Below are 57,211 nucleotides of genomic sequence, written 5' to 3' on the forward strand. Positions count from 1 at the left end.
GGCAAACGCCATTGTCCTGGCTGGTGTCAAGGTCCCAATCCACTGCGTAGCCGGTCAACGCGATGGCGTGCGTCATGAAGCCGTGCTTCGGCCCCTTGCGGTCCATAGCCTGCATCAGCGCCAGCCCCGTGGTCCCGGTGATGTCGTAGGTCCGCGTCTTGACCACCACCCTGGTGCCGGCCGAGGCCGCCGAAGCCAAACCGAACAGCGCACCGATCGCCACAAGGCATGCCAGAACCGCCAGGCGCATTGGCCATCTCCTTATCGTCAAGGAATGGAACCATAAGCGCGCGGCAGTTTCAACAGTCCTAATGTTTCACATGCGACGGGAGACCCGAGCCGTCGTCGGGTCCTTTGCACGCTGTGGCCGGCGCGGGCCTACATGCCCTGGTAGACCGGGCCTTCTCCGCCTTGCGGCGGCACCCAGTTGATGTTCTGGTTCGGGTCCTTGATGTCGCATGTCTTGCAGTGGACGCAGTTCTGCGCGTTGATGACGAAGCGCACATCCTTGGCCGTGGGATCGGCGGCGGCATTGCCGTCCTTGTCGACCCACTCGTAAACCCCGGCCGGACAGTAGCGCGTCGAGGGGCCCGCAAAGACATCGTGCTCGGAACGTTTCTGCAGTTCCATGTCGCCGACAAGCAGGTGGACCGGCTCGTTTTCCTCGTGATTGGTGTTGGACAGGAACACCGAGGACAGCCTGTCGAAGGTCAGCACGCCATCTGGCTTCGGATAGGCGATCTTCTTGTGCCGGGCGGCAGGCTCGAGCGTCGCATAGTCGGCCTTGCCATGCTTCAGCGTGCCGAAGGGCGAGACACCGAACAGCGTGTTCAGCCACATGTCGAGGCCGCCGAGGCCGACACCGACGATCGTGCCGAAGCGCGACCACAGCGGCTTGACGTTGCGCACCTTCTTCAAATCCTTGCCGATGTCGGTCGCGCGCCAGGCTTCCTCGTAGGAAGCGAGTTCGTCGTTGGCGCGCCCGGCACCGATCGCCTCGGCGACATGCTCGGCCGCCAGCATGCCGGACAGCACGGCATTGTGCGAGCCCTTGATGCGCGGCACGTTGACGAAGCCCGCCGCACATCCCATCAGCGCACCACCGGGGAAGGAGAGTTTCGGCACCGACTGCCAGCCGCCCTCGGTGATGGCGCGCGCGCCATAGCCGAGGCGGCTGGCGCCGTCGAAAGTCCCGCTGATCGCCGGATGGGTCTTGAAGCGCTGGAATTCCTCGAAGGGCGACAGATAGGGGTTCTTGTAATTGAGGTGGAGGACGAAGCCGACCGCCACCTGATTGTCCTCGAGATGGTAGAGGAACGAGCCGCCGCCGGTCTTCAAGTCAAGCGGCCAGCCGAAGGAATGCTGGACCAGGCCCGGACGGTGGTTCTCCGGCTTGACCTGCCAGAGTTCCTTCAGGCCGATGCCGTATTTGCCCGGTTCGCGGCCATCGGAAAGCTTGTATCTGGCGATCAACTGCTTGGCGAGCGAGCCGCGAGCGCCCTCCCCGATCAGCACATATTTGCCCATCAGCGCCATGCCGGGTGCGAAACCCGGACCGTGCGTTCCGTCCTTCTCGACGCCCATGTCGCCGGTGACGACGCCGGTGACGGCGCCTTGCTCATTGTAGAGCAGGCCGGCGGCGGCAAAGCCCGGATAGATCTCGACACCGAGCGCTTCGGCCTTGGTCGCCAGCCAGCGGCAGACATTGCCGAGCGAGACGATGTAGTTGCCATGATTGTTCATCAGCGGCGGCATCAGCATGTTGGGCAGGCGAAACGAGCCGGCAGGACCAAGGACCAGGAAATGGTCCGATGTGACCCGCGTCTTGAAGGGATGGCCGTCCTCGTCGCGCCAGCCCGGCAAGAGCCGGTCGATGCCGATCGGATCGACAACGGCGCCGGAGAGGATATGGGCGCCGACCTCACCGCCTTTCTCCAGGACGACGACCGAAAGCTCGGGATTGACCTGCTTGAGGCGGATGGCGGCGGCGAGGCCCGCCGGTCCGGCACCGACGATAACCACGTCGAATTCCATGCTTTCGCGTTCGATGTCGCTCATCAACCCCTCCGCACTGGCTTATCCCATTCGGGTATCTTGCTGGCTCCCGCGCTGCATAGCGCATCAATTGACGACAGGAAACCGGCGCATACGTGACAATGCCGTTTTGGCCAAAAAGTCGCGCATTGCGAGGCTGGAAGACTGCTTTTCGCCCGGCATTGCCTGCGAGGCGCGCGTTTTTAATTGTTCGACGGCTTGCTTATCGGCCATACTTCACGCCATGCGCATTCCTGGGCCAGCCGGCTTTTCATCGACGCGCTTTCTTTTCCCGCCCGGCCGGATCCGCCGGGCGCTCCTTTTGGCCCTTCTGATGCTGGCGCCGCATCTCGCTGCCGCCGACGAAGTGAAGGTCTGGGCGGCAGGCGCCTACTCCTTCTCCGACGAGCTTGGCGGCTTCCGCATCACCGGCGCCTCGGGCATCGGGACGAAGGATGATCCGTTCGTCATCACCGAAGAACTGAATTCGTCAACGCCGGTGACGCTGACGATCCGCACGACAAAGCCGATCCAGGCCTTCGGCAAGGCCGGCGAATTCGCCAACGGCATGATGTATATGCGCATCGAGGTGCTCAACAACAGCGGCCAGGCCTGGGTCGAATTCCAGTTCGAATTGCAGGAGATCCTGAATCGGCCGAGCGTGTTCGGCGACGGGCTTTCCTTCGACCAGCGCAACAAGACGCCGGACAATATCTTATCGAGCAATTTCGCCGATTTCGATCGCGATTTCGAACCCTATGACCGGCTGCTGTTCAGGAATGGCAAGGTCGACCCGCTGAAAACCGCCAGGTTCGAATTCCTGATGACTGATTACACACCGCGATGGACCTTCTATCTGGTGCAGGATCCGCGCATACCAACGGGGTAGAGAAGCGGACGCGGGGACGCGCGCTCCCCCCTCGAGGGGGAAATGTTGCCGAAGGCGACAGAGGGGGTCGGCACGACCGGACGCGACTCCCCTTCGCCGACAGAGGAGGCTGGCGCTCTACGCGCGGCGACCCCCTCTGGCCTGCCGGCCATCTCCCCCTCAAGGAGGGAGATCAGCTTTCACCGCCGCTTTCGCCAATCACCGATGTTGCAAATCGCCTCTCGGCAGACGAATGTGCCAGGCATGACTGCCGCCTCCCCCAACAACCGATCCGACATTGCCGACCTGCTGGCCTTTTATGCCAGCGTGGGCGTCGACGAGGCGCTTGAAGACCAGCCCGTGAACCGGTTTGCCGAGGTTGCGCCAAAGCCCATGGAGCGCGCGGCGGCGTCTTCGGGCGATATCGCCCCACCGCAGCGTTCGACGAATATGTCTCGCCCCGAACCAGGTGACAGATCAAGTGCGCCGCCGGTTGCGCGCCCAACGTCGGCCACCGTTCCCGACGAAGCGCAGGCGGCACTTGCCCGCCAATTGGCGACCACAGCAACGACGCTGGACGAGCTTCGCCAGCACATGGCGGCATTCGAAGGCTGCAATCTCAAGGCCACCGCCAAGAGCCTGGTGTTCGCCGACGGCAACCCGGAAGCCGCCGTGATGCTGGTCGGCGAGGCACCCGGCCGCGACGAGGACATCGAGGGCCTGCCCTTCGTCGGCCGATCGGGCCGGCTGCTCGACCGCATGCTGGCGGCGATCGGGCTCGACCGTACTTCAGTCTATATCGCCAATGTCATTCCCTGGCGGCCGCCGGGCAATCGCACGCCGACGCCGCACGAAACCGAGATCTGCCGGCCGTTCATCGAGCGGCAGATCGAACTGGTCAATCCGAAGGTGCTGATCAACCTTGGCGGCCCGTCAGCCAAGACCTTGCTCAACACCTCGGAAGGCATATTGCGGCTGCGCGGCAACTGGCGCGCCCACACGACGGCGTCCGGCATCGCCATCCCGGCCATGCCGACGCTGCATCCGGCCTATCTCCTGCGAACCCCGTCGCACAAGAAGCTGGCGTGGCGGGATTTTCTCGAAGTCAAGGCGAAGCTGCGCGCACTTGGGTGATTGGCCAATCTCCTCCACGAGGGGGGGAGATTGGCTGTCATCTCCGCTTTCGCCAATCTCCAATGTGGATAGGCGAACGCCGGCAAGAACTATGACCTCAGACGTAATTGAAATGCCCCCCTCTCCAGTCTAACCATGCCCTCATGACAACAGCCCAAACCTCCGCCGGCAGCCTCATTCGCGAGTGGCGCACCCGCCGCCGCATGTCTCAACTCGACCTCGCCATGGAGGCCGAAATCTCGCAGCGGCATCTGAGCTTCGTCGAAAGCGGCCGCGCCGCGCCCTCACGCGACATGGTGCTGCATCTGGCCGAGCAATTGTCGATGCCGCTGAGGCAGCGCAACCAGTTGCTGCTCGCCGCCGGCTTTGCGCCGAGCTTCGGCGAGCGCTCATTGACCGACACCACGATGGCGCCGGCGATGGCGGCGGTCGAGATCGTCCTCAAAGGCCACGAGCCGTTCCCGGCACTCGCCGTCGACCGCCACTGGAACCTGGTTTCGGCCAATGCCGCCATTGCCCCCTTCCTTGCCGATGTCAGCGAGGCTTCGCTGCTGACGCCGCCGGTCAACGTGCTTCGCCTCAGCCTGCATCCCGGCGGCATCGCGCCACGCATCGTCAATCTCCAGGAATGGCGGACGCATCTGCTCGAGCGCCTGAAACACCAGAATGACGCGAGCGGCGACGCGGTGCTGATCGAACTCGAGCGTGAGCTGAGGACTTATCCGTCCGGCTTGAAAGGCAGCCGGCCGGTGTCGGTAGAGCCGAACCCCATCGTGCACCCGCTCAGGCTTGCGCACGGCGACCAGGTGCTGTCGTTCATCAGCACCATCACCGTGTTCGGCACGCCGCTCGACGTGACCCTTTCGGAACTGGCGATCGAATCGTTTTTTCCAGCCGACGAGCAGACGAGGACGGTGCTGGTTCGGTTGGCGAAGGAGCGAGCCGAGCTGTCGTAATCACCCTTCAGGCAAAGATGCCTTGCGCGTGCGGGTCCGCTCCAGGCCAAGCTGGCGTTCGCGCCAGATGATGAAGATGCCGGCGGCGACGACGATCAGGCCGCCGGCAAGCATATGGAGCGTGGCGACGTCGCCGAAGACGAGATAGCCGACGACGACGCCGAGGATCATCGACGTATATTCGAACGGCGCCACGACTGAGGCTTCGGCATGGCGATAGGCTGCCGTCATCAGTATCTGCCCGAGGCCGCCGCAGAAGCCGGCGGCAACAAGGAGAGCCGCCTGGAGCGGCGTCAGCGCCTGCCAGCCGAATGGCAGCGACAGCAGCGACACGACGCTCGCCGTCACCGAAAACCACAGCACGATGGTCGCCGTGCGCTCGCTTTGCACGAGATTGCGCACCAAGAGCATGGCGACGGCCGAGATCGCCGCGGCGACAAGAGCGGCGATGACGCCAAGCACTTCCTGATCGTCGAGCGCCTCGTCGGAACTCAGCAGCGTCAGTTCCGGCCAGGAGATGATCAGCACGCCGACCAAGCCGACCGCGACCGCGCTCCAGCGATAGACACGGATGGCCTCGCCGAGGAAGATGGAGCTGAACACCACCACCAGCAGCGGCTGCGCGTAGTTCAGCGTGATCGCTTCCGGCAGCGGCAGCCGGGTCAACGCAAAAAAGCCGAGCCCCATGGCGCAGACGCCGACCAGGCCGCGGGCGATGTGGTTGAACGGACGCTTGGTGGTGAAGGCAGTGCCGAGTTCTTTCCTGAAGGCCAGGAAGGCGATGATCGGGAAGATAGCGAAGAAAGAGCGGAAGAAGACAATCTGGCCGGCCGGAACCGTGCCTGCGGCTTTGATGCAGGTCTGCATGCCGACGAAGACCGCCACCGACACGATCTTGAACATGATGCCGGTTAGCGTGTCGTGCCCGCCGGCATCACCGCTGGCTGTGGCCGGGGGGCTGCCGGGGCCTGCTGTCACGCTCCCGACGCTTCTCGGATGGTCGCCCAGATACGCGCCGGCGTTGCCGGCATGTCGATGTGCTTGACGCCATAGGCGCGCCAGAGCGCGTCAGTCACCGCATTGAGTGCCGCCGGCGTCGAGCCGATGGTGCCGGCCTCGCCCGCGCCCTTGATGCCGAGTGCATTGGTGGTCGAAGGCACGTTGCGGGTCTCGAAATGGAAGAACGGGAAATTGTCGGCGCGCGGCATGGCGTAATCCATGAAGCTCGCCGTCAAAAGCTGTCCGTCCTCGCCATAGATGGTGTCCTCGGTCAGTGCCTGGCCGATGCCTTGCACGACGCCGCCATGCACCTGGCCGGCGAGCAGGATCGGGTTCACGGTGACGCCGAAATCGTCGACGATGGTGTAGCGGACGATCTCGGTCGCGCCGGTGTCGGGATCGATCTCGACCTCGCAGATATGAGTGCCGTTGGGATAGGTGCATTCGTCCTGCACGAACTCGCCAAAGCCCTTGAGATCATCCGGCGTCTTGGCGGCCTTGGCGATGGCGGAAAAATCGATCGAGCGATCGGTGCCGACGATGCGGGCAACACCATCAGACAGCTCAATGTCGCCGGCCGAGGCTTCAAGCTCGTCGGCGGCGATGCGCTTGATCTTGTTGGCCAGATCCTCGCCCGCGCGGGAAGCCGATACACCCCCCAGCGGTATGGAGCGCGAGCCGCCGGTGCCGCCGCCGGCCTTCAATTCATCGGTATCGCCCTGGCGGACATGGATCTTGTCGATGTCGAGATTGAGCTTTTCCGACAGGAACTGGGCATAGGCGGTGGCGTGCCCCTGTCCGTTGGTCTGGGTGCCGATCTTCAGCGTCACCGTGCCATCGCCGTTGAGTTCGACGAAGGCCGGTTCGGAGCCCGGAAAGGCACAGGCCTCGATATAGGTCGCCATGCCGAGGCCGCGGATTTTTCCGCCGGCCTTCGATTGCGCCAGCCGCTCGGGAAACGCTTTCCATTCGGATTGCTCAATAGCGCGCTCCATATGGCCTTCGAATTCACCGGTGTCGTAGAGGCGGCCGGTCTGCGTCCGGTAGGGAAATTGCTCCGGCCGGATGAAGTTGCGGCGGCGGATCTCCTCGACAGGCAGGCCGAGATCGTGGGCGCAGGCATCGACCAGCTTTTCCAGCAGGAAGGCTGCTTCCGGACGGCCGGCACCGCGATAGGCATCGACCGGGCAGGTGTTGGTGTAGAGGCCGGTCACCGAGACGTCGAGCGCCTGGATATCGTAGACACCGGTCGACATGGTGACGCCGATATAGGGGATGAACGGGCCGTATTGCGAGATATAGGCGCCGATGTTGGCGAGCAGGTCCACCTTCATGCCGAGAAAGCGGCCGTCCTTGTCCAGCGCCATCTCAGCCGTGACGAAATTGTCGCGGCCTTGCGCGTCGGTCAGGAAGTGCTCCGTGCGGTCACCGGCCCATTTCACCGGGCGGCCAAGCCGCTTTGCCGCTTCCAGCACCAGCGGATATTCGCGGTAGACGAAGCTCTTCGGCCCGAAACCACCGCCGACATCAGGCGTGATGACGCGCAGCTGGTCCTTCTTGATCTTGAACACGCTGGCCAGGATATACTGCATGGAGTGCACGCCTTGCGACCCGGTGGTCAGCACGAAGCGCTTCTCCTCGACGTTCCATTCGCCGATCGCGGAGCGCGGCTCCATGTAGTTGCACACCAGCCGGTTGTTGACGAACTCGATGCGGGTGACATGGGCGGCCTTGGCGAAAGCCGCTTCGTTCTTTTTCTTGTCGCCCATGTGGTAGCTGAAGGCGCGGTTGGAACCAAGCTCCGGCCAGACCAGCGGCGTGCCTTCGGCCAATGCCGTTGCCGTCCCGGAGGCCGCATCTTCGCCGTCATAGTCGACATCGATCAGTTCGGCGGCATCCTGCGCCCGGGCTCGGCTGTCGGCGACGACGAAGGCAACGGCATCGCCGACATAGTTGACGCGGTCGCCGCACAGGATCGGGATGTCGCGCGTCGGAGCCTTGGTGCCGTCCGGCTGTTCCTGCATGACGCCGGATTTCAGATCGCCGAGATGGGCAAGATCCTTGCCGGTCAGCACCAGATGGACGCCAGGTGCCGTCTTCGCCGCCTCGGTCGAACCGATGGTGAAGCTGGCCTTGGCGACCGGCGAGCGCAGGACATAGCCATGCAGGACGCCAGCCGGCTGGATGTCGTCGGTATAGCGGCCCTGGCCCTGGATGAAGGCGGCATCCTCGCGCCGCAGCACGGATGCGCCCATGCCGAATTTCGGTGTGACGACGGTCATGGGTGCCTCGTGATGATGACAGGAGAAGGAACGCCTGAAATAGGCATTGCCTCAGTTTTGTCGAGGGGCCGTTTCGTGTAAAGAGCGCGGACTTCAAATTTCTTGGACCAGCGGACACAATCCGCCGCCAACGCAATCGACAGGAAAACCCACGGAATGCGCACGGACACCGGCCAGGTCTTCAAACTCGAAGACTATCGCCCCAACGACTACCTCATTCCGAAAACCGACCTTACCTTCCGCCTTTCGCCAGACGCAACGCGTGTCACCGCCGTCCTCACGATAGAGCGCCGTGACGACGTCTCCGTGTCGGCACCGTTGGTGCTCGACGGCGACGGGCTGACGCTCAAGCGCATCGAGATCGACGGCAAGAAGGTAAAACCGGCGGATCTGCTGGCGACGCCTGACCGGTTGACAATCCTCAAGCCACCGGCGGCGCGTCGCTTCCAGTTGCTCATAGAGACCGAGGTGGCGCCGGCGGGCAACGAAGCCCTGATGGGCCTCTACCGCTCGAGCAATGTCTACTGCACGCAATGCGAAGCGGAGGGCTTTCGCCGCATCACCTATTTCCTCGATCGTCCCGACATCCTGTCCGTCTACACGGTGCGCATCGAGGCAATGCGTGACGAAGCGCCGCTGCTCCTGTCCAACGGCAACCCGGTCGACAGAGGCGACCTCGGCGACGGCCGGCACTATGCCGTGTGGCACGACCCTTTCCCCAAGCCGTCCTATCTGTTCGCGCTGGTGGCCGGCAATCTCGGCCGGCTTGCGGACAGTTTCGTCACGCTATCGGGCCGCACGGTCGAACTCGGCATCTATGTCGAGCCCGGCAAGGAGAAGCTGGCCGGCTACGCGATGGATGCCCTGAAGCGGTCGATGAAATGGGACGAGGAGGCATTCGGCCGCGAATACGATCTCGACGTCTTCAACATTGTCGCCGTGTCCGACTTCAACATGGGCGCGATGGAGAACAAGGGCCTCAACATCTTCAACGACAAATATGTGCTGGCCGACCGGGAGACCGCGACGGACGCCGATTTCGCCAATATCGAGGCGATCATAGCGCACGAGTATTTCCACAATTGGACAGGCAACAGAATCACTTGCCGCGACTGGTTCCAGCTCTGCCTGAAGGAAGGCCTGACGGTTTTCCGCGACCACGAATTCTCCGCCGACCAGCGTTCGCGCGCGGTCAAGCGCATCGCCGAAGTGCGCACCTTGCGCGCCCACCAGTTTCCCGAGGACCAGGGTCCGCTGGCGCATCCGGTGCGGCCGCGCCGCTACCGCGAGATCAACAATTTCTACACCGCCACGGTCTACGAGAAGGGCTCTGAAGTGGTGCGCATGATCCGCACAATTCTCGGTGCCGACGTCTTTCGCGCCGGCATGGACCTCTATTTCGAGCGGCACGACGGTGACGCAGCGACGATCGAGGATTTCATCAAGGTGTTCGAGGATGCGTCCGGCCGCGACCTGTCGCAGTTCGCGCTCTGGTATCATCAGGCAGGCACGCCGAACCTGACGATCAGTTCGACGCACAATCCGGCGGCGCAAGAGTTCACGCTCGAAATCGAGCAGTCGGTACCGCCGACACCCTCCGAAAGCCGCAAGCGGCTGATGCACATCCCGCTGGCTTTCGGCCTGATCGGCGCCGGCGGCAAGCCTGTGCCGTATAGCGGCGTCGAGGGCGCCAGCGTCGAGGACGGCGTCATCCATATCCGCAAGCGTCGCCACATGGTGCGGTTTTCAGGCGTCACCGAGCGCCCGGCCGTGTCGCTCAACCGCGGCTTTTCGGCGCCGGTGACATTGTCCGTCGAGCAGAAAGCCGACGACCAGTTCTTTCTCGCCCGCCATGACAGCGACGCCTTTTCGCGCTGGCAGGCCTTCAATACTTTGCTGACCGATGCACTGATCACCGCCTTCCGCGAGATCCTCGGCGGCAAGCAGCCGGCCTTTGCACCGCGGCTGATCGAACTCGCCGGCAGCATCGCCGGCGACGAGACGCTGGAGCCGGCCTATCGAGCACTGGCGCTGGCATTGCCCGGCGAAGCCGACATCGCCCGCGACATCGGCCGGAACATCGACCCCGATGCTATCTATGCGGCTCGCGAGGCACTGGCGTTGGCGATCGGCACTGCGAACCGGGACGTTTTTTCGGGCCTTTACCGCGGCCTTGCAGACAAAGCAGCGTTCAGCCCCGACGCGGCGAGCGCCGGACGACGCGCCTTGCGCAACACTTTGCTGGATTATCTGTCGCTGCAGCCGGGTGGAGCAGCACTCGCCGCCAGGCATTTCCAGTCGGCGACCAACATGACCGACCGCGCGGCAGCACTTGCCGTGCTCGCGCATCGTCACCACGGTTCGCCCGAGGCGGTCGAGGCGCTGGCGGCTTTCGAGACGACCTATGGGTCCGACCCGCTGGTCATGGACAAATGGTTCCAGATCCAGGCCAGCGTTCCGGGGCCGCAAACCGTCGACACCGTGAAGGCCCTGACCAACCATCCGGCCTTCTCGATGGGCAATCCGAACCGGGTTCGCTCGCTGATCGGCACCTTCTCCAGCGCCAACCAGACCGGCTTTCATCGTGCTGACGGCGAAGGCTACTGGTTCTTTGCCCAGACTGTGCTCGAGGTTGAAAAGCGCAACCCGCAAGTGGCGGCCAGGCTGGCTACGGCGCTCAGATCGTGGCGTTCGCTCGAACCTTTGCGGCAGGCGAAGGCCAGGGAAGCGCTGCTGTCGATCGCCGGCGCCGAAAACCTGTCGGCGGATCTGCGGGATATTGTCGAGCGCACGCTGGCGTAGGGATAGTGATCTCCCCCACGAGGGGGGAGATCGACCATTTCGACGTTATTTTAGTCGATTTTTAATCTTTTTTGGCCGGACCACTGGACAAGGCGAATCACCTTTGATTCTTTACTGACGATTCGGATGTGCGGCGTTTGCCGGATCGCCAAGCAGCATAGGCAAATTCGGGGAGTGCCATTTATGGCGAAGGCGGACGCGTGGGGCGCGCCCGGAGGGACGGCTTTTGCGCGTCGTGAGACGCGCGGCGACGGTCTTGCCGGGAATACGCGGCTCATCGCCGAACCGGCCTATCGACGGCTTCTGGCCGCCGAGCCGCTGCTGCGCCGATCGATACCCGTCCTCATCATCACCTTCCTGATCGTCATCGCGGCGCTGCGCGTGCTGTCGCTGATGAACGAGCGCGACGATGTCGAGCGCAATGCCAAGGCGATCCTGACGCTGGCGGCGGGCCAATTGGCCAGTTCGCTCGCCACCACCTCGGAAACGATGCCCGGCGCCATACAGGACCTGCTGGAGACCACCAGCCGTCAGGGCGCGATGGGCCGCAGCCATGTGCTTGTCATCACCGACAGCGCTTTCAAGATCGTCGCGGTGACGCCGCGCTCCATGCCATGGCAGGGCCATTCACTCGACGGCCTCGTCGAGGGCGGCCAGCCCTTGTTCATGTTCGGCGATCGTGCCGGCGTCATGGACGTCAACATCGACGGACGGGATTGGTACGCGGCGGTCAGCCTGGCGGATGGCGGAAAGGGCGCATCGGCGGCCCTGGTGCCACAGGACGCGGTTTTCGATGCCTGGCGCAAGACCGTTTCACTGAACGTCACCCTGTTCGTGCTGACGGCCGGCGTGCTGATCGTCATCCTCTATGCCTATTTCGGCCAGGCGGCACGTGCGCAGGCGGCTGACCGCATCTATCTCGAAGCGCATCAGCGCATCGATATGGCGCTGGTGCGCGGCCGCTGCGGCCTGTGGGACTGGGACATGGTGCGCGGCAAGATGTACTGGTCGCGCTCGATGTACGACATGCTCGGCTACAAGCCCTGCGACACGATGCTGTCCTTCGGCGAGGTCGATCAGATCATCCATCCCGAGGACGGTGACCTGTTCGAACTCGCCAACAGAATTGTCGCACGCGAGATCGATCATATCGACCAGGTGTTCCGGATGCGGCATTCCGACGGCCAATGGGTCTGGATGCGCGCACGGGCACAGGTCATCGATCCGGAAGCGCCGGAGATCCAGCTGATCGGCATTGCCGTCGACGTCACCGAACAGCGTCATCTGGCGCTGCGTTCCGAGGCTGCCGACCTTCGCCTCAGGACGGCGATCGAGAACATCAACGAATCCTTCGTGCTGTGGGATTCGACGCAGCGCCTGATCATGTGCAATTCCAAATACCAGCAGGACAATGGGCTTTCGGACCGCGACGTGATGCCGGGCACCGCGCGCGCGGCGCTGGAAGAACGCATGCTGGCCTTTGCTTCCGAACGGCGGCTCGCCCACACCAGCGGCCTGCAGGGCGGCGCCACTTTCGAGCGCCAGCTGGCCGACGGCCGCTGGCTGCAGGTCAACGAACTGAAGACCCGGGACGGCGGCATCGTCTCGGTCGGCTCCGACATCACCCAGATCAAGCTGCACCAGGAGAAGCTGGTCGACAGCGAGCGCCGGCTGATGGCGACGATCCATGATCTCAGCCTGGCGCGGCGGGCCGAAGAGGAGCGTTCGCGCGAACTGGTCGACCTCAACCGCAAATACATGAAGGAAACCGAACGCGCCGAAGCGGCGAACCGGGCCAAATCCGAGTTCCTGGCCAACATGTCGCATGAGTTACGCACGCCGCTGAACGCCATCATCGGCTTCTCCGAACTGATGGAACAGGGGCTGTTCGGCCCGCTCGGATCGGAGCGCTACGAGGAATATGCCACCGACATCAACAGCAGCGGCAAATATCTCCTGGGCGTCATCAACGACATTCTCGACATGTCCAAGATCGAAGCCGGCCAGTTTTCGCTGGACCGGGAAGAGATCGACCTCGGCCCGCTGATCAGCGAAACCGTACGCGTCGTTTCGCTGCAGGCGGCGCAAAAGGCCATCACCGTGGAAACGCGCATTGCCGATGCGCTGACGCTGGTCGCCGATCGCCGTGCGATCAAGCAGATCGTCATCAACCTTTTGTCCAATGCGGTGAAGTTCACCGGCCAGGGCGGCCACATATCGGTCAGGGCCCGCAACACATCCGGCGCGCTGGTGCTGACGATCGAGGACAATGGCTGCGGCATCCCCAAGGATGCGCTCGGCAAACTCGGACGGCCTTTCGAGCAGGTGCAGAACCAGTTCTCCAAGAGCCATGCCGGGTCCGGCCTTGGTCTTGCCATCTCACGTTCACTGGCCGAACTCCAGGGCGGCGCGCTGAAGATCCGGTCGAGCGAAGGAGTCGGCACGATCGTGTCGGTGCGCATCCCGGTGAAGAAGGCCGCGCCGGCGATCAAGGCCGCAGCCTGAAGATTTCATCACCATTCCAGGCTTGATCCCACCTCGCAGGCCCGAGGTGAGATGCTTTGACAAAACTATCTATTTTATCTATTTTAGATAGAAAAGAGAGGCATTGCTATGCGAGTGACTTCAACAGAATTCCAGCAGAATGTCGGGCGTTTCCAGGACGTTGCCCAGCGTGCGCCGGTCGCAATCACAAAGAATGGCCGGACCCACACGGTACTCCTGTCGGCGGCGATGTTCGAGGTGTTGGTCAAGGGACGAGTCGCCCGTAACGCGGAAGAATTGGACGATGAGACGCTGAACGCCATCGCCGAAAGCGCCGTACCGAGCGAATATGCCGGGCTCGATGCGATGCTTAAAGACTGGACACCGTGAGCCTGCCCAAACCTATCCCGGGTCTGTTGATTTCCTATTCTTACCTCTGGGTGAGAGAACACGAAAAGGGTGCCGAAGAAGGTCGCAAAAACCGACCATGCGCCATTGTCGCCGCGCGCCGGGTCGTGGAGGGCCGTGAAGTTATAACGGTCGTTCCGGTCACACACTCGCCACCGGCTGATCCTGCCGATGCAGTAGAAATACCTGCGCCACTCAAAGCCCATCTCGGCCTCGATGATACGCCGTCATGGATCGTCGTGACCGAAACCAATGACTTCCTCTGGCCGGGTCCCGATCTCAGGCCCATCGCGGGCAGCAAACCGTCCCGATCGACTATGGCATGCTGCCGCCGCGTTTCTATGCCTATCTGCGCGACCGGATTTTGCAGTCTCACGCGAGCCGGGCGCTCCAGCAGATTCGGCGAACAGAGTAGCTGCATGAGACCGGAAGAGCACGAAACGTCTTCGGTTCCAGGGGACGATCGCTTCACGGTCATCCCGTACGAAGCAAAAGATCGAAATCCTTCCTGACCGTCTGCGACGTCTCCTTGAGGTGTGCTTCCAGCACACCGAAATCCGGCAGGTCGGTCACCGCCAGAAGCAGATCCGAAAGCCCCGGCGGAACGTCGTCGCGCTCAAAGGCTCCGGTGAGGCACAGCCGCGTCATCTGGGTCAGTGCAAGATAGAGCGCGTAGGCGTCGCCAAGCTCCTGCCTCACCCCGGCATCGGCGAAGCCCGGTGCCAGGCGCGACAGGATCTCGGCGGTGCCGGTGGCGCGGCGCCCGGTCTCGACCTGCCCGGTAATGACGGCCACCTGGGCGATGAATTCCAGATCGATCAATCCTCCGGGAATAAGCTTGATGTCCCAGAGATCGCGCGGCGGCTTTTCCTTCTCGATCATAGCCCGCATGTCCGCAGCCTCGGCCATCACCTTTGCAGCATCGCGCGGCTGGCCCAGCACCGCCGCTACTTCCGCTTCAACCTCGCCACACAGGCTGGCGTCGCCAGCAATGGCACGGGCGCGGGCCAGCGCCATGTGTTCCCAAGTCCAGGCTTCCTGGCGCTGGTATTTCTTGAAGGCATCGATATGGGTGGCCACCGGTCCCTTGTTGCCGGACGGCCGCAGGCGCAGGTCGAGTTCGTAGAGCACCCCCTCCGCCGTCGGCGCGGACACCGCCGCGATCAGCCTTTGCGTCATGCGGGTGTAGTAATGCGAAGGTGCCAGCGGCTTGTCGCCATCGGACTCTTCGGCATCCGGCGCGTGGTCGTAGAGCAGGATCAGGTCGACGTCCGATCCGGCGGTCAGCTCGCGGCTGCCAAGCTTGCCCATACCGAGCAGCGCAACCACACCGCCGGCAATGGTGCCGTGGCGGGCCGCGAATTCGGCCGTCACCGCCTGCAACGCAGCCTCGATGGTGAGATCCGCCAGATCAGAAAAGGCGCGGCCGGCCCGCGCCGGATCGATCGAGCCGGCGAGCAGCCGGACACCGATCAGGAATTTCTGCTCGGAGGCAAAAATGCGCAGCCGGTCGAGCACATCCTCGTAAAGCCGGTCGCCCTCGACGAAGGCGGAAAGCCGCGCCGACAGATAGGCGCGGTCCGGTAGTTCGGTGAGCAAGGCCGGGTCGAGCAAACCATCGAAGACATGCGGCCTGCGGGTGATGATCGCCGCCAGCCGGGGGGCGGCCCCCATGATCGTCGCCAGAAGCTTCAGCAGGGCAGGATTGGACTGCAGCAGGGAGAACAGCTGGATACCAGCCGGCAGGCCGGCGAGAAACTCGTCGAAGCGCATCAGAGCTTCGTCGGCCCGGCGCGTCTGGCCGAAGGCGCGCAGCAGCGCCGGCGTCAGTTCCGTCAGCCGCTCGCGTGCCTCCGCCGACTGGGTGAGGCGATAGCGGCCGAAATGCCAGCCACGGATGACGCGGCAGATGTCGCTTGGCCGCTGAAAACCGAGCCCGTGCAAGGTCTGCAGCGTATCGGGATCGTCCACATCGCCGGTGAAGACCAGGTTGCCGATGCCGGTCGACAGTTCGGGTGCTGTTTCGAACAGTGCCGCGTAGTGGCGTTCGACCTGCTGCAGCGAGGCACGGAACGCTCGAGAAAAGGCAGAAGCATCGGCAAAGCCGAGCATGCGGGCGATGCGCTCCAGGCCTTCATCATCTTCCGGCAGCGTGTGCGTCTGCTCGTCGGCAACCATCTGCACGGCATGTTCGACGCGGCGCAGGAACCAGTACTGGCGGGCAAGCGCATCGCGCGCCTCGGCGGTGATCCAGCCGCGGGTCGCAAGCTCGCCGAGCATCGGCACGGTCTCGCGGCCACGCAGTTCAGGGAAGCGTCCGCCGGCGATGAGCTGCTGGGTCTGGACGAAGAACTCGATCTCTCGAATGCCGCCGCGGCCAAGCTTGACGTTGTGGCCCTTGACCGCAATCTCGCCATGGCCCTTGTGGGCGTGGATCTGGCGCTTGATCGAATGGACGTCGGCAATCGCCGCATAATCCATGTATTTGCGCCAGATATAGGGCTGCAACTCCTTGAGGAAGGCCGCACCCGCGGCCAGATCGCCTGCCACCGGGCGTGCCTTGATCATCGCGGCGCGCTCCCAGTTCTGGCCGCGTGCCTCATAGTAGCGCAGTGCCGCCTCGACCGGGATCGCCAGCGGTGTCGAACCGGGGTCTGGGCGCAGTCTCAGATCGGTGCGGAAGACATAACCGTGTTCGGTGCGGTCCTGCAGGATGCGCACCAGGCGGCGCGTCAGCCTCGAAAACAACTCGGTGGCATCGAGCGGATCGACGACGGCGGGCGCTTCCGGATCGAAGAAAACCACCAGATCGATGTCGGAGGAAAAATTCAGCTCATGCGCGCCGAGCTTGCCCATGCCGAGCAGGATCCAGCCCGACTGTTTCGACGGATTGCCGACATCCGGCAGTTTGAGTTTGCCCTGGCCATGCGCGTCACGCAGCAGGAAGTCGACGGCCGCACGGGTGCAGGCGTCTGCAAGATCGCTCAATCGCCGGACCGTCAGCGCCGTTTCGGCCTCGCCGGCAAGATCGGCCAGCGCGATGAGGAAATGCGCCTCCGCCTTCCACTGGCGCAGCTCCATCATCAAGCCGGATTCCGAGACTGCTTCGGCTAGATGCACCTGGTCGATGGCGGCGCCGATCACCTTCAGTCGAGCCTCGATCGTCTGCTCGAACAGCCCGTCCAGGATTTGCGGCCGGCGGCGTGCCGTATCGCGCAGGAACGGCGACAGATCGAAGACGGCGGCGAGGAAATCCTGGCCCTCGCCCTTGCCGGCCAGGAACTTGGCCAGCCGCGTCAGCCTCTCTTCGCGCGCGGCGGAAGCGATCTCGGCCAGTTCCAGCCGCGCACGCTCCTTGTCGAGCGGGGCAAGCCTGGCAGCCGGCTTCAGCAGCCATCCAGTCTCCACCCGCTTGGCTGAAGTGCTCATCAGTGATCCTCCCGAGCCGGGAAACTCATGACCACGGATAGTCCAGGATTGCCAGGCAAGAGTTCAAGCCGGCCATTGTGGAACGTCATGACCGCCTTGGCGAGGCTGAGGCCAAGACCGGAACCCGGCTGCGAACGGCTCTTCTCCAGCCGCACGAAACGTTCCGTGGCCCGCGCCCGGTCGCCATCGTCGGGAATGCCGTGTCCATTGTCGGCAACCGACAGGCGAACGTCCGTACCGGCTCGCTCGAGCGTGACGCGCACCGCCGGCTGGGCATTGGCGCCGGTCGAATATTTGATGGCGTTGTCGACGATGTTCGACAGCGCCTGACCGATCAGTTCGCGGTTGCCGTTGACGGACACCGCGTCGCGCGCGTCTGCTTCCAGCGACACGCCTGCCTCTTCCGCCACCGGCTCGTAAAGCTCGACAACGTCGCGCACGGCCTCCGCCAGATCGACGCGGTTGGTGTTCTCCGAGGAGTAGCCAGCCTCCAGCCGGGAGATCATCAGGATGGCGTTAAACGTTTTTATCAGCTGGTCCGACTCGGCAATAGTGCCTTCCAGCGCCTGCCGGTAATCGGTGGGCTTTTGCTTGCCCGAAAGCGTCGCTTCGGCCCGGTTGCGGAGCCGGGTCAGCGGCGTCTTCAGATCATGCGCGATGTTGTCGGAAACCTGCTTCAGGCCTTCATTCAGCGTGGCGATCCTGGCCAGCATGGCATTGAGATTTTCGGAGAGCCGGTCGAACTCATCGCCAACCCCCGTCACCGGCAGCCTGCCCGACAGATCGCCGCCCATAATGCGGCGGCTGGCTTCCGACACGCTGTCGATGCGCTTCAGCGCGGCGCGGCCGACAAAAAACCAGATCAGCAATCCGCCCAGCCCCATCATGCCGAGCGCCAGCATCAGCGCACGGCGGATGACCGCACGAAACCGTTCCGGCTCGCCAAGGTCGCGGCCGACCAGCATGATCATCTGGTTCGGCAACCGCAGCACCAGCGCAATGGCGTTGTGGCCCTTTTCGCCCTGCGCCTGCGCATCGTTCTGCTCGGATTGGGTGGTGGTGCCCTGCTCGGCGGGAAGGTTGCGCAGGCGCTCGAGCTCTCCCTCGCCAAAACGCTGATAAGAGAACGGACTGCTGGTCCAGCCTTCGGTTTCGAGAACGCCCGGCTCCAGGCTCTGCACATTGCCGGTCAGGATCTGTCCGTTGGCGTCGGCGATCAGATAGAGGTTGGCGCCGGGCTGGCGCGAGCGGGCCTCGACTACACGGACCAACACCGGCAGACCGCCACGTTGATAGGCGCGAGCCAGACCGAGCACCTCGTCATTGATGGTGTCCTGTGTCTGCCCGGTCAGCATGCGCGCCGACAACGAGGTCATGTAGAAGACGAGCGCCACCGCGCAGAGCGCGAAGAGCAGGAGGTAGAGCGCCGAAAGCCGCGCTGCCGTCGTCTTCATGATGGCTGGCACGGAAAGAGCCATGCCGCAGCTAGATCAGCATGAGGTTTGGTCGAATCGTCATGCCGATCTAGCTCTTTGTTGGAGCATGATCTTTTCCGAAAACCGGTTCCCACTTTTCGGGATCATACTCTAGCCGCTCTTCAGCATATAGCCGGCGCCGCGAACCGTATGCAGGATGGGCTTGTCGAAGCCCTTCTCGATCTTGCCGCGCAGCCGCGAGACATGGACGTCGATGACATTGGTCTGCGGATCGAAATGATAGTCCCAGACATTTTCGAGCAGCATGGTGCGCGTCACCACTTGGCCGGCATGCCGCATCAGATATTCGAGCAAGCGGAATTCACGCGGCTGCAGCGTTATCTCGCGTGACGCACGGCGTACCGAATGCGACAGCCTGTCGAGTTCGAGATCGCCGACGCGGTAGACGGTTTCGGCTTCCTTGGCGCTGGCGCGACGGTTCAGAACCTCGACGCGGGCGAGAAGTTCGGAGAAGGCATAGGGCTTTGTCAGGTAATCGTCGCCGCCGGCGCGTAGACCCGTGACCCTATCATCGACCTCGCCGAGCGCCGACAGGATCAGCACCGGCGTTGTGTTGCCCCTGGACCGGAGACCGGCAATGACCGACAGGCCGTCGCGACGCGGCATCATCCGGTCGATCACCATCACGTCGTAGTCGCCGGCGTCGGCGAGCGCAAAGCCGGTTTCGCCGTCACCAGCGACATGCGCGGTGTGACCGGCCTCGGCAAAGGCTTTCTGCAAGTAATCCGCAGCCTCGCGATCGTCTTCTATGACGAGAATCTTCATAGGGCTGTTATACGCGATTTCGCCGGAAGGTTGAGTGGCAGACATCTGCATTGTGGCCTTTGCCAAAGCGCACCGCGATCAAGATTGCCGAAGCCGTACGCGATAAAGCTGCTCGCTGCCGATGTCATTTTGCGTCGGATCGCGGAAGCGCTTTTGAAAGTGTGCGGCAGCGGACGATGGGAAGCCCGCTGCCGCCGGGGGAAGGCGCGATGACTGACTAACGCGCGCTTCTCCATGCTTTCCCCTACGGCGGCTCGGGGGTGTTGAAACTGCCGCACTGGAAAAGTCCAACGTGCCGCCGGAACGCCCTCACCCACCTGGAAAGGCCGAGAGATCGCTCCGGGGCCAACCTCAGCCCTTGGCGACGGGCAGCGCGACGAAACGATTGGTGTCGTCGCGGGTGATCTGCATCAGCACTGCCTTGCGGCCGGATTTGACTGCATCGGTCATCGCCTTGGTGACGTCGTCGGTGCCGTTCACTTCGGTCGAATTGACCGATGTGATGACGTCGCCCGGCTGGATACCGCGATCGGCGGCATCGCTGTCGGGATCGACATCGGTCACCACCAGTCCCTTGCCGTTTTCAGACTTGGTAACGGTCAGGCCGAGATCGGCCAGCGTGTCGGGCTTGGCCGGGGCGGCGGGCTGCTGCTGGTCGACAGAGGCCTGCTTGTCGCTCGAGGGCAGTTTGCCGAGATCGACCTTGACCGTCTGGCTCTTGCCGTCGCGCCACACGGTGACGTCGACCGACTTGCCAGGCGAATAGGCGCCGATCAGCCGGGCCAGTTCCTTCGGCGAAGCGACATCCTTGCCGTCGACCTGGGTGATCACGTCACCGGCCGTGATGCCCGCCTTCTTGCCGGGACCATCGTCCTGGGCACTGGAAACCAGTGCGCCGTTGTTGGACTTCAGACCAAGCGACTCAGCGATGTCGGAGGTGACCGGCTGGATTTCCACACCGAGCCAGCCCCGCTGCACGGAACCGCTCTTCATCAGGTCCTGAACGACCTGCTTGGCGGTCGAAGCGGGAATGTCGAAGGCGATGCCGACGCTGCCGCCGGATGGCGAGAAGATCGCGGTGTTGATGCCGACGACCTGGCCGTTGAGGTTGAAGGTCGGACCGCCAGAATTGCCGCGGTTGACCGATGCGTCGATCTGGATGAAGTCGTCATAAGGGCCAGCGCCGATGTCACGGCCGCGGGCGGAGACGATGCCGGCGGTGACGGTTCCACCAAGGCCGAACGGATTGCCGACGGCCACCACCCAGTCGCCGACGCGAACCTTGGAGTCATCGGCGAAGTCGACATAGGTAAACTTGCCGACGCCGTCGACCTTAAGCACGGCGAGATCGGTGCGCGGGTCGGTGCCGACCAGCTTGGCGTCGAGTTCCTTGCCGTCATGCATCACCACGGTGAAGGCCGAGCCTTCCGAAACAACGTGATTGTTGGTGACGAGATAGCCGTCATCCGAGATGAAGAAGCCCGAGCCCTGGGCAACCGGCCGCGGCTGGTCGTTGTTGCGGTCGCGGTGGCTGAAGCGCCTGTTGCCGCCACCCTGGCCGTCCTGGTCACCAAAGCCACGGAATTCCTTGAAGAAGCGGCGCAGCTGTGGATTGTTGGGCAGGTTGTTCATGCCATCCTGGTCGTCGGACGGGTCGGAGCCATCATCGGCGGCCGGGCTGATCTTGGCCTTGACCTTGACACTGACAACGGCGGGAGAAACGCGCTCGACGACATCGGCGAAGCCCGGCACCTGCGGCGCCTCGACGCGTACGGCATCGGCCAGAACAGGGCTGGTTCCGCTGGTCAGCGCGCCAACGCCGATCGCACCGGCCACGGCGACAGATGCGACGGCAGCCATGAGACGCTTGCGGGTGACGGAATATGAATTGGGGGCAATATTCATGGATCTCTTATCCTCTTTCAACGGACGCTGCTTGGTCGGCATCCTCGGAAAGGAGAATTAGAGCGGCACACATTACAGCGCCATTTCCGACACATGAAACTTTGGTAATGTTTGGGAGTGACGGCGGACGTCAGTCGCGGCGCAATATGGCGTCCAGCGCCGCCTGTTCCTCAGTGGTCAACGCATTGGTCGCCAGCACGCGGCGCGACCGCGCGGTCAGCACGATGAAAACACCTCCAACCAGCAACAGCAGGACGGGCGTGCCCCATAGCAACGCATTGCGCAGGTCGAAACGCGGCTTCAGCAGCACGAACTCGCCATAGCGCGAAACCACGTAGTCCATGACCTGCTGGTCGGTGTCGCCGGCGACGAGGCGCTGACGCACAAGGACGCGCAGGTCGCGGGCAAGGTCGGCATCGGATTCGTCGATCGACTGGTTCTGGCAGACCATGCAGCGCAAGCCTTCCGACAGCGCCCGCGCCCGCGCCTCCAGCGTCGGATCAGGCAGCACCTCGTCAGGCCTCACCGCCGAGGCCGTGCCGGCAAAGAACAGCGCCAGCAGCAGGACAATGGAGGTCAGAAAAAGCCGCGCGTTCATGGCAGGGTCGCGGATGGCACCGCGCTCGCCTGCTTGCGCCGCCGCGACGGCGCGCCGACGCGCAGGCGCCGGTCCATCAGTGACATCGCCGCGCCCGCCATCATCATCAGGCCGCCGCCCCAGATCAACGTCACCAGCGGCTTCCACCACAAACGCACGACGACAGAACCGTCATTGCCCTCGTCGCCGAGCGAGATGTAGAGCTGCGAGAAACCAATCGTCCTGATGCCCGATTCCGTCGTCGTCATCTGCCGCACCGGATAAAACCGTTTGGCGGAGCTGATTTCGCCAACAGGGCTGCCGCTGACGCCGATCAGCTCGAAGCGGCCGAGATCCTCGCTGTAATTCGGTCCTTGGGCCGGATAAAGCCCGACGAAACGCAGCGTATGGCCGGACAGTTCGACGGTCTCACCGGCATGCATCGACAGGATCTTCTCGGTGCCGAAGCAAAGTGTGCCGACGATGCCGAGCGTGGTCAGGCCGAGGCCAAGGTGAGCGAAGGCAGTGCCGAAGACCGAGCGCGGCAGGCCGAGCAAGCGCCTGACCATGATCCCCGCTGCGACATTGCCGACCCCCGATTTGACGGCGAGATCGGTGAGCGCGCCAAGGATCAGCCAGACGGCAAGGCCAACGCCCAGGGCTGCGAACACCGAGGCGCCGTCGATGAACAAAGCGGTGACCAGCGTCGCCAGCAGCGCCGCTGCAAAGGCCACCATAAGGCGCTGCGCGACGGCGAAGACATCGCCGCGCTTCCAAGCCAGCAACGGCCCGAACGGAACCACGAGCAGCAGCGGCGCCATCAGCGGTCCGAAGGTGAGATTGAAGAACGGCGCGCCGACCGAGATCTTGTCGGCTGAAAAGGCTTCGACGGCGAGCGGATAGAGTGTGCCGACGAGGACGGTCGCCGTCGCCGTCGTCAGGAACAGATTGTTGAGGACCAGCGCCCCTTCTCGGGAAATCGGCTGGAACAGGCCGCCGGTCGTCAGCCGGGAAGCGCGCAGCGCAAACAGCGCCAGCGAGCCGCCGATAAACAGCGTCAGTATGCACAGGATAAACACGCCGCGCGTCGGATCGGTGGCAAAGGCGTGCACCGAGGTCAGCACGCCTGAACGCACGAGGAAGGTGCCGAGCAGCGACAGCGAAAAGGTCAGGATGGCGAGCAGCAGCGTCCAGATCTTCAGCGCCGAGCGCTTCTCCATGACGATGGCCGAATGCAGCAGCGCTGTGCCCGCCAGCCACGGCATGAAGGAGGCGTTCTCGACCGGATCCCAGAACCAGAAACCGCCCCAGCCAAGTTCATAGTAGGCCCAGTACGATCCCATGGCGATGCCGCCGGTCAGGAACATCCAGGCGACCAGCGTCCACGGCCGCACCCAGCGCGCCCAGGACGCGTCGATGCGGCCTTCGATGAGAGCGGCGACCGAGAAGGAAAAACAGATCGAGAAGCCGACATAGCCGAGATAGAGGAACGGCGGGTGTATGGCGAGGCCGAGATCCTGCAGGATCGGGTTGAGATCGCGGCCTTCGATCGGCGCCGGATTGAGCCGGATGAACGGATTGGACGTCGCCAGGATGAACAGGAAGAAGGCGGCGCCGATGGCGCCTTGCACCGCAAGCACATTGGCGCGCAGCGTCGCCGGCAGGTTGGAGCCGAAAGCGGCGACGAGCGCGCCGAAGAAGGTCAGGATCAACACCCAAAGCAGCATCGAGCCTTCATGATTGCCCCAGGTTCCGGTGATCTTGTAGATCAACGGCTGCAAGGAATGTGAGTTTTCCCACACGCTTGCCACCGAGAAATCGGAGCTTGCATAGGCACTCGCCAACGCTGCGAAAGACAGCGCCGTCAGGGCAAAGCCGGTCACCGCGACCGGACCGCCGACGGCCATGAGGCGCTGGTTGTTCAGGCGCGCGCCAAACAGCGGCACCACCGTCTGCACCAGCGAAAGCGCAAACGCCAGGACGAGGGCGAAATGTCCGGTTTCAACCATGCCCGTGATCCATTGTCGCTCTCCTGCCGGAGCTATTCACTCTTGTTCTCCTGCCAGACGCCCTTGGCCTTGAGGCCGTCCGCAACCTCCTTGGGCATGTAGCGCTCATCATGCTTGGCCAGCACGCTATCGGCAACAAAAACCCCGTCCGGGCCGAAAGTACCCTCGGTGATGACGCCCTGCTCTTCGCGGAAAAGGTCGGGCAGGATGCCGGTGTAGGTGACCTTGACCGATTTGTGCGTGTCGGTCACCGAAAAGCCGACCGTGGCCCCCTGCCCGCGCTGGATCGTGCCTTTTTCGACCAATCCACCCAACCGGATGCGCTGGCCAGGCTGGACACTGGCGGTGGTGAGATCGGCCGGCATGTAGAAAAAGGAGGCCTTCTGGCCAAGCGCGTAAAAAGTCAGCCCGGTCGCGGCACCCAGGAAGACCAGCCCGCCCGCGATCACCGACAATCGTTTCTGCTTGCGCGTCATGTCTTGTTCTACTCCGTCGCCGCAAGGCCAAGCGAAGCGGCAAAGGCGGTGAATTTCTTCGCCTGCTCACTGTCGGCTCCAAAGACGGCGATGGCGCGACCGAGCGCCTCACGCGCCTGATCGGCTTTGCCGAGCACGACATAGGAACGAACGAGCCGCATCCATCCTTCCGGATCACGCGGATTTTGCCGCAGTTTGTCGTCGAGGCCGGCGACCATCGTGTTGATCATGGTCTCCCGATCCTGCGGCGACATCGAGGATGCGGCGTCGAAATCGCCGGCATCGGGACCGTTGGTGGCGCCGGAAGCGACGTCGGAGCCTCCGGATTTGGCGAGCGCCTGCTCGACGGCACCGCGCCATGGCGAGTCCGGCGGCAATCTGCCCAGCATCGCCTGCCATGCCGTGGTCGCTTCCTTGGCGCGCCCCTCCTGCGCCAACGCCATGGCCAGGTAGAAACTCGCCTTCGCGTTGGCCGGATCGAGCTTCAGGGCTGCCTCGAAAGCATCCTGGGCATCGGCCGAGACAATGCCGCCTGCCGCGCTGGCGATCGCCTCGCCGAGACCGGCCTGGCGAACGGCGCTGTCGCCATCGAGCCGAATGGCGTTGCGATAGGCTCCCGCCGCGTCGGAAAAGCGCTGCATGCGCAGATAGACCGGTGCCAGCACGTCCCAGCCCCTGCCGTCAGTGGGATTGGCGGCCAGATGGGCTTCGGCCCGCGCCACCAGCTCGTCGACCGAACTGTCGGCGGGATTCTTGGCCAACCGCTCGCTGAGCGGTTGCGACGGCAGGTCAGGAGAGCCAAGCTGGACATAGAGCCCCCAACTGACCAGCGGCACCGCCAGCACGGCTACGGTTGCCACCAGCCTTGCCGTGATCGACGCTCGGCCAGGGTTTGCGCCGCCGGCGGTACCCGCATTGTCAAGGCGAAGGATGCGGCGAGCGATCTCGGCGCGGGCCTCGGCGGCTTCGGCCGGCTGGATCAAGCCACGCGCGGCGTCGCGGTCAAGCTCGGACAATTGGTCCCGATAGACTTCGAGATCATGTTCGCCGCTCGACGACCCGCCCTTGGCGCTGGCGGCCAGCGGCAGCAGCACCGCCAGGCTTGCACCCAGCGTGAGAATGGCGGCTATGACCCAGAACAGCATGGTTCTTCCAATACCGGCAGAGCTCTGCCGTGCCAACAGATGCATGCTGCGACGCTTTGACGACGCCAGCCGCCAATCGTCGGCAGACGGTCGTCAGGTCAGCGGCGTCCAGCTGCCATCGGCGTTGCGGCAAGCGGTTCCACGCGCCGTGACCCCGGCGCCGGCGGAAAACACCGTCTGCGTGTACTGGCGGCAGTCCTGCGAACCGACGCGGTACGGCTGGGCCGGAACCACCTCGCCGTAGCGCGAAGCCTGAGCGCCTTTCCACGTCACCTTCTGGCCGCTGGTCGTATATTCCAGCGCCTTGTATTCAGCCTCGAGCGCGCTGCGCTTCTCGGTCTCGCTGAGGCCGTTGCCGATCGTCCCGCTGATGAGGCCGCCGCCCATCGCCGAAATGATCGTCGTGGTCACCTTGCCGCTTGAAGGAGGTGTCGAGGCCGGTGTCACTGCTATGGCTGGACCCTTGCCGCTCAAGGTGGTGCAGCCGGAAACGGCCAGCAATGCGGAAACGAGAGCGACGCGAATCTTCATGCCAACAACCGATTTTCTTGAGTGGGAGCCTGCCATGGATGCGCCGGGGGCCGCGTCATCGGAGAAGTTGGCGTGGCCATAGTATTGATATTTGTCGGAAATTTGGCCGTTGGCAGCTGCGAGACCAATCGACATGCCGCCAATAACATCTCCCGTCCCTCTATGTCGATTGGCCCTGGTGAACATCACTGAAGGCTCCGCAATCGCACCACCGCCTTCAATCCGCCCATACCGGACCGTTCGAGCGCCAGAACGCCTCCATACTCGTTGACGAGGTCTGCGACAATGGCCAGCCCCAGACCTGTTCCGGGCTTTGTCTCGTCCAGACGCCGTCCTCGCTTCAGCGCCTCGCGCGCCTTGTCCTCGGGAATGCCCGGACCGTCATCCTCTATGCTGATCTCGAACAGGCCGGCCGGGTCGTCCTTGCCGGTCAAGGGCACGACCGAAACCTGCACCGCGCTCTTTGCCCATTTCATCGCGTTTTCAAGGAGATTGCCCAGCAATTCCTCAAGATCCTCGCGCTCGCCGGCGAAGACGATTTCGGCCGCCGGCAGCGACAGCGACAGATTTGTCTGCGGATTGAGCTTCTGCAGAACCCGCACCATGCGCTGCACCAGCGGCGTCACCGGCGTGCGGTAGACGACGCTGTCGCGCTGTGCCGCGACGCGGGCGCGCTGGAGATAGTGTTCGACCTGCTTCTGCATGGAAGCGGCCTGTTCGGCGATCAGCTGCCCCTTGGCGCCGCCGAGCGCGCGGCCCTCGTTGAGCAATACCGCCAGCGGCGTCTTCAGCGAATGGGCGAGATTGCCGACCTGTGTTCGCGACCGCTCGACGATGCGCCTGTTGTTTTCGATCAACGCGTTGGTTTCGTTGGCAAGCGGTTCGATCTCGGCCGGGAAGCGGCCGTCGAGCCTCTGCGCGGTGCCCTCGCGCACCATGGCGAGCGCGTTCCTGACCCGGCGCAGCGGCTGCAGGCCGAGCAGGATGGCGATCGCGTTGATGGCGATCATGCCGACGCCGAACAGGCTGAGATAGGTCAGCAGGCGGCGCTGGAAGGTAGCGATTTCCTGTTCGAGTTCGCTCTGGTTGCCCATGACGCGGAAACGCGCGGCCCGGTTCTTGGCGTCGAGAACGAATTCGCTCTCGAAAACTTCGAGTTGCTCGCCGTCGATGCCTTCAGCTGCGTAGCTGCGCTGAAAGCTGGCATTGAACGGCACCTCGGCAACGCTCGGTGATGGGATCGTCGTGGTCATCGACGACGAGTGGAGATCGCCATGCACACCCTCCGAAGCGGGCTCGACCGACCAGTACCAGCCCGAATTCGGCTCCGAGAACCGAAGGTCGCCGAGGTCTGGCGCGCCAGTCAGCGCTCCGCTGTCGGAGATGCCGATCGAACCGATCAGGTTGAACAGATGCGCCGAAAGCAGGCTGTCGAAGCCGCGCTCGCTGGCCTGGCGGTAGAGCGTGGTGATCAAGGTGAAGATGACAACGAGCGTCACGATCGCCCAGACCGTGGAAAAGGCGATAACGCGGAACGTCAGCGAACGCGGCCACAAACGCAGCGAAAGCGGCGTCCTTGCGGTTGGTTTGAGCGGTTCCGAGTTACGCCTCCGGCTCACGCATGCGGTAGCCCATGCCGCGCACGGTTTCGATCATGTCGATGCCCATCTTCTTGCGCAGCCGCCCGACAAACACCTCGATGGTGTTGGAATCGCGGTCGAAATCCTGATCGTAGAGATGCTCGACCAGTTCGGTCCGCGAGACCACTTCGCCCATATGGTGCATCAGATAGGCGAGCAGGCGGAATTCGTGCGACGTCAGTTTCAGCGGCACGCCGTCGACATCGGCCTTGGAGGCCTTGGTGTCGAGACGCAGCGGCCCGCAGGTCAGTTCGGACGAGGCATGGCCGGCTGCTCGCCGGATCAGGGCTCGTAACCTCGCCAGCACCTCCTCGATGTGGAACGGCTTGGTGACGTAGTCATCGGCGCCGGCATCGATGCCGGAGACCTTGTCGCTCCAGCGGTCGCGCGCCGTCAGGATCAGCACCGGCATCTTGCGGCCGCCGCGCCGCCAGCGCTCGACCACACTTATGCCGTCCATCTGCGGCAGGCCGATATCGAGCACGACCGCGTCATAGGGCTCTGTGTCGCCAAGGAAATGGCCTTCCTCGCCGTCGAAGGCGCGGTCGACGACATAGCCGGCATCGACCAGCGCATCCGATATCTGCCGATTGAGATCCTTGTCATCTTCGACGACGAGTACACGCATGCGGAGTTCGATACCTGTTGAAGAGCTTTGTCAGATTGAAGGGCTTGGTCAGATGAAGAGCTTTGTCAGATTGAAGACTGGGGCAGATATAGGCCGATTCCGGCGGCCTGGGAAACGTAGCCTAAGGTTGATTGGGTCAGTTCAGCGGAACGACGATCTCGGAACGGCGCGGACGTTGTCCGTCCTTGCCTGGAACGAGCACCACGATGACACAGACAGGCTGACCGCCGCGCGTCGATTGCGAGGCCTTGGCCAGCGTTCCGCCATTCTGCTCGGCCACCTGCTGGCCGATGGCGTAGCAATCGGACGCAGCCAGTACGATCGGGCTGGCCAGGTCGGGCGGCGCGATGACCGGTATCGCCATCGCCTGCGACGCGAACAGCCCGGCAGCACAAAGCGCCAGTGTCGCGGTTCGGAGGGGGGAGCGAAGCATTTTCATGACCGGCGTTGTAACGCATCGGTGCTGAACGTGAAATGAACGGTGAACGCCGCTGAAAACATCCTCGCCACACCCCTGCAACGCGAGACAATCAATCTGGAATTTCACCGCCTCGAACAGGTGAAATCCCGCGAAAGTCCAGTCTAGACTCGGTTTTGACCATATTGAAAGCGCATCAGGCATTTTCCTGCGTTATCGCGCGAAAACGCAGCAGCCCGTGATGCACGAGCAGATCCTCGTCATGGCGGGCTTCGGCAAATTCCAGCGACAGTCGTGTCTGGCCGCGAGAGCCAATCGCCAATGCTGCGTCGGCAAGGCGCGCCTGGATGGCGGCCATGATGGCTAGCGTTTCGGCGTCGCCATGGGCTTTCGACCAGACATGCAGCGTAATCAACTGATCATCAGTGTTCTCGGTGCTCGTATCCCAGTCGAAAGCAGAGGTCTGGCCGCAGGTCACGTACGGAAAAGCGGCATTGTCGGTTGGCCGTTCGAGCAGTCCGGCGCCGCCCAGCAAGGCCGACAGCGATGCATCGCTTTTCAGCCTGAGAAACAGTGCCTGCTGTAAATCGTCTGGCGCGGTCATCGTCTTTTCCTCCAGTTCCTGCGCTGCCGATTATTGCTTTTCGGAAGCTGTCCGCGTTCTGCGTGTTCTGACAGATATAGCCATTCGACGCGCGGAGGCGATGGCGATTCGTCATCGGAATGATGGATGCCGATGATCTCGAAAGGGCGACTTTGCCAACACCATCGTCCGCGGGCACCGCGCCGCGAACATGGACTCTCGATTCCTGGTTACATATTCTCGCTACAGGGTCGCATGACGATCCACGAAGCAATTTCGGAAGCTGATGATGCTCGATGCAGAAAAGACCAGGGCTGCCTCGCGGTTGTTGGTAGGCCACTGGGACCAGGGCACCCGTCTCGGCGCCATACCTGAGGCGTTGCGCCCACAAACACGGCTCGAAGGTTACGCCATCCAATCGCATGTCCTGGATCGCTCGGCGGCCTCGCTTTTCGGCTGGAAGATTGCCGCGACCAGTGTGGCCGGACAAAGGCACATCAATGTCGACGGCCCGATGGCCGGACGTCTCCTGGCCGAAAAAGCGGTGGAGGTCGGCGGGACCGTTTCGCTGGCGACGAGCAAGATGCGCGTGGCCGAGATCGAGTTCGCTTTCCGCTTCGGCCGCGAGTTGCCGCCTCGTCCTGCGCCCTATGAAATCGCCGAAGTGATGAAAGCCGTGGCGACCTTGCACCCGGCGATCGAAATTCCGGACTCACGCTATGACGATTTCTGCGCCGTCGGGGCGCCGCAGCTCATTGCGGACAATGCCTGCGCCAATCTGTTTGTCATCGGCGAGGCGGCGGAAGACGACTGGCGCGGCGTGGATCTTGCAAAACACCCCGTGGTCGCGTCCGTTTCCGAAAGGTCGCAACATAGCGGATCGGGAGCGGCCGTGTTGGGCGACCCTCGCGTCGCGCTCACCTGGCTCGTCAACGAGCTGTCGGGCCTGGGCATAGCGCTCCAACCGGGACAGGTGGTGATTACAGGCACCTGCGTGACGCCGATAAGCGTCGAGGCAGGCGACGAAGTCACCGGCGATCTCGGCCGGTTTGGCCGCGTCTCGGTGCGGTTTGTCTAGGCTCCGCGCTGCCTGGCCACGAAACTGCGCACCGCCAGCACCAGCACGGTGATGATGATCAGGATCACCGAGAGCGCGGCGATCGCCGGGTCGATGTTGTCGCGCAGGCCCATCCACATCAGCCTCGGCAGGGTGATGGCGTTGACCGAGGTGATGAACAGGGTGACGCCGATTTCTTCCCACGACAGCACGAAGGAGAGCAGTGCCGCGGTGATGATGCCGAACTTGATGTTGGGCATGATGATGCGGGTGGCGCGCTCCCACACAGTGGCCCCTAAGCCCCGCGCGGCAAGGTCGATGCGCCGGTCGAGCTGGCTGAGCGAGACCAGCATCAGCACGGTGGCGAAGGGCACCGTCATCACCGAATGCGCCATGGCGACGCCGAGCCATGTGTCATAGCCGAAGAACGTGCTGAAGCCCGAGATCGAGGTCAGCAGGAAGTAGAGCGTGATCGCCGAGACCACCGGCGGCACCACCATCGGCAGCAGCACGAAGCCGACCAGGGCCGCGGTGAAGCGGGGCTGGAACATCCAGACGCCGAGGCTGAAGCACAGCGCGAGCACGGTTGAAAAGGCGCTGCTGACGACACCGATGCGGATCGAGAGCAGGATCGATTGGAGCCAGCGCGGGTCCTCGACCAGCGCCCGGTAGTGGCGCAGCGACAGTTCGCCCGACGGCATCGCCAGCATGCGGCTCGGCGTCAGCGACACCGGGATGACGGCGAGCAGCGGCATCAGCAGGAACAGCGCCACGAGGGCGGCGATGATCAGCGAGACGGGACCGGGGCGGTAGGTCGGCATCAGATCAACTGCTTCGGTCTGACGTATCGGAACAAAAGCGCCATCAGCGCGCCGACGAACAGCACCAACACGACGCTGATCGCCGCCCCCAGGCCCCAGTCCGGGCTCTGGAAGATCCTGAGATAGATCAGCTCGGCGATCATGACGCTGCGGCCGCCACCGAGGATCGCCGGCGTGACGAAGAAGCCGAGCGAGAAGACGAACACGATCATCGCCGCGCCGATGATGCCGGAGCGCGTCATCGGCACGAACACTGTCCAGAAGGTGCGCATGCGGCTGGAGCCGAGCCCGCGCGCGGCCAGGAGCACGCGGTCGTCGAGGCTGCGCATAGCCGATGCCAGCGGGAAGACGGCGAAAGGAATGAGGAAATGCGTCATGCCGACGATGACGCCGAATTCGTTGCGCACCAGCGCCAACGGTTCGGAAATGAAGCCGATCGCCTGCAGCCAGCTGTTGATCAGGCCGCGATTGGAGAGCAGCGCCACCCAACCGAAGGCACGGGTCAGCACGGAAATCCAGAAGGGAACGAGAATGCAGAACTCGGCGACCAGGCGCTGTGCCGGGGTTCCACGCACCCAGACGACGGTGATGGCGTAGGCAGCGGCCACCGAAACCACGGTGACGACCGCCGCGATGCGCAGCGTGCGGATGAACACCGACTGCACGAGATCGTCGGTAAGCAGCGCCTCATACTGGCCGAGGCCGGGCGTCGGCAGCGTGAAGCTCCATTTGACGACGCCGAGGAACGGCCAGGCATAGGCCAGGACAAGAAACAGGAGCAGCGGCGCCATCAACAGCGCCGCGCCCATCCTGTCGGAGAGATAGGATCTCATGTCGACCCGATTACCCCTGCCCTGATCAGGCCGAGATGATCTTGGTGTATTCGTCGAGCGCCGGCCCGTAGTTCTTGGCGTACCAGTCCATGTCGAGCGCGATCTGCTTCTTCATGTTCTCGGGATCGACCGGGTTGATGCGCTTCTTGTCGGCAGGGATCAGCGCGTCTGCCGCCGGGTTTGCAGGACCTTGGCCGAGCTTGTCGAACATGACCAGCTGCTTTTCAGGGTCCTGGGCACTGGCGATGAACTTCATCGCAGCGTCCTTGCCGCCGGGATTGCCCTTGAGCACGGCGAGCGCACCGGGCGAGATCAGGCCCTGGTCCCAGATGAACTTGATCTTGCCGCCGCTATCCTGCTCGATCAGTGAAGCGCGGGTCGACCAGACGATTGCCATCGAGGCCTCGCCATTGAGCAGCACGCTCTGACTTTCGGCGCCGCCACCCCAATAGGCAACGACGTTTTCCTTGAAGGCGGCGATCTTGTCATGGGCGCGCTTGAGATCGAGCGGGTAGAGCGACGCAGGCGCGATACCGTCGGCGAGCAGCGCCGCTTCCCAGCTCGACACGCCCCATTTGTAGAGCGAGCGCTTGCCGGGGAATTTCTTCACATCGAAGAAATCGGCCATGCCGGTCGGCGCGTCCTTGCCGTACTTCTCGGAATCATAGGCGATGACATAGGAGAAGAAATAGGTCGAGGCGGCGTATTCCCAACCAAAGCCGGGCCGCATCTTCTTCTTGTCGACGATGTTGTAATCGATCGGCTCGAGAGCCCCTTGGGCGCCGAGCGTGATGGCTGAGAACGGGTCTACGTCGACGAGATCCCAAGTCGGCGCGCCGCTCTTGAATTGCGCGGCGATGGCACCTTCGGTCGGACCCGAACCGTCCATCTTGACGGTGATGCCGGTGTCCTTGGTGAAGGCCTGGCCATAGGCGGCATCGTAGGCGGTGATGGCATCGCCACCCCAGTTGACCAGCACAAGTTCCTTGGCCTGCGCAAAGGCACCTGTCGAGCGCAGCAGCATCGGCGTGCCGGCCAGCACGAGTGCCGCCAGCTGCGTGAACTGCCGGCGCGAAATCTCGCCGCGACCTGCCCTGGCGGACAGGTTCTCGATGGCTTGTTTTTTGGTGTCATGTGTCATGTCAGTTCCCCTTTTTTGTTGTTGATAGTGCCGGAATCGGTGCTGCGATATCTCGCCACACCGTTCGTCATTGCCCTCCATGCGGAAGGAGGAAACCCTTTTCCGCCGGCCAGGTGAGCCAGACGGAGTTGCCCTTGCTCAAGGCCGCGGCAGCCACCTCGTTGGGCACCGAGACCGTGACCTTGGCGCCTTGCCGCGTCGTCAGGTCGAGCCGCGTTGCAGCACCCAGATAGGTGGAGTTGGTGGCGGTAGCGGCGATGCCATTCTCACCATCTGCCGCCTCGCCCGATATCGACATGTATTCCGGCCGGATCGCCAGGATTGCATCGCCTTGTACCAGCTCGGCCTTGCAGCCCATGCTGATCGTGCGGTCCTCGCACAGGCCCGTCGAGCCATTGCCGGCGGGCCTGACCCCCTTCAGCGGCAGCATGTTGATCTCGCCGAGGAACTCGGCGACGAAGCGGTTGTCCGGCCGGTCGTAGACCTCGTCGGGCGGTCCAACCTGCAGCAATTTGCCGTGATTGAAGATGGCGACGCGCGACGACAGCGCCAGTGCCTCGCTCTGGTCGTGGGTGACGAAGACGAAGGTGGTCCCGGTCTCCTGGTGCAGCCGCTTCATCTCGGCCTGCATCTGTCCGCGCAGGCCCTTGTCGAGCGCGGAAAACGGTTCGTCGAGCAACAGCACGCCCGGTTCGAACACCAGCGCGCGGGCCAGCGCCACACGCTGCTGCTGACCGCCTGACAATTGCGCCGGCAGTTTTTTCTCGTGGCCCTTGAGGCCGACGCGCTCGATCATCTCGCCGACACGGCGCTTGATGTCGGCGGCCGATTTCTTGCGCACCTTGAGTGGGAAGGCGATGTTGGCTTCGACGCTCATATGCGGGAACAGCGCGTAGCCCTGGAACACCATGCCGGCGGCACGTTGCTCGGCCGGCCGGTCGGTGATGTCGACGCCGTCGCTGAACAGCTTGCCTTCGGTCGGCTGCACGAAGCCGGCAAGGATCATCAGGAAGGTGGTCTTGCCCGAACCGGACGGCCCGAGCAGGGTCAGGAACTCGCCACGGCCGATATCGAGCGACAGATTGTCCAGCGCACGGAACGAGCCGAAGCTCTTGCCGATCCCGATTGCCTTGATCTCTGCGGCACGGCCGGGTTGCTGCATACTGCCCTTTCCCTAACGCTTGTCGAAATCGTAGGCAGGGTGCCGGCTCACCGCAACCGAATAGTTTTCGCGTGATCGGCAAATTTCATTCATCTATGGCGAGATGTCGCCAACTGCCCTCAATACGGCAGAATGCGGTTCTCCTGGAGTTTCGACCGCAGCCATCCTGCGAACGCTTCCAGAACCGGATGCGAAGCCTTGGCGTGTTCGGAGACCAGGAAATAGGAGCGCGGCGACTTGATCGCGATGTCGAACGGCCTGACCAGCCGGCCCTCGCTCAGCGCCCGCCGGCTGGTCAGTTCGTCGCCCATGGCGATGCCCTGGCCGGCAATCGCCGCCGAAAAGACGAGGTTCATGTCCGAAAAGAAGATGCCGCCCTCAATGTCGGGGTTTTCCACCTTGGACAGCGCCAGCCAGCGTGCCCAATCCTCGGTGTCATCGAGATGCAGCAGGTTGGCGCGCAGCACGTCCGACGGCCGGGAAAAACCGCCGACCTTGTTGAGCAGCGTCGGGCTGCAGAGCGGCGTGAACGAGATTTCGCAGAGCGGCTCGACCGCCCGGTTCGGCCAATTGCCGACACCAAACGCAATGAAGGCATCGGCATCGGCATTGCTGACATCGTCGAGCCGGCGCGGCGTCAGGATGCGCAGCGCCACGTCAGGATACATCTGCCGGAACTCGCCGATATGGGTGCACAAGAACAGCGAGGCGAAGCCGGGCGTGCAACTGACGGCGAACGAGCCGCCGACTCCGGTGCCGGCATCGCGCGTCACCGCGTCGCCCAGAACGGTGAGCGCCTTGCGCACATCGCTGGCGTAGCGCTGGCCGCGCGGCGTCAGCGCCACGCCCTTGCCGATGCGTTCGAGCAGGTCGAAGCCGAGGTCGCGCTCCAGCAGGCGAAGCTGATGGCTAACAGCGCTGCGGGTCAGGTGCAACTCGTCGGCGGCGCGCCAGACGCTGCCGTGCCGGGCGAAGCTGTCGAGCGCACGCAGCGCTTGTGTCGATGGTATACGCAAGGAACCTCAGGTGAACCGAATTTGCACGAACCGGGAAAACATATCACTTTTTAGCGACCCGCTTCACTGCTTTCTTCTCATGCCATGGAGAAACCGGTGGCCACCTCGGCGCAAGCAACCGCCCTTGCCTGTCTCGACGGCATCCAGCCGTTGTTGTCCGCGTGGACACGCACCATCTTCGATTACGGCGAGACCGCGTGGCGGGAGTATCAATCAGCCGCCTGGTATGTCGAGCGGCTGAAACTCGAAGGCTTTTCCGTCGAAGAAGGCTCCGCCGGCATGCCGACCGCCTTCTGCGCGCATTGGACCAACGGCCCCGGCCCGACCATCGGCATGTACGCCGAATACGACGCGGTGCCCGGCAATTGCCAGGATGCCGCTACGGTCGAGCGTCCGCGCCGGGGACTTGGCAACCAGGCCGGCGGCCACACCGACCCGCATTCCGGCCTCGGGATTTCGAGCCTCGGCGGGCTGCTGGCGACCAAGGCGGCGATGCAGCGCCATGGCATATCAGGCACGCTGCGCTTCACCGGCGAGCCGGCGGAAAAGGTGCGCGGGTCAAAGCCGATCCATGCCGCCAAGGGCTATTATGACGGCCTTGCCGGCATGATCTCCTTTCACCCGTTCTACATGCTGCCGCTCTGCAACACGGCGCGCTGGGACACACATTGCGGCGCGGCCTACGCGATGATCTATCGCTTCATCTGCGACCAACCGGAGCGCTGGGCGCTGGCTGCGGGTGCTGCACCCATTCCGCAAGCACATTCGGCGGCGCGCGCCCCCGGCGCCAACGACGCATTGATGATGATGTACATGGCCTCCAAGGCTCTGCGCGATTCCATGCTGCCGCACCAGGGCGGCTGGTCGATCAGCGAGGCGATCCTGACGGCGGGGCAAGCGACCGCCGACAATTTGCCGGCGGGACTGGCCGAGATCCAGTACATGATCCGCGTGCCGACGCTTGCCATGGCCGAGCAGGTCACCGCGGTGCTCGACCGCAATGCCGAGGCCGCTGCCAGCATGAGCGGCTGCCGCCATGAGCGGCATTGGGTGTCGAAGTCACGACCGGGACTTGCCAACCACGCCATGGCCGAGATCGCCTATGAAGCACTGTCGACGGCTGGGCCGCCGCGCTGGGACGAAGACGCCAAAGCAGTTGCCCGCGAAATACAGGTCAATGCCGGGCGCATGGCGAGCGACGAGCCGTTGATCGAAGAACTCGAGCGCTTGATCGAGCCGCAGGCGGCGGAAGCGATCCTGCGCCGCGATCTGCCGCCCTCGCAAGTCAATTCGACCTCCGACGATTACACCGACATGAGCTGGCATACGCCGACAGCGCGGTTCTATGTCGCCCGCCCGGCGCTGCGTTCGGAGACCGGCTACCCCTATCCGGCATGGGTGATGAATGCGCTGGGCGGCATTTCGGCGACGATCGACCCGATGGTCATCTGCGCGTCCAAGACGGTCGCGCTGGCGGCGCTCCGCCTGCTGGAAGACCAGACCGCCCGCGATGCGGCGATGAATGAATTCGTCGCCCGCACCGGCGGCGGAATCGGCGGTTCGAACTGGATCGCGCCGCTTTGCGACTACGACCCGCCGATCGGGTTTCGATGGCCAGAATATGTCACCACCCCGCGTGGACGCGACTGGTGGATACCGAGCAATCAGACACCCCAAGCCACCTCACGAGGAGCATCCCATGACCGTTCATGACCGCATTGTGGCCGAGCCGTTTTCGCTGCAGCGCCGCAACCCCGCCGGCGGCACCAAGCCGCTGACCGCCTGGGGTTTTGCCAACGAGACCGACGTGCTGACCGACGTCCTGCTTGGCTCACCCAATTTCCTGCGCCATCTGTCGACCAGTTCGCTGTCGCGAAAGCACCTGCGCGAGGCGCCCTGCAACGTCCAGATCGCCCAGGCCCAGCACAAGGACCTGGTCGCCGCCTACGAGCATTTCGGCGTCAACATCCACTGGCACGAGCCGACGCCTGAGCTGCCGATGCAGGTCTATTCCCGCGATTCCAGCGTCATGACGCCCTACGGCGCCTTCATCACCGCCATGGCCAACTGGTGGCGGCGCGGCGAGAACTATGCCGCGATCCGCACCTATGAAAAGCTCGGCATCCCGATCTACGACATGGTCACGGCAGGCACGTTCGAGGGCGGCGACTTCAACGTCATCGAGGACGGCGTCGTGCTGATCGGCTGCGGCGGCGCGCGTACGCAGGAAGAAGGCGCCCGCCAGGTGCAGGCATGGTTCGACAAGGAAGGTTGGGAAACCCGCATCGCCTTCATCGACGAGTATTATGTTCATATCGACCTGATGGTGGTGCCGATCGCCGAGAAACTGACCGCTGTCTGCCTCGCCTGCACCGAACCCGGCATTGTCGACTGGTTGAAGGGCAAGGGCCACGAGATCATCGACGTGCCGTTCCAGGATACGATGGCGCTGGGCTGCAACTTCATGTCGCTGGGCAGGGACCGGGTGATCGCGCCGACCTCCAGCCAGGCGCTGATCGGTCAGCTCAAGGCGCGCGGCTTCGAGGTCGCGGCCGTCGACATGAGCGAGATCTCGAAGACCGGCGGCGGCATCCACTGCATGGCGCAGGCGCTGAAGCGCGAACCGGCCTGAGGAGTGGGATAGCGCTACGCTGCTTCGCTCACATTCGCATCAGCATGATCGGCATCCTGGCGGCCGAGGGTGCAAGGTCGCGCGCGCAAAACGGCTGAGATCGCCGGCTGGCGGCACCATGTGCCCCGCTGGCGAGTCGCAACGCTGGCCGACGCGAAACTTGCGCGATAGCTAATATAAGCGCACAGTAAAAACGTCTTTTGGGAGAGGACAGCTCATCTGCAAATCGGGAGGAAACCATGAACACCATGAGCCTCACCACGCTTGAACGCGGAAAAACGACAATCGACGCCGCAGCCCTGGAAGCGTTTTCGGCACAATTGCGCGGCAAAATGCTGAGCGAAGGCGATGCCGCGTACGACGAAGCACGGACCGTCTGGAATGCCACGGTCGACCGGCTGCCCGGGCTGATCGTGTGCTGCGTCGGCGCTTCCGATGTCATCAGTGCCGTGAATTTCGCCAGGGAGAACAGGCTTCTCGTCTCCGTGCGCGGCGGCGGCCACAACATTGCCGGAAGTGCGGTCTGCGATGGTGGCCTGATGATTGATCTGTCATTGATGAAGTCGGTGCGGGTCGATGTCGCTGCGCGGCGGGCATGGGTCGGGCCTGGCGCGACGCTTGCCGATGTCGACAAGGAAACGCAGGCCTTCGGGCTGGTGGTGCCGACCGGAATCAACTCGACCACCGGCATATCCGGCCTGACGCTGGGTGGCGGCTTCGGCTGGATCACCCGCAAATTCGGCCTGACCATCGACAATCTTGCCTCCGCCGATGTGGTCACCGCCGACGGCAAATTGCTCCGGGCCAGCAAGACTGAAAATCCCGATTTATTCTGGGCGCTGCGCGGCGGCGGCGGCAATTTCGGCGTCGTCACGGCATTCGAGTTCCATCTCCATGAGTTTGGACCGCAAGTGCTGGCAGGGCTTGTCGTCCATCCCTTCGCCGATGCCGAAAAGGTGCTGCGGGAGTATCGCAAGGCGCTCGAAACCGCTCCTGACGAGTTGACCTGCTGGGTAGTCATGCGGCAGGCGCCGCCGCTGCCCTTCCTGCCCGCGGAATGGCATGGCAAGGAGGTTCTGGTTCTGGCCATGTGCTATTGCGGCGACATCGAGGCAGGCGAAAAGGCGACGCAAAAACTTCGAGCCATCGGCACGCCGATTGCCGATGTCGTGGGCCCCAGCCCGTTCACCGGCTGGCAGCAGGCATTCGACCCACTGCTCACGCCCGGCGCCCGCAACTACTGGAAGAGCCATGACTTCACCGAGTTTTCCGAGGAGGCGGCTGCGGTCGTCAGGGGGGCAATAGCCAAGCTGCCGGGGCCCGAATGCGAGATATTTATCGGCCATGTCGGCGGCGCGGCAGGTCGCGTCAAGGCGGATGCAACGGCGTTCCCACAGCGCAGTTCACATTTCGTCATGAACGTTCACGCCCGCTGGCGCGAACCGACGATGGACAAGGCTTGCACCGACTGGGCTCGTTCAATCTACGAGGCGGCCAAACCTTATGCCGCCGGCACCGCCTATGTGAACTTCATGCCGGAGGACGAGGTCGACCGGGTCGAAGCGGCCTATGGTGGCAATCATCGACGGCTTCTGGAAATCAAGCAGCGCTACGACCCATTGAACTTGTTCCGCATGAACCAGAATTTGCGTCCGAAAGAAAGCTTGCGAGCCGCATGAGGCGCGCCGAGCTGCAGTGATAACAAGTTCACGCCTCCGCTGGAGGCGCGGGCACATGCTGTTGGCGCCGGGCTGTATTCTCGGGCCGGCCCATCAGCAACAAACCCGCCACTGTGTCTTCACCGCCCTTGTGACCGCTGGAAAAATGGAGGAATAGTCTCCCGGAATGCATCGCCCTGAAATTGCCGGTTTGCGGTTCTCAGGTCGTGCAATTGCTAGCCGGATTCCGAATGGCCAGTCCCGAACCGCGCAAAAGAAGAGGTCCGATCGCCGCCCGGCTGCTGGCGCTCGATGCGTGGATCGATTCCTCGCTCTACGAGATCGGCTTCAAGGCGCGCCAGTTCTGGGAATTGGCGACGATCTTCTCGCGGCGCTTCCGCGTCAACGGCTGGCGCCGTGGCATCATCGAACTGTTGAGCGAAGGTTTCACGCTCGGCGCCGTCGGCATCGTGGTGATGCTGGCGCTGGCCATTCCGGCTTTCCAGGACACGGCTGGCGACTGGCGCGCCCAGGGCGACTTCGCCGTCACCTTCCTTGACCGCTATGGCAACGAGATCGGCCAGCGCGGCATCATCCAGCGCGATTCCGTGCCGGTCGACGAGATGCCCGATCACGTCATCAAGGCGGTGCTTGCCACCGAGGACCGTCGCTTCTTCGACCACTACGGCATCGATGTGCTCGGCCTTTCGCGCGCGATCTTCGAGAATGTGCGGGCGAACTCCGTCGTCCAGGGCGGCTCGAGCATCACCCAGCAGTTGGCCAAGAACCTGTTCCTCACCAATGAGCGCACGCTGGAGCGCAAGATCAAGGAAGCCTTCCTGTCGCTGTGGCTCGAGGCCAATCTGTCGAAGAAGGAGATCCTGCAGCTCTATCTCGACCGCGCCTATATGGGCGGCGGCACGTTCGGCATCGAGGCTGCCGCCGACTTCTATTTCGGCAAGAGCGTCAAGGACCTGAACCTGGCCGAGGCGGCGATGCTGGCCGGCCTGTTCAAGGCGCCGACCAAATATGCGCCGCACATCAACCTGCCGGCGGCGCGCGCGCGCGCCAATGTGGTGCTGTCCAACCTTGTCGATGCCGGCTTCATGACCGAAGGCCAGGTCCTGCAGGCCAGGCTGCATCCGGCCGATGTCGTCGACCGCGGCGAACAGAAAAGCCCTGACTATTACCTCGACTGGGCATTCGACGAGGTCAAGAAGATCGCCAAACCTGGCCAGCACTCGCTTCTCGCCCACACCACCTTCGATGCCAACATCCAGAAGGCGGCGGAAGAATCGGTGGAGTTCCACCTGCGCCAGTTCGGCAAGGAGTACAACGTCACCGAAGGTGCCGTCGTCGTCATCGAGACCAACGGCGCCGTGCGCGCCATCGTCGGCGGCCGCGACTATGGTGCCAGCCAGTTCAACCGCGCCACCAAGGCGCTGCGCCAGACCGGCTCGTCATTCAAGCCCTATGTCTACGCAACCGCGATGGAACACGGCTTCACCCCCAACTCCATCATTTCCGGCGGCCCGATCAGCTGGGGCAGCTGGTCGCCGCACAATTACAACGGCGGATCGGCCGGCAACGTCACGTTGATCATGGCAATGGCCAAGTCGATCAACACCGTGCCGGTGCGGCTGGCCAAGGATCATCTCGGCATCGGCCCGATCAAGGCCATGGCCGAGGCGATGGGCGTGGAATCGCCGATCGAAGCACATAAGACGATGGTGCTCGGCACCTCGAGCATGACGGTGATGGACCAGGCGACGGGCTACAGCGTGTTCGCCGACAACGGCTTCGTCGGCTCCCGGCACGGCATCAGCCAACTCGTCACCCGCACCGGCGAGGTGGTCTATGATTTCGCCAAGGACGCGCCGCCGCCCCACCGGGTGCTGTCCGAGCAGGCGCTCAAATCGATGAACACCATGCTGGCGGCAGTGCCGGTGATGGGTACGGCGCGGCGAGCCCAACTTCCCAACATCGTCGTCGCCGGCAAGACAGGCACCACGCAGTCCTACCGCGACGCCTGGTTTGTCGGCTTCACCGGCAACTACACGGCGGCGGTATGGATGGGCAATGACGACTTCACGCCGACCAAGAACATGACCGGTGGCTCACTGCCGGCGATGGTGTGGCAGCGACTGATGGTCTACGCGCACCAGAACATCGACCTCAAGCCGATCCCTGGCATCGACAAGCCCTTCGTCGATGAGGAGATCGCCGCCAAGGCCGAGGAAGCACAGAAGAAGAGCGACGATCAGGCGGCGGCCGATGCAGCCGCCGAACGGCCGCCGGTGCTGTCCAGCCGCACGACCCAGACGCTGCGGGACATGACCACGCTGTTCCATTCGGCGCCCGTCCTCAGTACGCCGCAACTGCCGGAGACGCTATCGGCGCTGTGATTGGCGCCGAGACAGTTGAGGGGTGATGGCCGGATCACCGCCATTGCCAAGCTGGAACACCCCTCATCCGACCGAGCTTCGCTCGGCCACCTTCTCCCGCAAGGGGAGAAGGGAGAGCCGTCTGCAATTCTACGTCGGCCCGCTTGCCACAAGGCCCCACGCCGCGATATCCCCGAGCGGCAACTCTTCGTGTTCCCGGCCCCTCATGCTCAAAACTGCCTTCCTGACGCTGCTTTCGCTTGCCATAGCCATCGTCGGCGGTGGCGGCAGCGTCTGGTATGCGCTGAAAATCCAGGATGGCGTCGGCGCCATCAGGATCGGCCAATGGACGGCCTTTCCCGATATCGGCACACCGGCCGCCGATCCCTATTCCAAGGCCCGCGTGGCGCGCGAGGGTGTGCTTGCGCTCGGCCGCGCCGAGGGGCTGTCCTTCGTCGCCGAGCGAGACGCGGCCGGCGCCGAGCTCAAGCGCGAATGCACCTACACAATCGAGGGTGATTTTCCGACGGCACGGTTCTGGACGCTTTATGCCGCCGACCAGTCGCTCGGCGTGGTCGAAACCGGCAAACCCCGGCTGGCGGCGCTGCAATCCTACGGGGTGGTGCGCCAGCCCGACAATTCGGTGATCATTTCAGCCGGCCATCACCCGATGCCGGGCAATTGGCTGCTGACAGACGGCTTCGGCAGGATGTATTTCGTGCTGACCTTCTACGACACGCCAATCGCCAGCAGCACCGGCCTGTCGGACGTCTCGCTGCCGCATATCGTCAAGGTCGGCTGCAATGCGTAGTTTTTACGCTGCGATGCGCGGACTTCTGCATGCCGTCCTGCTCGGTCTGCTCGGCGCCGGCATCGTGCACATCGCCGTGCTGCTGCTGGTGCCCGAGTTTTCCGAACGCGATGCCTGGTCGCGGCTGTCCATGGCGTCGGATCTGTACAAGATGACGCGGCTCGATGCCGAGGCCGGTGGCGCGCCCGTGGTGAAATCCGTCGACCCGCTGTTTTACGCGACGGCCTGCCGGTTCGATCTGGGCGAAGGCATGGTCCGCGTCAAGGCACCTGGGCATGTCCCGTTCTGGTCGGTGTCGGTCTATGACCGCAGCGGCCACAACATCTATTCCTTCAACGACCACACAGCGACCGGCGGCGTTCTGGATGCCGTCGTGCTGACGCCGGCGCAGATGATCGACGTGCGCAAGGATCTTCCAGAGGATCTTCAAGGAGCGATTTTCGTCGAAGCGCCGATCGAGGAAGGCATCTTCGTCATCCGCGCCTTCGTGCCCGACAGCAGCTGGAAGCCGATCGTGTCGCGCTTCTTCGAACAGAGTTCCTGCGAGTTGCAGGACTTCTAGAGCGTGTCGCGTCTGAACGGATTCAGGCGACCCGCTTTGGATCTTTGTTTTTGTGCATGTCGTTCTCCCAAAACCGAGGTCACTTTTGGGCGACATGCACTAGACATGATCCCGGACCAAAGGTCCGTGGCCGCCGAAACTCAGTGGTGCGGGACCGGTTTTGGTCCAGGCGAACCCGGCTTGTCGGGATCGACCGGCCGCACTTCGCCGGCATGCGGCCGCTCGTAGCGGATGCCGGGAAAGATGATCACCGCTGCCGGCATTTCGGCGGTTTGCTTTACTCTGGTGTTTGGTGCCGTACGCGGCACGAAAGACAGTACCATGCCCATGGTTCGCGCATTCCTCTCGGTTTCCCCGGAGCACAACGCAACGCCTCCAAATGTCATTAAGGCCGGCAGAGGGTTAACGGAACGCTAACGGATCGTCGCTAACTTGAACTTTGTTCTTGGCACTCTCGGAACCGACACGGTCCCGGTCGAGCGTCGTCAAGGTTGTGTCGAGTACGGGCGTATCCTTCGTGTCATCTTCGGACTTCAGGCAAATCGCGGTGCGAAAAGACTCGGGAAAGGCCGAAAGGCTGTTCCGCGCCGCGGTGTCGGCATTCTGCTCGCTCACTCGCCCTTCACGCCGCGAGATCGGTCAACTCGAAGACCTGACGCTGCCGCTGTTCAATGACGTGTCCGTCGAATCTCGCCGTTACGTGGCAGCCGCCCTTTCCGAATGCGAATACGCCCCCGCCGCCCTGGTGCGCCGCCTTTGCGAGGAACCGGTCGACATTGCCGCGCCGCTGCTCATCCGCTCACGCGCCGTCAGCGACATCGATCTCATCGCGCTGATCGGGCGACATGGCCTGCCGCATGCGCGTGCCATCGCGCGCCGCAAGAGTTTGAACCCGACCATCGCTGATCTGATCAGGGCCCTCGAGAGGCCAACCCTGGTGCGCGCGCCGCAACCGGATGCGAATGCCGCCGCGGCAGACAAGATCGCGCCAGCGAGCACGGAAACCGCCTCTGACGAGCCCGCCCGGGAACAGGCACTCGGCATCGCGGCTGAGAATGCACGGCGCAGGCTGCGCTCGATGATGCGCACGGGCGACGAGGCGGCAGCGACGAACGCCGATCCTTTCAAGGGCGCCGACACCTATGTGAAATTGCGCGAGACAGCGCTGACGGGAAACGCCGCGTTCTTCCAGACCGCGCTCGCCGATGCACTCGACATCGATTTCGAGATCGCGCGATCGCTCACCGCCAACCAGAATTATGCCTCGCTGCTTGCCGCCTTGCGCTCGCTCGACCTCAGCGAAGACAGGGCCTTCCTGATCACGGTTGCCATCTATCCCGGCCAGTTCCCGCATCCGCAGGCTATCCGCACCTTCCTCGACCGTTACCGGCTGCTGCATCGTGAAGCGGCCCAGGACAAGATGCGGTCGTGGAGAGCGGAAACCCTTTCAAGGGTGGTTCGCGGCGCAGCACCTGCCAACGGCGATACACGCACCGCCTTGAACAGCGACGATGCGGCGGCTTCGTCCGGCCTCAGGGCGTCTTCACGGAAATAAGCTCCTCGACGGGCACGGTGCCGGCCTCGATCTCGACCACCCAGATGTCGGGATCGAATTTTTTCTCCCTTTCCAGCCTGGCGTCGAGCACCACGGCATCGTCGCCTGCTCCGAGCAGAGTGAAAAACCGGTCGTCGGGCTTGGCCGAATCATAGCTTGTCTGCGGCGCCGGCCCGAACAGGGCAACCTCACCCAGCCTGCCCCGCGCCAGCACGAACACAGCGCCGGCCTCGGTCGCGCCGCGCTTGACCACGGCGGCAAATCCACCGGCGCTGAAAACCCGGCGCAACAGGGCCGAGACCCACAGATCCGATGTGACGCGCATGAGAGAGCTCCCGAAACTGCCGGTTCTCTATCGATATTTCCGCCGCTGGGCGAGCCGTCGTTTCAGCCGTCAGTTGGTCAGGCCGATCTCGCGCATCTTGACGTAGACGATCTCATCGGGCTCGCCGGTCTGCGGCAGCCCGAACAGCGACTGGAATTCCTTGATCGCCGCCTTGGTGCGCGCGCCGACGACACCATCCAGCTGCATGTCGTCATTGCCGAACGCCTTGAGCCCGGCCTGGATCTTGACGATGCGGGCATCGGGCGCTTGCGTCTCGGCATCCGCCTGCCCGGAATTTGTCTGTCCTGAACCTGTCTGCAAAGACACCGGAACGGCGGCCGGCATATCCGGGCGCGGCTGCGGCCTGGGTACGACGGAAGCGGTTTTCGGCGTCGCGCCCAGTTGATCGAGCAGAAGCGCATCGATCTCGCCGGACGCGTTGAGCCCGACCTTCTGCTGATAGTCCTGGATAGCCTTGCGGGTGTTGGGTCCGGAAATGCCGTCGACCGTTCCCGAATAGAAATCAAGATCCTTCAATATGCCTTGCACCTGCTCGACAACCGGATCGCCCTTGATCGGTGCCGGCGCGCCGGATGGCCGCACGATGTTGAACGTCGTTTCCGGCTCGTCGGGCGCCGCGTGCGGAAAGCCCGCAATGCTGCGGGTCGCGAAGAATGCGCCGGCATGCGGGAAAGGCTGGTACCACAAGGCATTCGCAGAGACGTAGAACAGCGTCACCAGGAATGCCGTCGAGCCGCCCACCAGGACAGGGTTGCGCGAGATCATTCCGCCGACGGCGACAGCGCCGTCCTGAAAGGCGTTGCTGCGGCGCTTGACCGCCTTAGCCTGTTTTGCGGAGCGAGCCATTTCTGTCCCCTTTCGCCATCGCTACAGGCATGGTCAGCACGCCGGCCTTCTCCGCCTGATGTCCCTTCGGTCCGTTCACCGGCAGGCTGATGGTCACCGTGGTGCCCTCGCCCGGCATGCTTTCGATGGACATCGTGCCTTCGTGCAGCGCCACAAGGCCCTTGACCAGTGAAAGGCCAAGACCAGTCCCCTCGAAACGGCGGGTATAGTCGTTCTGGATCTGCATGAAGGGCTTGCCGAGATTGGCGAAATCCTCCTCGGCGATGCCGATGCCGGTATCCCTGACCCAGAAATGCAGGCGCGAACCGATCCGCTTGGCACCGACGACGACGTCGCCGCCGTCGGGGGTGAACTTGATCGCATTGGAGACCAGGTTGATCAGCATCTGCTGCACCGCGCGCTGGTCGGCATTGATGTCGCCGGCGTCCGGCGCGATCTGCGCCCGCAGATCGATGTTCTTGGCCTGCGCCTGCAACTGCATCATCGACTGGCACATGTCGACCGCTTCCGCGAACCGGAACGGCTCCGGCTCGGTCGCATAAACGCCCGATTCAATCCTGGACACGTCGAGTATCGAGGTTACGACGGCGAGCAGATGCTGGCCCGAATCCCTCACCAGGCCGACATATTCCTTCTGGCGCGGATCCTTGAAGCCGCCGAACATCTCATGCAGCAGCATATCCGAGAAGCCGATGATGGCATTCAACGGCGTGCGCAGTTCGTGGCTGACCACCGCCAGGAAGCGGCCCTTCGCCACTTCGGCGGATGCGGCCGCCTCATTGGCCGCCGCGAGATCCTCGCGCAACCGGGCGATCTCGTCATTCTCGCGCAGGACGAGCGTAAAGACGTCACCCTGTTCCTCACCGCGCACCAGATCAAGCGAGAACGGGCGGTAATTGTCGGCCGTCAGGCTATTGCCGTTCTGAGGCAGGCGGATGCGCAATTCGAGCCGGCGCGACAGCGCACCGTCGCGCATGTCGGCCATTGCGCTGAGATAGGAAACGCGATCCGACAGATGGACGCGATCGAAGAGGCCGTTTCCAGACAGCAGTTCGGGCGGCAGTTTCAAAAGCGTGCGCGCTTTCGGCGACGCGTCCAGGACCTCGCCATGGCGGGCGACCCGCAAGACCACCGCATCGATGATTTCTTCGAGCCGGTCGGCAGTGTCGACCACAGCCGCGTCGGCCGTGTTTTGAAACGCCGATGCACGCGGCATCAGCGTAAGCGCCCACGCCAACGGCACCAGCCAGTGCCACGCCGCGATCTGCGCTCCTGCGAACGGAAATACGGTTCCAGCCAAAGGCTGAGCCAGGATGGCGACAGCGGCCGACACGGCTCCCCACAGTGCTGCACGTCGCGAGCCGCCGATCCACCAGGCTTCGAAAGGCAGCGCCAGGACAAGCATGGCGACAGGCGAACTCAGCCCGCCCGCGGCGGCAATGAGACTGCCGAGAGAAATGCCGGCCAGCATCAGGGCGAGCCCACTCGCCATCGCCATCTTGCCGGTCGCCGCCACCAGCAAGGCGACGAACCAGCACAGGCCAAAGGCGGCGAAGATGGCGGCCATGGTGACGGCAACGCCCATGCCTGAAGTGACCAGGGTGACCGCGGCGCCGGCGGCAAAGAAAGGAGCGGCGAGCATGACGCCGATGAAACGGCGCTGGCGCTCGCGGTCGCTCCGCCCAAGGATGGACGGATGGACCATACGTTCGCAACCGGCAGAAATCGCGCCAGGCAATTCAACGTATCTGGCCTTGATTGAACTCAACTCAACGCACTCGCACTTGTCGTGGACAGCTCTGCTTTGCAGATGGTTCTGGTTGGCTTTGAAACTGGCATCCAGCGTTTAAGGAATGGATAAGGCAAGGCCGACCAAGGCCCTGGCCTGCGGCAAATATCGGGATGCCGGCCGCCGAAAGCACGGGCAAATGCAGCCATAGTAAACGGAGAGTTATCCGGCGACGGCACCTATCGGACAGGCGCACACGGCACCCGGACTTCCACATTCCAAGAAAAATACAGGAAAATCATTGGGATGTATGGTTATTTGTTGTTAAGGAAAATCACTGGCAATTGAGACAAATCGATCGCAGAACGCTTCGTCTCGAATTTGCCTAAAATTTGAGGAAAATTCTCTCTTTGCCCGCAAGCCGTCCTTTGCGCCTGTGTGCCAAGATCCTGCCTACAAAAGAGGTCATGCCATATGGATGCATGATCCGGTCACGACGAGAGGGCAAGGGCATGGTCTTCCTCATAAGAATGGCTTTCTGGTTTTCGCTGGTGCTGCTGGCGCTGCCGCTGGCTGTCGGCCCCGATGAATCGGGCCGCGAAAGCGTCGGGCCGATCCAGGCCTTGTTTGCGGCACGCGAAGCGGTTGGCGATATCGCCGGCATTTGCGAACGCAAGCCCGATGTCTGCGAGACTGGCAAGTCGGCAATGCACACCATCACCGCCCGCGCCCAGGAGACCGCCAAGATCGCGGCAGCGATGATGGACGACAAGTCCGCCGCCGGCCCCGACACGGCGACGATGACCGGCAGCCTGCCCGAAGAAATCGTCTTGCCCGAGACCGTCAACCTGCCGCCTCAGAATTAAGCCGTTTCGACGGCGCACCGCGGGCTGTCTGCCCTCTCGACGCCCGCGGTGTCCTTGTTTTTTCCGTGACGCGGCGCCGCCGCGTGACTATATCCGGCATTATGACCACCACGATCCAGACGATCCGCGACGATTTTTCGTTCCTCGAGGAATGGGAAGACCGCTATCGCTATGTCATCGAACTCGGCGAGGCGCTGCCGCCATTTCCCGACGAGCAGCGCAGCGCCGCCAACAAGGTGCCGGGATGCGTCAGTCAGGTCTGGTTGACCACCGAACGCGGGGCTGGAGCCGACCCAGTCATCACCTTCACGGGCGATTCGGACGCTCACATAGTGCGTGGACTGGTTGCGATCATACTTGCGCTGTTTTCCGGCAGGACCGCCAGCGAAATCCAGCAGACCGATGCGGAAGCGACAGCGAAAGAACTCGGCCTCGACGAACATCTGTCGCCGCAGCGCGCCAACGGCCTTCGCTCGATGGTCAAGCGCATCAAGCGCGACGCCGAGGCAGCGCTCAAGCAGACCGCCTGACACCTTCATACCGGATCCGCGCCTCGCGGCGCAAAAATCAAACGGCGCCCGAAGGCGCCGTTGATGTCGATCCGATCTGGCTTATTTTGACGCAATTCCCAAGGGAGAGCTCTATGCGCTTTCCCGGGAAAACCGTTTCACTTTTTCTTGAATTGCTCTGGCAGCGATTACCGCGCTTTGCGCTTGCGGCCGAGGCCCATCTTCTTGGCAAGCTGTGACCGGGCAGCCGCATAGTTGGGTGCAACCATCGGATAGGTCGGGTCAAGGTTCCACTTTTCGCGATACTGGTCCGGTGTCAGGTCATAGTGGGTCATCAAATGGCGCTTCAGCGACTTGAACTTCTTGCCGTCTTCAAGGCAGACGATGTAGTCGTCATGAACCGACCGCTTCGGGTTGACCGCCGGCTTCTGCTTGTCGGCAGGCGGCTGTTCGGCGGTTCCGCCCACACGCCCGAGCGCAGCATGGACATCGGATATCAGGTTCGGCAATTCGCCGACCGGCACGGGATTGTTACTGACATAGGCGGCCACCACATCGGCGGTCAATTCGATCAGCGCATCGCTGTTTCTGGAAGGTGTTTCGACAATATCCATGGTCTTCGGGCCCCAACAAGAGTTACATCGATCTGCGCCCTTTTTTACAAGCAGGGCATCGCACGAATTTTGTGCAGGTAGAGTTTCTACGATTCGTGTCGCGGGCACATCAATGAGCGCCCAGACCAAGTAAGTCAATTCGGCCCTTACGCTATATTGAGCGATATTGATCAATTATTCCGCGATCAGCTTCAATCTTTCGTGCATTGTGTAATTTATCGATATTTCGCGCGCTCGCCGGCAACGGCTGACGCAACGTCAGCTCGCCGTTACATTCGCGGCATCTCACGAAATGGGTTTTAATGTTTGATTTTGCTTAGCTATCGTCGGGCAATATTGGTTGTTCATATTTGTCCGCAAAACCACAGGTTGCCGTGGTCATACGCAAGCAATCAGGCGACATGCCTGTCATCCGGCGGATCGGCTGATTGCTGCCGGATCAATCAATGCGGCGTGATGTATTTGCCATACGCCCAGCCGGTGACGAATTTGCCGTTCTGGGCCGGATCATGCCAGACTTCGCACCAGCGAAAACGAATCTTTTGTTCCTGCTTCCATGCCGGCTGGTTGGCGATGTCGAGCAGGTTTATTCCGCCGGTGCATCGCCCGGTCATCTGCAGAACGGTCCCGTTCGGATATGCGGCCTGCTTCTGGGATGCGCCCGAAGGGTATTTGCGCACATTGAGCGTGTCGCCGAACGGCACATTGGCCACTTGCCAAGCCGCGAATACGGTCGCATGAGACTGGCCGGCAAAGGCCAGAGTTAGTGAAGCAACGGCGAAAGCCGCAGCAGTCCGAGACCAAATAGTCATCATCTCTCCTCCCGGCTCATCTCCTGGAGCCGACACAATCCATACGCTCCGGCTCTTGAACCTGCCCTGATCGGCGTGTTCATTCGCCGTTCAAGATATTCTCCATTCGAGATGGTCCATTCAAGATACTGGCCCATTGAAGATACTGGCAAAGCGAGACGCAATGACCAAGACATCCATATTTCCGATCGTCAGCCCGCCAACGCCCGAGAAGCGGCCGGTTTCCGACACGCATCATGGCATCACGCGAACCGACGACTATGCCTGGCTGCGGGCCGACAACTGGCAGGAAATGTTTCGCGACCCGTCATTGCTCGATACCGGGATCCGCGCAGAACTCGAGGCGGAGAATGCCTACCAGTCAAAGCTGATGGCCGACACGGTCGAACTGCAAAAGCAGCTTTTCAAGGAGATGAAGGGCCGTATCAAGGAAGACGATTCTTCCGTGCCGATGAAGGATGGGCCCTATGCCTATGGCTCGTCCTTCAAACTTGGTGGCGAGCAGCCGCGCTATTTCCGCATGCCGCGAGACGGCGGTGCCGAGCATATCCTGCTCGATGGTGACGCGGAGGCCGCGGGCAAGGCCTATTTCCGTCTTGGCGGCGTCGACCATTCGGCCGACCACGCAAGGCTGCTGTGGGCATTCGACGACAAGGGCTCCGAATTCTACACGCTTCGCGTGCGTGACCTTGCCGACGGCAGGGAACTTGCGGACCAGATCCCCGACACCGGCGGTTCAGGTGTCTGGAACGCCGGCAATGACGGCTTCTTCTATACACGTCTCGATCCCAACCACCGCCCGTCGAAGGTGCTGTTCCATGCGCTTGGCGACAGCCCGCAAAGCGACCGGCTGATCTATGAGGAAACCGATCCCGGCTTCTTCATGAATGTCGACGGCACCCGCAACAACGAGTGGATCATGATCGGCATCAACGATCACGAGACCTCGGAATACCGCCTGATGCGCGCCGACGATCCGTTTGCCGAACCGAAACTGGTGTCGCAGCGCGAGATTGGCCTTCAGTACGAGTTGGAAGAAGGCGGCGATATCTTCTTCATCCTGACCAATGCCGACGGCGCCAAGGACTTCAAGATCATGACGGCACCAGCGGGCGATCCCGTGCGCGCCAACTGGCAGGAACTGGTGCCGCACGAGCCCGGCCGGCTGATCCTGTCGGTGATCGGCTTCAGGGACCACATGGTTCGGCTCGAACGCAAGGAAGGCCTGCCGCGCATTGTGGTGCGCGACCGCACCAGCGGCGAGGAGCATCTTCTGTCCCTCGACGAGGAGGCCTTCTCGCTCGGCCTGTCGGGTTCCTATGAGTACGACACCGAGATCATGCGCTTTTCCTACTCGTCGATGACGACGCCGGCCCAGGTGTTCGACTACAATATGCGCACCCGCGAGCGGGTATTGCTGAAGACCCAGGAAGTGCCGTCCGGCCATGATGCGGACCACTATGTCACGCGGCGGCTGATGGCGCCGGCCAGCGATGGCGAACTGGTGCCGATCTCGCTTTTGCACCATCGCGACACGCCGCTGGACGGATCCGCACCTTGCCTGCTTTACGGCTACGGCTCCTATGGCATCACCGTGCCCGCCGCCTTCAACACCAACTGGTTCTCGCTGGTCGACCGTGGCTTCGTCTTCGCCATCGCCCACGTTCGCGGCGGCAAGGACAAGGGCTATGGCTGGTACGATGACGGCAAGCGGGAGCACAAGATGAACACGTTCACCGATTTCATCGCCGTCGCGCGCCATCTGGTGACGGAGCGTTACACGGCGCATGACCGTATCGTCGCCCAGGGCGGTTCGGCCGGCGGCATGCTGATGGGTGCCGTCGCCAACATGGCGCCGGATTGTTTTGGCGGCATCGTCGCCGAGGTTCCCTTCGTCGATGTCCTCACCACCATGCTCGATGCGACCCTGCCGCTGACGCCGCCGGAATGGCCCGAATGGGGCAACCCGATCGCGTCCGCCGACGACTACCGGACCATTGCCGCCTACTCGCCCTATGACAATGTCGCTGATCACGACTATCCGCCGATCCTGGCGCTGGCCGGTCTCACCGATCCGCGCGTCACCTATTGGGAACCGGCCAAATGGGTGGCCCGGCTGCGCGACCGCAAGAGCGGGGACAATCCGGTTCTGTTCAAGATCAACATGGATTCCGGCCATGCCGGTGCCTCCGGCCGGTTTTCGCGGCTGGAGGAGATCGCCTACACCTATTCCTTCGCGCTGAAGGTGATGGGTAAGGCGCAGCCTACGGGAGAAATCGACCGATGATCGATCTCGCTACACTGATTGCTTATGTCGCGGTTGTGCTCGGCTTCGTCTTCATCCCCGGCCCGGCCACGCTCTTTACCATAGCGCGGGCAACGAGTTCCGGAACCAAGGTTGGCATCGCGACCGGCGCCGGGATCGCTGTCGGCGACATCTTTCACACCGTCATGGCCATGATCGGCATATCGGCGATCATCGCCGCATCGGCGACGCTGTTCAGCGTCATAAAGTACATCGGCGCGGCCTACCTGGTTTATCTCGGCATTCGCGCGATCATGGAGAAAACACCAGGCGGCCCGGCTGCCGGCGCGCTTGCGATCTCTGCCGGGAAGGCGTTTCGACAGGCTGTCCTGACCGAAGTGCTCAACCCCAAGACCGCTCTGTTCTTCCTTGCCTTCCTGCCTCAGTTCGTGCGGCCTGAAAACGGGACGGTGATGCTTCAGATGACCGTGTTGGGGGCCATCTTCGTCGTACTGGGCCTTTTCAGCACGGTCGTCTTTGCCGTGAGCGCTGGCCGGCTCGGCACGTTCCTGCGCCGAAATCCGTCGGTGTTACGATGGCAGGGCAAAGTTGTCGGCGGCATCTACTGCGCTTTGGGCGTCCGTCTGGCGCTGCAGCAACGCTGACTCCAGACGATGATCGACGCGCCTTCCGAAGAGGCTGCGTGATCAGGGCTTTTTAGGTTCCCGTTGCTCATTTTCACTCGCAATTGCGATGACCGCGCGCTACCCAGTGCGCGGTTTTTCCCGGCCCGACAGCCTCCAATCGCGTAAAGGTCCATTATGCTGCTCGTCGACGTCTATCTCGACAAATCGCCTATCCAGGGAATCGGCGTCTTTGCCAAGAACCACATTCCTCGCGGCACTCTGATCTGGAAGCTGGACCCAAGGTTCGATCGGCTCATCGAGGTCGAGACTTATGAACGTGCGGCCGGTCCGGTGAAGAGCTATCTCGATCGCTACTCCTATCCCGACCGCCGCGATCCGAACTACATCGTCTTCGAAGCCGACGACGCGCGCTACATGAACCATGCCGACGAGCCGAACTGCGACGTCTCCTCACCGGAGGAGAGCTTTGCGCTGCGCGACATCGCGCCTGGCGAAGAGCTGACCTGCAACTACAACCATTTCTTCGAGACGGGTTTCGATTTTCTCGGCGACCGCCACCTGTCTGAAGACTCGGTCTAGTTTGCCGTCTTCTTGCGGGCCGGATAGCCGTTTGGATGCGCCGGTATCGCCTTCAGATAGGCGGCGATGGCCGCACGGTCCTGCGGCGTCAGTTCGGCCATGTTCCGTTGGACATCGACCATGGCCCCGCCGACCGAATCGAAATCGGGCGTGAAGCCGGTTTCGAGATAGTTGGCGATATCGGCCTCCGACCATTCGGCGAGACCGCCCTCGCCCGATGTGATGTTCGGCACGACGCCATTGCCTTCGGCGGCCACGGCGCCCGCCATCCACTCGTTCTTCTTCGTGCCGCCCGCAGGATCGCGCGGCGTGTGGCATTCGCCGCAATGGCCCGGACCCTCGACCAGGTAGCGGCCTGCCATCACCGGATCAGGCGTGCCTTCGGGGAAGGCAACAACCGGCTGGTCGCTGAGATAGAGCAATTTCCACAGGCCGATGCCGCGGCGGACATTGAAGGGGAAATCGAGCGAATTGCCCGCTGCCTTGCCGGCGACGGACGGCAACGTCTTCAAGAAGGCATAGAGATCGCCAATGTCAGCCGGATTCATGCGCGCGTAGGATGCATAGGGAAACGCCGGATAGAAATGCTCACCAGAAGGCGACACGCCCTTCAGCATGGCAGTGGCGAGGTCCTCGACAGACCATGCGCCGATACCGTCCCTGGGATCTTGCGAAATGTTGGGCGGCACGAAGGTTCCGAACGGCGTCTTGAGTTCAAGGCCACCCACGAGTTGAAGCCGGGCGTCGCCCTGTGAGCCCGGCTTTGCATGGCAGGATGTGCAACCGCCGGCATAAAAGATGCGCTTGCCCCTGGCTGCGTCGCCAGGACCGAGCTTGGCCAGGGTTTCCCTGTCGAGCCTCACCGGCGCCGACAGGACCCACCCGGCAACCGCGCCGACGCCGCCCAGAATGACGACGGCGCCGACAAGTTTCTTCAGCCATGCCATGGCTGGTGATCAGCCCTTCTTGATTCTGTAGCCTTGATGGCAGGTGCCGCAATCCGAGCCGATAGCGCCGACTTGCGCCTTCAGCGCGTCGGCATCGGCGGGAGCCGCAGCGACCGCGGCCTTCACGTCTGCGAGATATTTGTCCTCGGCTGCGTTGAAGCCAGCCATGTCTTGCCAGATCTTCGGCGAGGCCGTGGTATCGCCGGTGTCGCTGCCGGCCGGAAACAGCGCATCGGCATCGAATTTTTCCGCATTCGCCTGCAACGCCTGAAGTTGCGTCAGCACAGCCGCGGCATCAAAGGGCTCCTCGCCCTTGACAACTTTCGACAGGCCGCCGACGATCTTTCCACGTTCCTTCATCAGTGCCTGCCGGTCGAGGACCGGGTCGGCAAAAGCCGCCGAGGCCGCGAGTGCGAGCATAGAGATGGCGATAACAAGCTTTCTCATTCAATTGGCTCCATGATGAAGGCATTTCGGGACAGGACGTTAACGGATGCCGTAGGAGGAAAATTCCCTCCCCGGACGACTTTTGCCAGACCTTTGCTTTTTATGGGACACTGAAAAAGAAAAGCCCCGGGTGATACCGGGGCTTCCTGGAAATCGATCACTTCGCCTTTTCGTACAATTCAAGGACATGGTCCCAGTTGATCAGGCTGTCGACGAACGCCTCGAGATATTTCGGCCGGGCGTTGCGATAGTCGATGTAATAGGAATGCTCCCAGACATCGACCCCGAGGATCGGCGACGCGCCATGGACGAGCGGGTTCTCGCCGTTCGGCGTCTTCGAGATCGCCAGCTTGCCATCCTTGACGGAAACCCAGGCCCAGCCGGAACCGAACTGGGTCGTGCCGGCGGCAATGAAGTCGGCCTTGAACTTGTCATAGCCACCGAGATCGCTATCAACTGCCTTCTGCAAGGCGCCCGGCAGCTTGTTGCCGCCGCCGCCTTTCTTCATCCACTTCCAGAAATGGATATGGTTGTAGTGCTGGGCGGCATTGTTGAAGAGGCCGGCATTCTTGCCGAACGACTGCTTGACCACCTCTTCGACCGACAGATCACCCAAGCCTGCCTCGGCGGCGAGCTTGTTTCCGTTATCGACATACGCCTTGTGGTGCTTGTCGTGGTGATATTCCAGCGTCTCTTTCGACATGTAAGGCTGCAAGGCCTCATAGTCGTAAGGCAGAGCGGGCAATTCAAAGGCCATGGATAGTACTCCCTCGTGGAAAAATCCGGTGTCGATACCGGAGTAAGATAGGTCTGGAATGGATTGGGACAACTCCGGATGAAGCGTCGGTCGCCTTTTTATCCGCTCAAGCAGCGGAAGTCGAATGCGCCCAATCCCAATAGAGTTCGCGCGCCTTTTTGGCCACCGGCCCGGGTTGCAGATTGCGATCCTCGATACGCGTGACCGGCACGACCTTGGAATGGTTCCCGGTCGAAAAAATTTCGTCCGCTTCGAGGAAATCGCGCACCGACAGCGTCTTTTCCGTGGTCTTGAACCCATACTCGCCAAGCAGCGTTATCGTGCGCGAGCGGGTGATGCCGGACAGGAAGGTGCCGTTCGGCGCCGGTGTAAAGACATGACCGTCCTTGACCAGGAAGATGTTCGAGGTCCCGGTCTCGGCAACGTTGCCCAGCATGTCGAGCACCATTGCGTTGTCGAAGCCGCGCATCTTGGCTTCGAGAATGGCCCGGCCGTTGTTGGGGTAAAGGCAGCCGGCCTTGGCGTTGGTCGGCATGGTTTCGATGGTCGGACGCCGGAACGGCGACACGGTCACCGAAAAGCCAGTCGCCGGAATCATCGGCGATTCATAGAGGCAAAGGCAAAAGCGGGTAGACGCCGGATCGGCCGGGACGCCCATATAGCCGC

At 62.9% G+C, this 57,211-nt stretch carries 52 protein-coding genes (2 of these 52 cut by a window edge); 19 read left to right on the forward strand and 33 right to left on the reverse strand.

Annotated features, from left to right (window positions below; genetic code table 11):
• The 3 genes from EJ079_RS29880 to EJ079_RS33465 all read right to left on the reverse strand — a co-directional run.
• Window positions 1-250, reverse strand: the 5' end (the start) of a protein-coding gene (locus tag EJ079_RS29880; RefSeq protein WP_127810909.1) for a DUF922 domain-containing protein. Its footprint begins 350 nt before the window's first position; 250 of the gene's 600 nt are visible here — the first part of the coding sequence; its start codon is at window positions 248-250; the stop codon falls past the left edge of the window.
• A 128-nt stretch (window positions 251-378) separates the two neighbouring features.
• Window positions 379-2,058 carry an electron transfer flavoprotein-ubiquinone oxidoreductase gene (locus tag EJ079_RS29885; protein WP_127810910.1) on the reverse strand — a complete coding sequence of 560 codons (1,680 nt, stop codon included), beginning with the start codon at window positions 2,056-2,058 and terminating at the stop codon, window positions 379-381.
• Between the two features lie 63 nt (window positions 2,059-2,121).
• A complete protein-coding gene (locus EJ079_RS33465) occupies window positions 2,122-2,268 on the reverse strand; it encodes a hypothetical protein (RefSeq protein WP_155930595.1) in 147 nt (48 codons plus the stop codon).
• A gap of 10 nt (window positions 2,269-2,278) precedes the next feature.
• On the opposite strand from EJ079_RS33465, the gene EJ079_RS29890 reads away from it, so the two are divergent.
• From EJ079_RS29890 to EJ079_RS29900, 3 genes are all read left to right on the forward strand, one after another.
• Window positions 2,279-2,923, forward strand: coding sequence for a hypothetical protein (locus EJ079_RS29890; RefSeq protein WP_127810911.1), 645 nt, complete (start codon window positions 2,279-2,281; stop codon window positions 2,921-2,923).
• Window positions 2,924-3,166: 243 nt separating this feature from the next.
• Window positions 3,167-4,036 carry a uracil-DNA glycosylase gene (locus EJ079_RS29895; RefSeq protein WP_164873876.1) on the forward strand — a complete coding sequence of 290 codons (870 nt, stop codon included), beginning with the start codon at window positions 3,167-3,169 and terminating at the stop codon, window positions 4,034-4,036.
• Between the two features lie 143 nt (window positions 4,037-4,179).
• Window positions 4,180-4,992, forward strand: coding sequence for a helix-turn-helix transcriptional regulator (locus EJ079_RS29900; protein WP_127810913.1), 813 nt, complete (start codon window positions 4,180-4,182; stop codon window positions 4,990-4,992).
• Here the strand turns inward: EJ079_RS29900 and EJ079_RS29905 are convergent, their stop codons facing one another.
• Both EJ079_RS29905 and EJ079_RS29910 read right to left on the reverse strand, forming a co-directional pair.
• Window positions 4,993-5,970, reverse strand: a complete 978-nt coding sequence (locus EJ079_RS29905; RefSeq protein ID WP_127810914.1) for a DMT family transporter — start codon at window positions 5,968-5,970, stop codon at window positions 4,993-4,995.
• Entirely contained in the window at window positions 5,967-8,273 is a 2,307-nt protein-coding gene (locus EJ079_RS29910; protein ID WP_127810915.1) for a xanthine dehydrogenase family protein molybdopterin-binding subunit, read from the reverse strand. Before EJ079_RS29910 ends, EJ079_RS29905 begins: the two co-directional genes overlap by 4 nt.
• 156 nt (window positions 8,274-8,429) lie before the next feature.
• Between EJ079_RS29910 and pepN the strand changes: the two genes are divergently transcribed.
• The 3 genes from pepN to EJ079_RS29925 all read left to right on the forward strand — a co-directional run bounded on the left by pepN (window position 8,430) and on the right by EJ079_RS29925 (window position 13,949).
• Window positions 8,430-11,075 (forward strand): aminopeptidase N, encoded by a 2,646-nt coding sequence (gene pepN / locus EJ079_RS29915; RefSeq protein ID WP_127810916.1) that lies wholly within the window; start codon window positions 8,430-8,432, stop codon window positions 11,073-11,075.
• 183 nt (window positions 11,076-11,258) lie between these two features.
• Window positions 11,259-13,580 carry a PAS domain-containing sensor histidine kinase gene (locus tag EJ079_RS29920; protein WP_127810917.1) on the forward strand — a complete coding sequence of 774 codons (2,322 nt, stop codon included), beginning with the start codon at window positions 11,259-11,261 and terminating at the stop codon, window positions 13,578-13,580.
• Between the two features lie 108 nt (window positions 13,581-13,688).
• Window positions 13,689-13,949, forward strand: a complete 261-nt coding sequence (locus tag EJ079_RS29925) for a type II toxin-antitoxin system prevent-host-death family antitoxin (protein WP_127810918.1) — start codon at window positions 13,689-13,691, stop codon at window positions 13,947-13,949.
• A 492-nt stretch (window positions 13,950-14,441) separates the two neighbouring features.
• On the opposite strand, the gene EJ079_RS29935 is transcribed toward EJ079_RS29925, so the two are convergent.
• The 13 genes from EJ079_RS29935 to EJ079_RS29995 all read right to left on the reverse strand — a co-directional run bounded on the left by EJ079_RS29935 (window position 14,442) and on the right by EJ079_RS29995 (window position 29,590).
• The gene (locus EJ079_RS29935; protein WP_127810919.1) at window positions 14,442-17,396 is read right to left on the reverse strand and encodes a bifunctional [glutamine synthetase] adenylyltransferase/[glutamine synthetase]-adenylyl-L-tyrosine phosphorylase; all 2,955 of its coding nucleotides are present in this window, start codon (window positions 17,394-17,396) and stop codon (window positions 14,442-14,444) included.
• Window positions 17,396-18,874 carry a HAMP domain-containing sensor histidine kinase gene (locus EJ079_RS29940; protein WP_127810920.1) on the reverse strand — a complete coding sequence of 493 codons (1,479 nt, stop codon included), beginning with the start codon at window positions 18,872-18,874 and terminating at the stop codon, window positions 17,396-17,398. Before EJ079_RS29940 ends, EJ079_RS29935 begins: the two co-directional genes overlap by 1 nt.
• A gap of 108 nt (window positions 18,875-18,982) precedes the next feature.
• The gene (locus EJ079_RS29945) at window positions 18,983-19,657 is read right to left on the reverse strand and encodes a response regulator transcription factor (RefSeq protein ID WP_023812818.1); all 675 of its coding nucleotides are present in this window, start codon (window positions 19,655-19,657) and stop codon (window positions 18,983-18,985) included.
• 351 nt (window positions 19,658-20,008) lie between these two features.
• Window positions 20,009-21,562: a Do family serine endopeptidase gene (locus tag EJ079_RS29950; protein ID WP_127270962.1), complete on the reverse strand. Its 1,554-nt coding sequence runs from the start codon at window positions 21,560-21,562 to the stop codon at window positions 20,009-20,011.
• Window positions 21,563-21,692: 130 nt separating this feature from the next.
• Window positions 21,693-22,160 carry a cytochrome c-type biogenesis protein gene (locus EJ079_RS29955; protein WP_127810921.1) on the reverse strand — a complete coding sequence of 156 codons (468 nt, stop codon included), beginning with the start codon at window positions 22,158-22,160 and terminating at the stop codon, window positions 21,693-21,695.
• Window positions 22,157-24,148 (reverse strand): heme lyase CcmF/NrfE family subunit, encoded by a 1,992-nt coding sequence (locus EJ079_RS29960; protein ID WP_127810922.1) that lies wholly within the window; start codon window positions 24,146-24,148, stop codon window positions 22,157-22,159. Before EJ079_RS29960 ends, EJ079_RS29955 begins: the two co-directional genes overlap by 4 nt.
• Before the next feature lie 32 nt (window positions 24,149-24,180).
• Complete coding sequence (ccmE, locus tag EJ079_RS29965; RefSeq protein WP_127321624.1) at window positions 24,181-24,624, reverse strand: cytochrome c maturation protein CcmE; 444 nt, start codon at window positions 24,622-24,624, stop codon at window positions 24,181-24,183.
• A gap of 8 nt (window positions 24,625-24,632) precedes the next feature.
• Complete coding sequence (gene ccmI / locus EJ079_RS29970; RefSeq protein ID WP_127396031.1) at window positions 24,633-25,769, reverse strand: c-type cytochrome biogenesis protein CcmI; 1,137 nt, start codon at window positions 25,767-25,769, stop codon at window positions 24,633-24,635.
• Window positions 25,770-25,862: 93 nt separating this feature from the next.
• Window positions 25,863-26,300: a hypothetical protein gene (locus EJ079_RS29975; protein WP_127269161.1), complete on the reverse strand. Its 438-nt coding sequence runs from the start codon at window positions 26,298-26,300 to the stop codon at window positions 25,863-25,865.
• A gap of 185 nt (window positions 26,301-26,485) precedes the next feature.
• The gene (locus EJ079_RS29980; RefSeq protein WP_127269160.1) at window positions 26,486-27,919 is read right to left on the reverse strand and encodes an ATP-binding protein; all 1,434 of its coding nucleotides are present in this window, start codon (window positions 27,917-27,919) and stop codon (window positions 26,486-26,488) included.
• Complete coding sequence (locus tag EJ079_RS29985) at window positions 27,903-28,568, reverse strand: response regulator transcription factor (protein WP_023812809.1); 666 nt, start codon at window positions 28,566-28,568, stop codon at window positions 27,903-27,905. The genes EJ079_RS29980 and EJ079_RS29985 overlap by 17 nt, the downstream gene beginning before the upstream one ends.
• A 136-nt stretch (window positions 28,569-28,704) precedes the next feature.
• Window positions 28,705-29,007, reverse strand: coding sequence for a hypothetical protein (locus tag EJ079_RS29990; protein ID WP_127810923.1), 303 nt, complete (start codon window positions 29,005-29,007; stop codon window positions 28,705-28,707).
• Between the two features lie 175 nt (window positions 29,008-29,182).
• On the reverse strand, window positions 29,183-29,590 hold the full coding sequence (locus EJ079_RS29995; RefSeq protein ID WP_127810924.1) for a DUF3168 domain-containing protein: 408 nt from the start codon (window positions 29,588-29,590) through the stop codon (window positions 29,183-29,185).
• A 268-nt stretch (window positions 29,591-29,858) separates the two neighbouring features.
• On the opposite strand from EJ079_RS29995, the gene EJ079_RS30000 reads away from it, so the two are divergent.
• Window positions 29,859-30,647 (forward strand): fumarylacetoacetate hydrolase family protein, encoded by a 789-nt coding sequence (locus tag EJ079_RS30000; protein WP_127810925.1) that lies wholly within the window; start codon window positions 29,859-29,861, stop codon window positions 30,645-30,647.
• Here the strand turns inward: EJ079_RS30000 and EJ079_RS30005 are convergent.
• The 5 genes from EJ079_RS30005 to EJ079_RS30025 form a co-directional block, all read right to left on the reverse strand.
• Window positions 30,644-31,447 (reverse strand): ABC transporter permease, encoded by an 804-nt coding sequence (locus tag EJ079_RS30005; RefSeq protein WP_127267595.1) that lies wholly within the window; start codon window positions 31,445-31,447, stop codon window positions 30,644-30,646. The genes EJ079_RS30000 and EJ079_RS30005 overlap by 4 nt on opposite strands.
• The gene (locus tag EJ079_RS30010; RefSeq protein ID WP_127267594.1) at window positions 31,447-32,280 is read right to left on the reverse strand and encodes an ABC transporter permease; all 834 of its coding nucleotides are present in this window, start codon (window positions 32,278-32,280) and stop codon (window positions 31,447-31,449) included. The genes EJ079_RS30005 and EJ079_RS30010 overlap by 1 nt, the downstream gene beginning before the upstream one ends.
• 25 nt (window positions 32,281-32,305) lie before the next feature.
• Entirely contained in the window at window positions 32,306-33,421 is a 1,116-nt protein-coding gene (locus tag EJ079_RS30015; protein ID WP_127810926.1) for an ABC transporter substrate-binding protein, read from the reverse strand.
• A gap of 67 nt (window positions 33,422-33,488) precedes the next feature.
• Window positions 33,489-34,583 carry an ABC transporter ATP-binding protein gene (locus EJ079_RS30020; protein WP_127810927.1) on the reverse strand — a complete coding sequence of 365 codons (1,095 nt, stop codon included), beginning with the start codon at window positions 34,581-34,583 and terminating at the stop codon, window positions 33,489-33,491.
• Window positions 34,584-34,702: 119 nt separating this feature from the next.
• Entirely contained in the window at window positions 34,703-35,599 is an 897-nt protein-coding gene (locus EJ079_RS30025; protein WP_013532647.1) for a LysR substrate-binding domain-containing protein, read from the reverse strand.
• An 84-nt stretch (window positions 35,600-35,683) separates the two neighbouring features.
• Between EJ079_RS30025 and EJ079_RS30030 the strand changes: the two genes are divergently transcribed.
• The 6 genes from EJ079_RS30030 (at window position 35,684) to EJ079_RS30055 (ending at window position 43,646) form a co-directional block, all read left to right on the forward strand.
• Window positions 35,684-37,312 (forward strand): amidohydrolase, encoded by a 1,629-nt coding sequence (locus EJ079_RS30030; RefSeq protein ID WP_127810928.1) that lies wholly within the window; start codon window positions 35,684-35,686, stop codon window positions 37,310-37,312.
• Window positions 37,299-38,231, forward strand: a complete 933-nt coding sequence (locus EJ079_RS30035) for a dimethylarginine dimethylaminohydrolase family protein (protein WP_127267591.1) — start codon at window positions 37,299-37,301, stop codon at window positions 38,229-38,231. Before EJ079_RS30030 ends, EJ079_RS30035 begins: the two co-directional genes overlap by 14 nt.
• Before the next feature lie 239 nt (window positions 38,232-38,470).
• Window positions 38,471-39,910, forward strand: a complete 1,440-nt coding sequence (locus tag EJ079_RS30040) for an FAD-binding oxidoreductase (RefSeq protein ID WP_127810929.1) — start codon at window positions 38,471-38,473, stop codon at window positions 39,908-39,910.
• 230 nt (window positions 39,911-40,140) lie between these two features.
• Window positions 40,141-42,294, forward strand: coding sequence for a penicillin-binding protein 1A (locus EJ079_RS30045; protein WP_127810930.1), 2,154 nt, complete (start codon window positions 40,141-40,143; stop codon window positions 42,292-42,294).
• 205 nt (window positions 42,295-42,499) lie between these two features.
• Window positions 42,500-43,084, forward strand: a complete 585-nt coding sequence (locus EJ079_RS30050) for a DUF1214 domain-containing protein (protein ID WP_127321659.1) — start codon at window positions 42,500-42,502, stop codon at window positions 43,082-43,084.
• Window positions 43,077-43,646 carry a DUF1254 domain-containing protein gene (locus EJ079_RS30055; RefSeq protein ID WP_127271883.1) on the forward strand — a complete coding sequence of 190 codons (570 nt, stop codon included), beginning with the start codon at window positions 43,077-43,079 and terminating at the stop codon, window positions 43,644-43,646. Before EJ079_RS30050 ends, EJ079_RS30055 begins: the two co-directional genes overlap by 8 nt.
• Before the next feature lie 140 nt (window positions 43,647-43,786).
• Here the strand turns inward: EJ079_RS30055 and EJ079_RS30060 are convergent, their stop codons facing one another.
• On the reverse strand, window positions 43,787-43,975 hold the full coding sequence (locus EJ079_RS30060; RefSeq protein WP_127272037.1) for a hypothetical protein: 189 nt from the start codon (window positions 43,973-43,975) through the stop codon (window positions 43,787-43,789).
• A 188-nt stretch (window positions 43,976-44,163) separates the two neighbouring features.
• Between EJ079_RS30060 and EJ079_RS30065 the strand changes: the two genes are divergently transcribed.
• On the forward strand, window positions 44,164-45,201 hold the full coding sequence (locus tag EJ079_RS30065) for a hypothetical protein (RefSeq protein WP_127810931.1): 1,038 nt from the start codon (window positions 44,164-44,166) through the stop codon (window positions 45,199-45,201).
• Here the strand turns inward: EJ079_RS30065 and EJ079_RS30070 are convergent.
• The 3 genes from EJ079_RS30070 to EJ079_RS30080 form a co-directional block, all read right to left on the reverse strand.
• Entirely contained in the window at window positions 45,179-45,526 is a 348-nt protein-coding gene (locus EJ079_RS30070; protein ID WP_127810932.1) for a DUF1491 family protein, read from the reverse strand. The genes EJ079_RS30065 and EJ079_RS30070 overlap by 23 nt on opposite strands.
• A 69-nt stretch (window positions 45,527-45,595) precedes the next feature.
• Complete coding sequence (locus EJ079_RS30075) at window positions 45,596-46,393, reverse strand: peptidoglycan-binding protein (protein ID WP_127268164.1); 798 nt, start codon at window positions 46,391-46,393, stop codon at window positions 45,596-45,598.
• A complete protein-coding gene (locus EJ079_RS30080; RefSeq protein ID WP_127810933.1) occupies window positions 46,368-48,098 on the reverse strand; it encodes a PAS domain-containing sensor histidine kinase in 1,731 nt (576 codons plus the stop codon). The genes EJ079_RS30075 and EJ079_RS30080 overlap by 26 nt, the downstream gene beginning before the upstream one ends.
• Before the next feature lie 536 nt (window positions 48,099-48,634).
• Here EJ079_RS30080 and EJ079_RS30085 point away from each other — a divergent pair.
• Together EJ079_RS30085 and EJ079_RS30090 are read left to right on the forward strand one after the other, a co-directional pair.
• Entirely contained in the window at window positions 48,635-48,988 is a 354-nt protein-coding gene (locus EJ079_RS30085; protein WP_127810934.1) for a DUF5330 domain-containing protein, read from the forward strand.
• A 101-nt stretch (window positions 48,989-49,089) separates the two neighbouring features.
• A complete protein-coding gene (locus EJ079_RS30090; protein ID WP_127395284.1) occupies window positions 49,090-49,518 on the forward strand; it encodes a SufE family protein in 429 nt (142 codons plus the stop codon).
• A gap of 167 nt (window positions 49,519-49,685) precedes the next feature.
• Here EJ079_RS30090 and EJ079_RS30095 read toward each other — a convergent pair whose 3' ends face one another.
• Complete coding sequence (locus EJ079_RS30095) at window positions 49,686-50,111, reverse strand: MucR family transcriptional regulator (protein WP_013532660.1); 426 nt, start codon at window positions 50,109-50,111, stop codon at window positions 49,686-49,688.
• Window positions 50,112-50,554: 443 nt separating this feature from the next.
• A complete protein-coding gene (locus EJ079_RS30100) occupies window positions 50,555-50,923 on the reverse strand; it encodes an SH3 domain-containing protein (RefSeq protein ID WP_127268166.1) in 369 nt (122 codons plus the stop codon).
• Window positions 50,924-51,086: 163 nt separating this feature from the next.
• Here EJ079_RS30100 and EJ079_RS30105 point away from each other — a divergent pair, with 163 nt between their 5' ends.
• From EJ079_RS30105 to EJ079_RS30115, 3 genes are all read left to right on the forward strand, one after another.
• Window positions 51,087-53,210, forward strand: coding sequence for a S9 family peptidase (locus tag EJ079_RS30105; protein ID WP_127810935.1), 2,124 nt, complete (start codon window positions 51,087-51,089; stop codon window positions 53,208-53,210).
• Window positions 53,207-53,833, forward strand: coding sequence for a LysE family translocator (locus EJ079_RS30110; protein ID WP_127395277.1), 627 nt, complete (start codon window positions 53,207-53,209; stop codon window positions 53,831-53,833). The genes EJ079_RS30105 and EJ079_RS30110 overlap by 4 nt, the downstream gene beginning before the upstream one ends.
• A 156-nt stretch (window positions 53,834-53,989) precedes the next feature.
• Complete coding sequence (locus tag EJ079_RS30115) at window positions 53,990-54,394, forward strand: SET domain-containing protein-lysine N-methyltransferase (RefSeq protein WP_127321379.1); 405 nt, start codon at window positions 53,990-53,992, stop codon at window positions 54,392-54,394.
• On the opposite strand, the gene EJ079_RS30120 is transcribed toward EJ079_RS30115, so the two are convergent.
• The 4 genes from EJ079_RS30120 to EJ079_RS30135 all read right to left on the reverse strand — a co-directional run.
• Window positions 54,391-55,341 carry a cytochrome c gene (locus EJ079_RS30120; protein WP_127810936.1) on the reverse strand — a complete coding sequence of 317 codons (951 nt, stop codon included), beginning with the start codon at window positions 55,339-55,341 and terminating at the stop codon, window positions 54,391-54,393. The two genes, EJ079_RS30115 and EJ079_RS30120, sit on opposite strands and share 4 nt — an antisense overlap.
• 9 nt (window positions 55,342-55,350) lie before the next feature.
• A complete protein-coding gene (locus EJ079_RS30125; RefSeq protein ID WP_127269954.1) occupies window positions 55,351-55,788 on the reverse strand; it encodes a cytochrome c in 438 nt (145 codons plus the stop codon).
• Window positions 55,789-55,945: 157 nt separating this feature from the next.
• A complete protein-coding gene (locus EJ079_RS30130; RefSeq protein WP_013532667.1) occupies window positions 55,946-56,545 on the reverse strand; it encodes a superoxide dismutase in 600 nt (199 codons plus the stop codon).
• 106 nt (window positions 56,546-56,651) lie between these two features.
• Window positions 56,652-57,211: the 3' portion of a branched-chain amino acid aminotransferase gene (locus tag EJ079_RS30135; RefSeq protein ID WP_127269956.1), read on the reverse strand. 319 nt of this gene lie beyond the right edge of the window; only the last 560 of its 879 coding nucleotides appear in the window; the start codon falls outside the window, past its right edge; it ends in the stop codon at window positions 56,652-56,654.

Origin of the sequence: Mesorhizobium sp. M7A.F.Ce.TU.012.03.2.1 (genome assembly GCF_004006095.1) — a bacterium.
Taxonomy (GTDB): domain Bacteria; phylum Pseudomonadota; class Alphaproteobacteria; order Rhizobiales; family Rhizobiaceae; genus Mesorhizobium.

Bases quoted from the DNA above. Each gene is read 5' to 3' on its own strand.
- EJ079_RS29885 (WP_127810910.1), bottom strand. From the start codon at position 2,058: ATGAGCGACATCGAACGCGAAAGCATGGAATTCGACGTGGTTATCGTC.
- EJ079_RS33465 (WP_155930595.1), bottom strand. From the start codon at position 2,268: ATGGCCGATAAGCAAGCCGTCGAACAATTAAAAACGCGCGCCTCGCAG.
- EJ079_RS29890 (WP_127810911.1), top strand. From the start codon at position 2,279: ATGCGCATTCCTGGGCCAGCCGGCTTTTCATCGACGCGCTTTCTTTTC.
- EJ079_RS29895 (WP_164873876.1), top strand. From the start codon at position 3,167: ATGACTGCCGCCTCCCCCAACAACCGATCCGACATTGCCGACCTGCTG.
- EJ079_RS29900 (WP_127810913.1), top strand. From the start codon at position 4,180: ATGACAACAGCCCAAACCTCCGCCGGCAGCCTCATTCGCGAGTGGCGC.
- EJ079_RS29910 (WP_127810915.1), bottom strand. From the start codon at position 8,273: ATGACCGTCGTCACACCGAAATTCGGCATGGGCGCATCCGTGCTGCGG.
- pepN (WP_127810916.1), top strand. From the start codon at position 8,430: ATGCGCACGGACACCGGCCAGGTCTTCAAACTCGAAGACTATCGCCCC.
- EJ079_RS29920 (WP_127810917.1), top strand. From the start codon at position 11,259: ATGGCGAAGGCGGACGCGTGGGGCGCGCCCGGAGGGACGGCTTTTGCG.
- EJ079_RS29925 (WP_127810918.1), top strand. From the start codon at position 13,689: ATGCGAGTGACTTCAACAGAATTCCAGCAGAATGTCGGGCGTTTCCAG.
- EJ079_RS29935 (WP_127810919.1), bottom strand. From the start codon at position 17,396: ATGAGCACTTCAGCCAAGCGGGTGGAGACTGGATGGCTGCTGAAGCCG.
- EJ079_RS29940 (WP_127810920.1), bottom strand. From the start codon at position 18,874: ATGGCTCTTTCCGTGCCAGCCATCATGAAGACGACGGCAGCGCGGCTT.
- EJ079_RS29945 (WP_023812818.1), bottom strand. From the start codon at position 19,657: ATGAAGATTCTCGTCATAGAAGACGATCGCGAGGCTGCGGATTACTTG.
- EJ079_RS29950 (WP_127270962.1), bottom strand. From the start codon at position 21,562: ATGAATATTGCCCCCAATTCATATTCCGTCACCCGCAAGCGTCTCATG.
- EJ079_RS29955 (WP_127810921.1), bottom strand. From the start codon at position 22,160: ATGAACGCGCGGCTTTTTCTGACCTCCATTGTCCTGCTGCTGGCGCTG.
- EJ079_RS29960 (WP_127810922.1), bottom strand. From the start codon at position 24,148: ATGGTTGAAACCGGACATTTCGCCCTCGTCCTGGCGTTTGCGCTTTCG.
- ccmE (WP_127321624.1), bottom strand. From the start codon at position 24,624: ATGACGCGCAAGCAGAAACGATTGTCGGTGATCGCGGGCGGGCTGGTC.
- ccmI (WP_127396031.1), bottom strand. From the start codon at position 25,769: ATGCTGTTCTGGGTCATAGCCGCCATTCTCACGCTGGGTGCAAGCCTG.
- EJ079_RS29975 (WP_127269161.1), bottom strand. From the start codon at position 26,300: ATGAAGATTCGCGTCGCTCTCGTTTCCGCATTGCTGGCCGTTTCCGGC.
- EJ079_RS29985 (WP_023812809.1), bottom strand. From the start codon at position 28,568: ATGCGTGTACTCGTCGTCGAAGATGACAAGGATCTCAATCGGCAGATA.
- EJ079_RS29990 (WP_127810923.1), bottom strand. From the start codon at position 29,007: ATGAAAATGCTTCGCTCCCCCCTCCGAACCGCGACACTGGCGCTTTGT.
- EJ079_RS29995 (WP_127810924.1), bottom strand. From the start codon at position 29,590: ATGACCGCGCCAGACGATTTACAGCAGGCACTGTTTCTCAGGCTGAAA.
- EJ079_RS30000 (WP_127810925.1), top strand. From the start codon at position 29,859: ATGCTCGATGCAGAAAAGACCAGGGCTGCCTCGCGGTTGTTGGTAGGC.
- EJ079_RS30005 (WP_127267595.1), bottom strand. From the start codon at position 31,447: ATGCCGACCTACCGCCCCGGTCCCGTCTCGCTGATCATCGCCGCCCTC.
- EJ079_RS30010 (WP_127267594.1), bottom strand. From the start codon at position 32,280: ATGAGATCCTATCTCTCCGACAGGATGGGCGCGGCGCTGTTGATGGCG.
- EJ079_RS30015 (WP_127810926.1), bottom strand. From the start codon at position 33,421: ATGACACATGACACCAAAAAACAAGCCATCGAGAACCTGTCCGCCAGG.
- EJ079_RS30020 (WP_127810927.1), bottom strand. From the start codon at position 34,583: ATGCAGCAACCCGGCCGTGCCGCAGAGATCAAGGCAATCGGGATCGGC.
- EJ079_RS30030 (WP_127810928.1), top strand. From the start codon at position 35,684: ATGGAGAAACCGGTGGCCACCTCGGCGCAAGCAACCGCCCTTGCCTGT.
- EJ079_RS30035 (WP_127267591.1), top strand. From the start codon at position 37,299: ATGACCGTTCATGACCGCATTGTGGCCGAGCCGTTTTCGCTGCAGCGC.
- EJ079_RS30040 (WP_127810929.1), top strand. From the start codon at position 38,471: ATGAACACCATGAGCCTCACCACGCTTGAACGCGGAAAAACGACAATC.
- EJ079_RS30045 (WP_127810930.1), top strand. From the start codon at position 40,141: ATGGCCAGTCCCGAACCGCGCAAAAGAAGAGGTCCGATCGCCGCCCGG.
- EJ079_RS30050 (WP_127321659.1), top strand. From the start codon at position 42,500: ATGCTCAAAACTGCCTTCCTGACGCTGCTTTCGCTTGCCATAGCCATC.
- EJ079_RS30055 (WP_127271883.1), top strand. From the start codon at position 43,077: ATGCGTAGTTTTTACGCTGCGATGCGCGGACTTCTGCATGCCGTCCTG.
- EJ079_RS30060 (WP_127272037.1), bottom strand. From the start codon at position 43,975: ATGGGCATGGTACTGTCTTTCGTGCCGCGTACGGCACCAAACACCAGA.
- EJ079_RS30070 (WP_127810932.1), bottom strand. From the start codon at position 45,526: ATGCGCGTCACATCGGATCTGTGGGTCTCGGCCCTGTTGCGCCGGGTT.
- EJ079_RS30075 (WP_127268164.1), bottom strand. From the start codon at position 46,393: ATGGCTCGCTCCGCAAAACAGGCTAAGGCGGTCAAGCGCCGCAGCAAC.
- EJ079_RS30080 (WP_127810933.1), bottom strand. From the start codon at position 48,098: ATGGTCCATCCGTCCATCCTTGGGCGGAGCGACCGCGAGCGCCAGCGC.
- EJ079_RS30085 (WP_127810934.1), top strand. From the start codon at position 48,635: ATGGTCTTCCTCATAAGAATGGCTTTCTGGTTTTCGCTGGTGCTGCTG.
- EJ079_RS30090 (WP_127395284.1), top strand. From the start codon at position 49,090: ATGACCACCACGATCCAGACGATCCGCGACGATTTTTCGTTCCTCGAG.
- EJ079_RS30095 (WP_013532660.1), bottom strand. From the start codon at position 50,111: ATGGATATTGTCGAAACACCTTCCAGAAACAGCGATGCGCTGATCGAA.
- EJ079_RS30100 (WP_127268166.1), bottom strand. From the start codon at position 50,923: ATGACTATTTGGTCTCGGACTGCTGCGGCTTTCGCCGTTGCTTCACTA.
- EJ079_RS30105 (WP_127810935.1), top strand. From the start codon at position 51,087: ATGACCAAGACATCCATATTTCCGATCGTCAGCCCGCCAACGCCCGAG.
- EJ079_RS30110 (WP_127395277.1), top strand. From the start codon at position 53,207: ATGATCGATCTCGCTACACTGATTGCTTATGTCGCGGTTGTGCTCGGC.
- EJ079_RS30115 (WP_127321379.1), top strand. From the start codon at position 53,990: ATGCTGCTCGTCGACGTCTATCTCGACAAATCGCCTATCCAGGGAATC.
- EJ079_RS30120 (WP_127810936.1), bottom strand. From the start codon at position 55,341: ATGGCATGGCTGAAGAAACTTGTCGGCGCCGTCGTCATTCTGGGCGGC.
- EJ079_RS30125 (WP_127269954.1), bottom strand. From the start codon at position 55,788: ATGAGAAAGCTTGTTATCGCCATCTCTATGCTCGCACTCGCGGCCTCG.
- EJ079_RS30130 (WP_013532667.1), bottom strand. From the start codon at position 56,545: ATGGCCTTTGAATTGCCCGCTCTGCCTTACGACTATGAGGCCTTGCAG.